This is a genomic window from Pseudomonas svalbardensis, from assembly GCF_030053115.1.
Lineage (GTDB): Bacteria > Pseudomonadota > Gammaproteobacteria > Pseudomonadales > Pseudomonadaceae > Aquipseudomonas > Aquipseudomonas svalbardensis.
Genome location: NZ_CP125619.1, coordinates 4,363,347 through 4,421,017, shown reverse-complemented (window position 1 = coordinate 4,421,017; position 57,671 = coordinate 4,363,347). Strand labels below are relative to the sequence as shown.

The window sequence follows — 57,671 nt, the reverse complement described above, 5'->3', positions numbered from 1 at the left end:
GGCTGAACATCTCCTTCGCCCGCTGCTCAATCTGCTCCTGAGTCAGATCTTCCTTGCGCGTGGCCAGAAACCACAGATGCCCATAGGGATCCTTCAAGGTCCCCGAGCGGTCGCCATAAAACTGATCCTTGACCTCGGACACCACTGTGCCGCCAGCGGCAATCGCCTGTTTATAAGACTTGTCCACATCGTTCACATACAGATGCAACCCCACGGACGGCGACGTGTCCGGATTGCTCAATGGCCCCTGATCGCACGGCGTGCCAAGCATGATCGGGCAATCGCCGATGCGCAGCTCAGCGTGGCCGATGCCGCCATCGGGCATGGACAGGCGCATGACTTCGGTGGCGCCAAAGGCTTTCTTGTAGAACTCGATGGCTTCCGCCGCTTTTTTAATGCCCAGATACGGGGTGATGCTGTGATAACCCTCTGGTATGGGTTTGACGCTCATGGCTGTTCTCCCTGTTTTTGTTGTCAGTCGAGAAAGATCCTGTGCCGTTTTCCGGCCGGATAACTATAGGTCAGCCTCTTTTCTGCAACTGAGTGTCCGACGAGCAGCACCTCTGTTCAGCCATCAACAGCGAAGCAGCAGATTGCTCTTGCTCGTTATCTTGATATCGCGAAAATACCGCTGAACTCCCCGTAAACATTGGCTCGGACGGTCAGCACAGAAGCTGCAATGCCCTCTGGTAAACATTGGTGCCGAGAGACTTGTATGCCTGAATCTGCCGTTTATCCGATAAACCCACCGGCCGCCCATCGGATCGCCAACGAAGCCGAAGCCTTGAGCGTCGCCGAACAGGTCGCCGCGATCCTGCTGCAGAAACTGGCCAAGGCGCTGAATTCCGATGAGGTTCGGCAGTTCATTTTGACCCGCTACAAGGGACAGATTGCACCGGGGTTCTAGATCTTCGCTGACCATTAGGACGCCATCGTCGGAACGCCGCCCGGAGCAAGCTCGCTCCCACATTTGATCGGAGTCGGATGCAAGTTTTGCAGCCAATAGAGATCCCTCTGGGAGCGAGCTTGCTCCGGGCGGCGTTCCGACGATGGCCGCGCCGCTATTTAGGATCATTCCCGGATTCCAACAGCTGCGCTCCCGGCCCTAGTTCCCCCAGCACATCGCCAAAGTTGCGCAACGGGCACGCCTCCATCGACAGACACCCACAGCCAATGCAGCCATTGAGCCGGTCCCGCAGCAAGGTCAGCTGATTGATCCGCTCATCCAGATCCCGACTCCACTGCGCCGACAACACCTTCCAGTCCGCCGCCGTCGGCGCCCGATTGTCCGGTAGCGATTTCAATGCCTCGCCAATCTCCGCCAACGGAATACCCAATCGCTGCGCCACTTTGATCAACGCCACCCGCCGCAACACTTCCCGGGGATAACGCCGCTGGTTGCCCTGGTTGCGATTACTTTTGATCAAACCCTTGGATTCGTAAAAGTGCAGCGCCGTGACCGCGACGCCGCTGCGCGCAGCCACTTGGCCGACGGTGAGTTCCTTATGCAGATTTTCCGAGGTGATCATTTAAAAAATGCCCCTTGACCTCAAGTTAACTCGAGGTTTTACCCTGCAGGCCTTCGGATCGCAAGATCCGGCTTACAAGTCAGTGGGGACTCTTCATGCAACTGCCAGAGAACAATCGCAGCTTCACCCAATTGATCGAATTCGAGATCGAACCCCATCAACAGCCCGCACTGGTGTCGGCACTGTCGAAGCAGACCGAACGCCTGGCCCAGGATTTCACAGGTTTTCTGAGTGCCAGCATCCAGGCCAGCGACGATGGCCGGCGGGTGCTCAACTACCTGCAATGGCAAACACGCGAGGCGGGAGAAGCCGCGTTTCGAAGCTTTGAAAGCGGCGAGCAGGATTTCTGGCAACTGATCCGCGCCCATCAGGCGAAAACCGTGACCTTCGGCTCGTTCCAGGTGCTGCATAGCCTGGAACGTAGCCACGACAACGCGCTGCACTGCAATTTGGTGAGTTAAATCGACAGCTGCATGATGCGCTCGCCTTGAAGGTTTTCCGTGGGCCGGCGTTTGTTTACCGCCAGTTCGCCGATCTTGATCAGTCGCGTGCGGGTTACGTTGCGGCTCAGCCCCAGTAAGGCTGCAGTGTGCACTTGGTTGTAATGACTGAAACGATAGGCGGCTCGCAGCAACGCGTCTTCGACTTTCTCGTGCAGCGCCCCGGCCTGTTCTTCGAAGAGCTTTTGAAAGGCCCGATCGAGCAGGGCTTCGGGTGAATCGTCGACGGTGCTGTGGTAATCGTCCTGTCGCTCGATGCGCATGTTCGACAGCCGCAGGTCGTCGCGTTCGATCACGCCGTTACGGCAGATCAGCAGGGTGTGGTGAATGACGTTTTCCAGTTCGCGGATGTTGCCCGGCCAGCTGTAGCTGCGCAGTTTCAGCTCGGCCTCTTTGCTGATGGTGATGGTGCCGTAGCCGAGGCGCTGGCTGTAGGCTTCGACGAAGTGTCGTGTCAGCGGCAGGATGTCGCCGGGGCGGTCGCGCAGCGGGCTCAGTTCCAGGCTGACCACGTCGAGGCGGTAGTACAAATCCTCGCGGAAATGCCCGGCGTTGATGGCTTTCTCCAATTGCACGTTGGTCGCCGCCAGCACGCGCACATTGATGGGAATGCTCTTGCGCGAACCCAGTCGCACCACTTCGCGCTCCTGCAACACCCGCAACAACTTGACCTGAATCGCCATCGGCAAATCGCCGATTTCATCGAGGAATAACGTGCCGCCATCGGCCTCCTCGAACCAGCCGGCCTTGGCGCTCAACGCACCGGTGAAGGCACCTTTTTCATGGCCGAACAACTCGGCCTCCACCAGGGATTCGGAGAACGCGCCGCAGTTCACCGCCACAAATGGTCGGTTGCGCCGGGCGCTGAGGTTGTGGATATGCCGCGCCACCAGTTCCTTGCCGGTGCCGGTTTCACCGATGATCAGCACGCTGGCTTCACTCGGTGCGACTTGTTGAATGTGGGCGAGCAAGGCCTGGGATTTCGGGTCTTCGAACACCTGCGCCGTGGCGCGGATAGAGGTGGCCAGAGCGGGCGAGGGCGGTAAGGTAAGCAGTTGCATGGGCAGGCTCCATGAATAGAAGGCTATGAATAGAAAGTAGGGATCGGCAGGGACTGGTTGAGCGCCCAGTCACCCAGTTCATGGAGTTTGTAATCCACCGGGTCGTGCAGGGTTTGCGTGCGCAGATTGCGCCAGTGGCGATCCAGTCGCAGTGAGGCATGAGTTGAACGGGCGCCGGTCACTTCGAACAACCGGCTACAGAGTTCCAGACCGTTGCGGGTGGCCGCGACCTTGGCCGTGGCGATGGCGTTAGCGAGGTGTCCACGCTCTTCGGCGCTGAGGTTCGGGCCTTTGGCCCAGGCCTTGTCGAGCAGCCCGGCAGCGCGCTCCACCAGCAGTCGAACACTTTCGAGGGCGACCCAGAATTCGCCGTAGTGGCCGAGTACATAAGGATCCTGACGCACATCCTGAGCGCTGGATTTGTGCCACGGACGGGTCTCGGTGAGGGTGTATTGTCGCGCTTCTTCGAAGGCACCTTCGGCGATGCCGAGAAACATGTGGGTGAAGGTCAGCTGGGCAATCAACGGCCGCAGGCAGGCGAATGGCGTACTCAGCGGACCCGGATCAAGGAGCAATTCCGACTCTTCGACCCGTACCCGTTCGAATGTCGCGCTGCCGCTGTCGGTCTGGCGCTGGCCCATGTTGTTCCAGTCGTTGTGCAAGGTGATGCCGCTGCGACCGCTGGGAATCGCGGCGATCAACAGCTTGCCGCCAGCGCTTTCGTCCACCGCCGAGGCGATCAGCATTTGCGAATCGCTGGCGCCGGAGCAGAAGCTTTTCTTGCCGGAAAACTCACGCCAGCCACCGAGGTTTTTCACCACGGTGCGGGTGTCCAGCGGGTTCAGGGCGTTGCCCCAGAACCAGTTTTTGCGCGCGGTCTGTTCGAACCATGGTTGCCACTGCTCGGGCCGGGCGAACAGGCGCACGGTGGCGAGCATCAGGTGATGGAAGCCGAAGACATGGGCAATCGAACTGTCGACTTTGGCGAGCTCGCGCACGATGCTCAGGGTGTCACTCCAGCTGGCGCCGTGGCCGCCGTACTGGGTGGGAATGCTTAACGCGAGCAGACCGCTTTGGCGCAAGGCATCACGTTCGGCTTTGGGCGTACCGCCACGTTCATCGCGCTCGACAGCGGTCAGGGCAAACTCGGCGGCCAATCGGCGGGCGGTCTGTAAGGGGGATATCAGGGCGCTTTGCGGTTTGGCCGTCACACGGGGTTCCTCATGAAAATCGACACAATCCCCTGTGGGCGCAGGCTCGCTCCCACAGGGTTGGTGTGGTCAGGCCGTGGCTTTGGCCGGGAGCACATCATTGGCGATCATTTCGCCAAACGGCCCGGTGAGATTAGTGACGCCGCGCCCGGCCAGGCTGGCATACGGCTCAGGCAACAGCGGGAACACCAGCTCGGCAAAACGATAAGCCTCTTCGAGGTGCGGATAGCCGGAGAAGATGAAGCTCTCGATTCCCAGGTCCGCGTACTCCTTGATTCGCGCCGCCACTTGCTGCGGATCGCCCACCAACGCCGTCCCGGCACCGCCACGCACCAGACCGACACCGGCCCACAGGTTGGGGGATATTTCCAGGTTGTCGCGACGCCCGTCATGCAACGCGGCCATGCGCCGCTGACCTTCGGAATCGAAACGCGAGAACGACTTCTGCGCGGCCGCGATGGTCTCGTCGCTGATGTGTTCGATGAGTTTGTCGGCGGCTCTCCAGGCCTCTTCGGCGGTCTCGCGGACGATCACGTGCAAGCGAATCCCGAACTTCACCGTGCGACCGTTTCGCGCGGCACGCTCACGCACATCGGCCAGTTTTTCCGCCACGGCGGCGGGTGGTTCGCCCCAGGTCAGGTAGACATCAACCTGCTCGGCGGCCAGTTCATGCGCGGCCTCGGAAGAACCGCCGAAGTACAGCGGCGGATAGGGTTTTTGCACCGGCGGATACAGCGCCTTGGCGTTCTGCACTTGCAGGTGTTTGCCTTCGAAATCCACCGACTCGCCTTGCAGCACCCGGCGCCAGATTTTCAGGAATTCATCGGTCACTTCGTACCGTTCGCTGTGATCGAGGAAGATGCCGTCGCCACGGTTTTCATCCGGGTCACCGCCCGTGACCACGTTGATCAGTAAGCGGCCATTGGACAGTCGATCCAGTGTCGCGGCCATGCGCGCCGAGACCGTCGGCGAGATGATCCCCGGCCGAATCGCCACCAGATAACGCAGGCGTTCGGTCAGCGGCACCAGCGCGGAAGCAATCACCCACGAATCCTCGCAGGAGCGCCCGGTGGGAATCAGTACACCGTGGTAGCCGAGGCTGTCGGCCGCCTGAGCCACTTGTTTCAGGTAGTTGAGTGTCACCGGGCGAGCGCCCTGAGTGGTGCCCAGGTAATGGCCGTCGCCGTGAGTCGGCAGAAACCAGAAAACATCCATGAAGAAATCCTTAAGCGATTTTCAGCAGATTTTTGGGGTGCACGCCAAACAACGGTGCGGCGCGTTCTGCAGCCAGTTGTATGCGGGCCTTGAGAAGTTCACTGGTTATTTGGTAATTGGAGAAATCGGCTTCGGTGGCATAGACGCCAATCGGCAAGGTCAATGCCTGGAAGAAACTGAACAGCGGCCGCAACTGGTGATCGAGCACCAGCGCATGGCGTTCGCTGCCACCGGTGGCGGCCAGCAATACCGGCGTGTCGATCAATGCATTGAGGTCGATCAGGTCGAACAGATGCTTGAGCAGTCCAGGGTAGGAACCGCGATAAACCGGCGCGGCGACGATCAGCAGGTCGGCATTCTCGATCGCTTGCAGCTCGGCTTCGATCTCGGCGCTCAACTCCTGACGGGACAGCGCGGCACCTAACGGTCGGGCGATGTCACCCAGTTCAATCAGTTTGCTTTCAATCGGCAATTGCTCGGCCAGTTGCGCCAACAGCGCCTGGGTCAGCACCAACGTGCGGGACGGACGCCAAGTACCGCCGGAGAGGGCAACGACTTTCAATGGACGCGACATGATCAGTTCCTTTTTAAACAGTTGCTCAGGGAGCAGTGAGTAGTCACTGACGGAGAGCAAGAGCTGTACCAATCCCTAGGAGCCCCTATTTACGGGGCTTTCAGCGCGTTGACCGGTAGACGCTGTTCGAATGCCAGAGCTGTTTGTTGAATGACTGTTGCCTGGCAAACAGTTGCTTGGGCAACAGTGCGTGAAGCGATGACAGTTGTTATAAAGGATCGGTGTTATTCCGTAAAAGACATAAAATTGATATTTATAGATCGTTTAGAGATATGAGGCGGTCTACCTTTGCGGCATTAATCAAAGTCGATAGCCACTATCGAGAGCGTTGATTTCTGCTGATCGGATGCCTGGCGTAGCTTGTGTTCATTGCTCGAACCCAGTTGTCAGGACGCTCACCATGAAACCTCTAATCGCTACTTTCTTGCTGCTTGCGGTCTCCGTGCTCGCCGGATGTGCCAGCCATGTTTCCCCGGAATTACGGCCGTACACCGCGGAAGAAACCAGAGAATTGGCACTTGAGGAGTTGAATCGTCGAGGTTTGTCCTTCGACGAATACCACGCGAAAAAAGCCGAATTGCTCGGCCAACCGCAAAAATCGTTCAGTTTCGACAAACAAGGCGAGATGAACGCCGAACGTGCTGTACAGCTTCACGGTCGTCCTAGCTGAGGGGAAACTGTACCGCTTGAAGTTTCATGCAACTGTCCATGGGTTTCCCTGAAGGCCTGCGATAGGGTCAACACCTGACTGACCCCAATGGACTGCAACCCATGACGCTCTCGCTCGATTTGCTACTGGGCTTTGCCCTGTTTGCGCTTGTCACCTCGATTACTCCCGGCCCCAACAACACGATGTTGCTAGCATCTGGCGTGAACTTCGGCTTTAACCGCACCATCCCCCACATGCTTGGCATCACCTGCGGCTTCTTCGTGCTGGTGGTGGCGGTAGGTTTTGGCTTGGGCGCCGTGTTTCAAACCTATCCTTTGCTCTACAGCGTGCTGCGTTACGTCGGCGCGGCGTATTTGTTGTATCTGGCGTGGAAAATCGCCCATTCAGGACCGGTTTCCGAGAGTGAAAAGGGCGAGAGCAAGCCGATCAGCTATTTGGGCGCCGCAGCGTTTCAGTGGGTCAATCCCAAGGCGTGGATCATGGCCATCGGAGCCATCAGCACCTACACGCCAATGCAGGGTTATTTCACCAACGTGATCGTGATTGCGGCGGTGTTTGCCTTGATCAACCTGCCGAGCGTCAGTGTCTGGGCAGGCTGCGGCACGTTGTTGCGCAACGTGCTGAAAGATCGCCGCTGGTTGCGGCTGTTCAACTGGGGCATGGCCTTGCTGCTGGTGGCTTCGCTGTATCCGTTGTTGCTCGAAAGCTTTAGCTGACGCATTGCTTCAACCGGTTGCCCGATGCCTGTTAAGCTCGACTCCAGGAGCGTTCCTACGCACTTTTAAATGAAGTTGTTCTTCTTTAACGGCCTCCGATCAGGTATTTCTAACGCTCTGAACGATCGGCGCAGCTCACGAGGCTGCGCTTTGACGTTTCAGTGACGAGCCTCCTGATCCCGGAACATGCTCTGCGAGTCTTCTATGAATAAACGTCCTCTGTATTTCGACTACGCCGCCACCACGCCGGTGGATGAGCGAGTCATCAAGGTCATGGTCGAGTGTCTGGGTTTTACCGGCAACTTCGGCAATCCGGCGTCCAGCTCCCATGCATTCGGTCAACAGGCCCGGCAATCGGTCGAGCAGGCGCGGCGCCAGGTCGCCGAACTGGTTGGCGCCCAGGCGCAACAGATCGTCTGGACCTCCGGCGCCACCGAATCGAACAACCTTGCGCTCAAAGGCGTGGCCCAAGCTCGCGGCGTTTCTGGCGGCCACATCATCACCAGCCAGATCGAACACAAAGCGATTCTCGACACGGCAAAGCAGTTGCAGGACGCCGGTGTTGCGGTGACCTATCTTGTGCCTGACGCCGAGGGTCTGATTACCCCGCAAGCGGTCAGCGAAGCAATGCGCGAAGACACCTTTCTGGTGTCGCTGATGCTGGTCAACAACGAGCTGGGCACCGTCAACGACATCTCGGCCATCGGTGAAGTCGTGCGTGCTCGCGACGCGTTGTTCCATGTCGACGCGGCTCAAGGTGCAGGCAAAGTGGTGATCGATCTGGCCCGGTTGCCAGTGGATCTGATGTCATTTTCCGCCCACAAGATTTACGGCCCAAAAGGCATTGGCGCGCTGTACGTCGGGCCGCGCGCGCAGCAGCGTTTGCAGGCGCAGATTCACGGCGGTGGTCACGAGGGCGGTTTGCGTTCCGGCACCCTGGCGACTCACCAAATCGCTGCCATGGGGGTGGCGTTCGCGTTGGCGGCCTCTTCGTTCGATGAAGAGAAAGCCACGATCGTCCGGTTGCGCGAGCGCTTGCTCGAACAGCTGCTGAGTATTCCCGGCGTTCGCCTCAATGGCAGTCCGACCCAGCGCATCCCTCATACCTTGAGCCTGACCTTTAGCGAAGGCGAGTTCAATTCCGCGGCGTTGAGCACCTCGATCGCGTTTTCCGCGACCTCGGCCTGCAACTCCGCCAGCAATGCGCCCTCCCATGTGCTGCTGGCCCTGGGGCATGACGCCCGCTCGGCGAGTCGCACCATTCGCTTGAGTCTCGGCCGGTTCACCAAAGAGCAAGACATCGACCAAGCGGTACACCTGATTAAAGCGGCCTGCGCCAGTGCTCCGGCATTTTGGCAATAAGAGCTGAAAGTGCCGGCGTTGATCGGCCCTCAACAATAATGATGAAGTGATTAGCAGGAGACATGATGAGTACGCAGCCTTCGATCAATGGATCGGTGCCTCAACGCCTGGCGCAAACCCGCGAACTGATGAGCCGGGAGGGCATCCATGCTCTGCTGGTGCCGTCGGCCGACCCGCACCTGTCGGAATACCTGCCGGGTTATTGGCAAGGGCGGCAATGGTTGTCGGGCTTCCATGGCTCGGTCGGCACGCTGATCGTTACGCCGGACTTTGCCGGCGTCTGGGCCGACAGCCGTTACTGGGAACAGGCGATCAAGGAACTCAAGGGCAGCGGCATCGAACTGGTCAAGCTGCAACCGGGTCAGCCCGGCCCGCTGGACTGGCTGGCCGAGCAAACCCCTGAAGGTGGCGTCGTCGCGGTAGATGGTGCGGTAATGGCCGTGGCTTCGGCGCGTACGTTGGGTGGCAAGCTCGAAGAACGCGGCGCTCGTCTGCGCACTGACATCGATGTGTTGAGCGAAGTCTGGAGCGACCGTCCGACGCTGCCAAATGAACCGATCTATCAACACCTGCCGCCTCAGGCGACGGTCAGTCGCAGCGAGAAACTGGCTAAGCTGCGTGAGGTTTTGAAAGATCGCGGTGCTGACTGGCACTTCATCGCCACCCTCGATGACATCGCCTGGCTGTTCAACTTGCGCGGCGGTGACGTGTCGTTCAACCCAGTGTTCGTTTCCTTCGCGTTGATCAGTCAAGAGCAGGCAACCCTGTTCGTAGCCCTGAGTAAGGTCAATGCCGAACTGCGCGCAGTCCTCGAACAGGACGGCGTAACCCTGCGCGACTACAGCGAAGTGGCCGCCGCCTTGCGCGCCGTACCGAGCGGGGCGAGTCTGCAAGTCGATCCGACGCGCGTCACCGCCGGCCTGCTGGGTAACCTGGATAGCGGTGTGAAGCTGATCGAAGGCCTGAACCCGACCACGTTAGCCAAGTCGCAGAAAAGCCTGGCCGATGCCGAGCACATTCGTCAGGCCATGGAGCAGGACGGCGCAGCGCTGTGCGAATTCTTCACCTGGCTGGACACTGCGTTGGGTCGTGAGCGCATCACCGAACTGACCATCGACGAACACCTGACGGCTGCGCGTACCCGACGTCCGGGTTATGTGTCGCTGAGCTTCAACACCATTGCCGCGTTCAACGCCAATGGCGCGATGCCGCACTACCACGCCACCGAAGAAGAACACGCGGTGATCGAAGGCGACGGTCTGTTGTTGATCGACTCCGGCGGCCAGTACCTGGGCGGCACCACCGATATCACTCGGATGGTGCCGGTCGGTACGCCGACCGATGAGCAGAAGCGCGATTGCACGCGGGTGCTCAAAGGCGTGATTGCGTTGTCCCGTGCGCAATTCCCTCGTGGCATTCTCTCGCCGTTGCTCGATTCGATTGCCCGCGCGCCGATCTGGGCTGAAAGCGTTGATTACGGTCACGGCACCGGTCATGGCGTTGGCTACTTCCTCAATGTGCACGAAGGCCCGCAGGTCATCGCCTATCAGGCCGCCGCAGCACCGCAAACCGCGATGCAGCCGGGCATGATCACGTCCATCGAACCGGGCACTTACCGTCCGGGCCGCTGGGGTGTGCGGATCGAGAACCTGGTGTTGAACCGTGAGGCGGGCAAAAGCGAATTCGGAGAGTTCCTGAAGTTCGAAACCCTGACCTTGTGCCCGATCGACACTCGATGCCTGGAACCGTCGCTGCTGACCGATGACGAAAAACAGTGGTTCAACGCCTATCATGCCGAGGTGCGCGAGCGCTTGAGCCCGTTGCTCGACGGCGCAGCCCTTGAGTGGTTGAACACCCGGACTGCGGCTATTTGATCGGTTGGAGTTCAGGCGCTTCTTCGAGCGCCTGGCTCATGTGGTCGTCGAGATTTAACTCAGGGCTTCAAGGACGAAGTCCAGGCGATCCTGACCGAAGAACAGCTGATTATCGACAAACATGCTCGGGGCACCAAATACGCCTCGTTGCACGGCTGTCTCTGTGTTGTCCTTGAGAGTGGCTTTGACTTCCTCATCGGCAGTCAGGGCCAGCACCTCATTTGGATCGAAACCGTTCTGTGTCAGAACTGCCGCGGCAGTAGCCGGATCAACAAGGTCGCGGCCTTCAACCCAAAGGGCGTGAAACAGGCAATCGATGAACGCCTGAAAGCGTTCGGGATGGCGCAACTGCATGCCGGTGATGGCGCGCATCAGCATCAAGGTGTTGATAGGAAAGTGCGGATTGAACTTCAACGGCACGCCGTAGCGTTTCGCATAGCGGTCCAGGTCCTGAAACATGTAACGGCCCTTGGCCGGGATGGTTGCCGGTGAAGCGTTGCCGGTGGCTTTGAAGACCCCGCCCAGCAACATCGGCTTGTAGATCAGCTGGCTGTCGGTCTGCTCGCAGATCTTCGGCAGTTGGGTGTAAGCCAGGTAGGTGGCGGGGCTGCCGAGGTCGAAATAGAACTCTACGGTTTTGCTCATGGTCGATGCGCTCTGTTTATTGTTGTGGGGGAGGGCTTACCAGCGTTCGCTCCAGGGGCGAAGGTCCAGCTCGAAGGTCCATGCGTCACGTGGCTGGCTGTGGAGGTACCAATAGTTCTCGGCAATGTGCTCTGGATTGAGAATGCCGTCCTGGTCTTTGGTCGCGTACTTTTCGGGGAAACTCTCGCGGATAAAATCGGTATCGATGGCACCGTCGACTACAACATGGGCGACGTGAATGTTCATCGGCCCCAGTTCACGCGCCATGCTTTGCGCCAGGGCACGAATCCCGTGCTTGGCGCCGGCGAACGCCGCAAATCCTGAGGCTCCACGCAGGCCGGCGGTAGCACCGGTAAACAAAATAGTCCCGCGTTGACGCTTGGCCATGCGCTTGGCCACTTCACGAGCGTTGAGAAATCCTGAGAAGCAGGCCATTTCCCAGATCTTGAAATATTTGCGCGCGGTTTCTTCGAGAATGCTGCAAGGCACATTGGCGCCGATGTTGAAGACGAACGCTTCGATTGGGCCAATCTGGCTTTCGATCTGCTCAACTAACGCAATCACGTCCTCTTCCTTGCGCGCATCGCAGGCAAACCCGTGGGCTTCACCGCCGTCGGCCTTGATGGCGTCCACCAATGGCTGGAGTTTGTCCGCGCTGCGGCGGGTGACACAAGCCACAAATCCTTCCCGCGCAAAGCGTTTCGCAATTGCGCCGCCGGTGGCATCCCCTGCACCTACAACCAGTACGACCTTCTTGTTATTCATGGGTAGTCTCCTTTGCTAAACGATCGTTAACTAAACGAACGTTATGCTACGATTCGGCAAGCGTCAAGGCGATCAATCCTGAGGGCAAGGCAATGCGTTACTCGGTCAATCACAAACTGGAAACCAAAGAGAAGCTACTTGAAAGCAGTGCGGTGTCGGCCAAGAAGTCTGGTTTTTCAACAGTTGGTGTCGACGGTTTGATGAAGGCAATCGGCTTGAGTGGCGGGGCTTTCTACAGTCATTTTTCATCGAAGGATGAGCTGTTCGCTTCAATCGTCGAGCGTGAGCTGTCTCAAAGCCTGGAGCGTTTAGGGGCGGACCAGAATCGTGACAGGCTCAAGCGCTGCCTGAAACACTATCTGAGCATGGCTCATGTCGAGCACCCGGAATCCGGATGTGCTTTGCCGGCATTGGGGGCTGAGATTGCACGTTCAGACGTGATGATTCGCCAGAAGGCAGAGAACTGGATTTGTCGGCTTCAGAAGAGTTGGGCGCAAGTTCTGGAAAGCGACAGCCTGGCATGGGCGATTCTGTCGCAATGTATCGGTGCGTTGGTCGTTGCGCGAATGCTGGCCACGCCAGACATCCAGTGCGCGGTATTGAAGTCCAGTTACGATGAGATTGGCCGCCAGATCGCAGGTCCACGAACCTGACAAGGCAGCATCAACCTATTTGCAGATGACGATCATGCTGCGGCTGGTATAGCCGGCAGGGTTGAGGCCGAACGGGTAATCGCCTGGTTCTTCCACAGCGTCCCCTGACTTGGCGATGACCTTGTAACCTTTGGGAGCGCACGAGTTGGCAGCGCTGGTGTAGCACTTGTCCCAGGATGACGACAGCCCGGAACAGTTGATATGCAGCCCTCTCTTGCCGTGTTTTACCTGGGTTTTCGATGTCGCCGCGCAGCCCGCAACCGCAAGTACGGCGATCAGTATCAAAATTCGTTTCATTACTGTCCTTATAGCGTCCCCGAATCTTTGCGCCCGGGTCTGGCTGCATTCGCTTTCGCTTGAAGCGTTCTGATATCCCTATCTGAAAAATCCATGTCTGACACTGGGTTACGGGTCTAAACATGGCCTAATTGCGCGGCAAATACCAGACCCTCGTCAAATCCTGTCTCAATCTGCAGCGACAGCAGGCTTGGCCGCACTCCCCATCGTCATGGTCGCGCCTATGGAAGCCAGAATGATGCACATGATGGCCATCCATTGTGACAGTGAGAGGTATTCATGGAGAAACAACAGACCTGACAGTGCGCCGATCGCAGGTTCAATGCTCATCAACGTGCCGAAGGTCCGGGTCGGGATTCGGGTGAGGGCGACCATCTCCAGCGTGTAGGGCACGGCGGTGGACAGAATGGCGACAGCGATGGCCACGGGGATCAGTGAGGGAGTGAGCAGCGCGGCGCCAGCATGGACGATGCCGATAGGGGCTACAAAAAGTGCCGCAATCATCACCCCCAGTGCCGCGGTCTGCACGCCGTTGTCGGCGCCGGCCTTTTGGCCGAACAGAATGTACAGCGCCCAGCAGACACCTGCGCCCAATGCATAACCAGCGCCTACCAGATCGATTCCAGCGGTCGTTTCGCCCATAGGTATTAACAGCAGCAAGCCGACGGCTGCCAGGGCGATCCACAAAAAGTCGATCGCGCGACGCGAGGCGTAGATGGCTACTGCCAGTGGGCCGGTGAATTCCAGCGCAACCGCGATACCGAGGGGGACGGTTTGCAAGGACATATAGAAGAGGAAGTTCATGCCGCCCAACGCCATTCCGTAGACGATGACGGTGCGCAGGGATTTTGCGGTGAGCTTCGCTCGCCAGGGACGCAGTATCAACATCATGATCACACTGGCGAAGATCAGCCGCAGGGTGGTGGTCCCTTGCGCGCCGATAATGGGGAACATGCTTTTAGCCAGGGAGGCTCCCGACTGGATTGATGCCATGGCTATCAATAGCAGGCCAACCGAGAACAGGGTCGAGGCAAGGCTGCGAGGCTGGTCATTCATGGCGTGGCATCGTCCGAAGTAGGAAGCGAGATTGTTATTGGGCAATATACTGCGCATTCATGGCGGGCGCGTCTATATATAAGCAGCGATTTTGAGCATCCTTATAGAAAAGCATAATTAAGGGTTGACGGCAGATTCTGGAAGTCTATAATTCGCCCCACTTCCGGCGCAGTCGAAACGGAAAACTCCTTGGTAAACAATGAGTTATGCAGTTTTCGACAGCGAGTTGCTTCAGGTCATCGAAGCCCAGAAGGAGTTGAAAGAGTGGTGTTGTTTGGCTCTTTTAACGGTTCGATCTTCTCGGTCGAAAGCGGAACAAAAGAGGTGTTGACAGCAGCGAGTAACGCTGTAGAATTCGCCTCCCGCTAACGAGAGATCGCAAGCGCAAGTGGTTGAAGTTGCAAAGGAAACTTTGAAAGCTTCGAAAAATAACCGCTTGACAGCAACAGAGGCTGCTGTAGAATGCGCGCCTCGGTTGAGACGAAAGATCTTAACCAACCGCTCTTTAACAACTGAATCAAGCAATTCGTGTGGGTGCTTGTGGAGTCAGACTGATAGTCAACAAGATTATCAGCATCACAAGTTACTCCGCGAGAAATCAAAGATGTAACCAACGATTGCTGAGCCAAGTTTAGGGTTTCTTAAAAACCCAAAGATGTTTGAACTGAAGAGTTTGATCATGGCTCAGATTGAACGCTGGCGGCAGGCCTAACACATGCAAGTCGAGCGGCAGCACGGGTACTTGTACCTGGTGGCGAGCGGCGGACGGGTGAGTAATGCCTAGGAATCTGCCTGGTAGTGGGGGATAACGCTCGGAAACGGACGCTAATACCGCATACGTCCTACGGGAGAAAGCAGGGGACCTTCGGGCCTTGCGCTATCAGATGAGCCTAGGTCGGATTAGCTAGTTGGTGAGGTAATGGCTCACCAAGGCGACGATCCGTAACTGGTCTGAGAGGATGATCAGTCACACTGGAACTGAGACACGGTCCAGACTCCTACGGGAGGCAGCAGTGGGGAATATTGGACAATGGGCGAAAGCCTGATCCAGCCATGCCGCGTGTGTGAAGAAGGTCTTCGGATTGTAAAGCACTTTAAGTTGGGAGGAAGGGCATTTACCTAATACGTAAGTGTTTTGACGTTACCGACAGAATAAGCACCGGCTAACTCTGTGCCAGCAGCCGCGGTAATACAGAGGGTGCAAGCGTTAATCGGAATTACTGGGCGTAAAGCGCGCGTAGGTGGTTTGTTAAGTTGGATGTGAAATCCCCGGGCTCAACCTGGGAACTGCATTCAAAACTGACAAGCTAGAGTATGGTAGAGGGTGGTGGAATTTCCTGTGTAGCGGTGAAATGCGTAGATATAGGAAGGAACACCAGTGGCGAAGGCGACCACCTGGACTGATACTGACACTGAGGTGCGAAAGCGTGGGGAGCAAACAGGATTAGATACCCTGGTAGTCCACGCCGTAAACGATGTCAACTAGCCGTTGGGAGCCTTGAGCTCTTAGTGGCGCAGCTAACGCATTAAGTTGACCGCCTGGGGAGTACGGCCGCAAGGTTAAAACTCAAATGAATTGACGGGGGCCCGCACAAGCGGTGGAGCATGTGGTTTAATTCGAAGCAACGCGAAGAACCTTACCAGGCCTTGACATCCAATGAACTTCCCAGAGATGGGTTGGTGCCTTCGGGAACATTGAGACAGGTGCTGCATGGCTGTCGTCAGCTCGTGTCGTGAGATGTTGGGTTAAGTCCCGTAACGAGCGCAACCCTTGTCCTTAGTTACCAGCACGTAATGGTGGGCACTCTAAGGAGACTGCCGGTGACAAACCGGAGGAAGGTGGGGATGACGTCAAGTCATCATGGCCCTTACGGCCTGGGCTACACACGTGCTACAATGGTCGGTACAGAGGGTTGCCAAGCCGCGAGGTGGAGCTAATCCCAGAAAACCGATCGTAGTCCGGATCGCAGTCTGCAACTCGACTGCGTGAAGTCGGAATCGCTAGTAATCGCGAATCAGAATGTCGCGGTGAATACGTTCCCGGGCCTTGTACACACCGCCCGTCACACCATGGGAGTGGGTTGCACCAGAAGTAGCTAGTCTAACCTTCGGGAGGACGGTTACCACGGTGTGATTCATGACTGGGGTGAAGTCGTAACAAGGTAGCCGTAGGGGAACCTGCGGCTGGATCACCTCCTTAATCGACGACATCAGCTGCTCCATAAGTTCCCACACGAATTGCTTGATTCACTGTAGAGGCGATAGACATCCATAAGGTTGTCTTTTTCGTTAGAGTTTAGAAATGAATATTCCATTGTGAATATTGATTTCTAATCTTTGATTAGATCGTTCTTTAAAAATTTGGGTATGTGATAGAAAGATAGACTGGACGTTACTTTCACTGGTAACGGCTCAGGCTAAGGTAAAATTTGTGAGTTAAATTGCGAATTTTCGGCGAATGTCGTCTTCACAGTATAACCAGATTGCTTGGGGTTATATGGTCAAGTGAAGAAGCGCATACGGTGGATGCCTTGGCAGTCAGAGGCGATGAAAGACGTGGTAGCCTGCGAAAAGCTTCGGGGAGTCGGCAAACAGACTTTGATCCGGAGATGTCTGAATGGGGGAACCCAGCCATCATAAGATGGTTATCTTAAGCTGAATACATAGGCTTAAGAGGCGAACCAGGGGAACTGAAACATCTAAGTACCCTGAGGAAAAGAAATCAACCGAGATTCCCTTAGTAGTGGCGAGCGAACGGGGACTAGCCCTTAAGTGGCTTTGAGATTAGCGGAACGCTCTGGAAAGTGCGGCCATAGTGGGTGATAGCCCTGTACGCGAAAATCTCTTGGTCATGAAATCGAGTAGGACGGAGCACGAGAAACTTTGTCTGAATATGGGGGGACCATCCTCCAAGGCTAAATACTACTGACTGACCGATAGTGAACTAGTACCGTGAGGGAAAGGCGAAAAGAACCCCGGAGAGGGGAGTGAAATAGATCCTGAAACCGTATGCGTACAAGCAGTGGGAGCCCACTTTGTTGGGTGACTGCGTACCTTTTGTATAATGGGTCAGCGACTTATTTTCAGTGGCGAGCTTAACCGAATAGGGGAGGCGTAGCGAAAGCGAGTCTTAATAGGGCGTCTAGTCGCTGGGAATAGACCCGAAACCGGGCGATCTATCCATGGGCAGGTTGAAGGTTGGGTAACACTAACTGGAGGACCGAACCGACTACCGTTGAAAAGTTAGCGGATGACCTGTGGATCGGAGTGAAAGGCTAATCAAGCTCGGAGATAGCTGGTTCTCCTCGAAAGCTATTTAGGTAGCGCCTCATGTATCACTGTAGGGGGTAGAGCACTGTTTCGGCTAGGGGGTCATCCCGACTTACCAAACCGATGCAAACTCCGAATACCTACAAGTGCCGAGCATGGGAGACACACGGCGGGTGCTAACGTCCGTCGTGAAAAGGGAAACAACCCAGACCGTCAGCTAAGGTCCCAAAGTTATGGTTAAGTGGGAAACGATGTGGGAAGGCTTAGACAGCTAGGAGGTTGGCTTAGAAGCAGCCACCCTTTAAAGAAAGCGTAATAGCTCACTAGTCGAGTCGGCCTGCGCGGAAGATGTAACGGGGCTCAAACCATACACCGAAGCTACGGGTATCACTTAGGTGATGCGGTAGAGGAGCGTTCTGTAAGCCTGTGAAGGTGAGTTGAGAAGCTTGCTGGAGGTATCAGAAGTGCGAATGCTGACATGAGTAACGACAATGGGTGTGAAAAACACCCACGCCGAAAGACCAAGGTTTCCTGCGCAACGTTAATCGACGCAGGGTTAGTCGGTCCCTAAGGCGAGGCTGAAAAGCGTAGTCGATGGAAAACAGGTTAATATTCCTGTACTTCTGGTTATTGCGATGGAGGGACGGAGAAGGCTAGGCCAGCTTGGCGTTGGTTGTCCAAGTTTAAGGTGGTAGGCTGGAATCTTAGGTAAATCCGGGATTCTAAGGCCGAGAGCTGATGACGAGTTACCCTTTGGGTGACGAAGTGGTTGATGCCATGCTTCCAAGAAAAGCTTCTAAGCTTCAGGTAACCAGGAACCGTACCCCAAACCGACACAGGTGGTTGGGTAGAGAATACCAAGGCGCTTGAGAGAACTCGGGTGAAGGAACTAGGCAAAATGGCACCGTAACTTCGGGAGAAGGTGCGCCGGTGAGGGTGAAGCATTTACTGCGTAAGCCCATGCCGGTCGAAGATACCAGGCCGCTGCGACTGTTTATTAAAAACACAGCACTCTGCAAACACGAAAGTGGACGTATAGGGTGTGACGCCTGCCCGGTGCCGGAAGGTTAATTGATGGGGTTAGCTAACGCGAAGCTCTTGATCGAAGCCCCGGTAAACGGCGGCCGTAACTATAACGGTCCTAAGGTAGCGAAATTCCTTGTCGGGTAAGTTCCGACCTGCACGAATGGCGTAACGATGGCGGCGCTGTCTCCACCCGAGACTCAGTGAAATTGAAATCGCTGTGAAGATGCAGTGTATCCGCGGCTAGACGGAAAGACCCCGTGAACCTTTACTATAGCTTTGCACTGGACTTTGAATTTGCTTGTGTAGGATAGGTGGGAGGCTTTGAAGCGTGGACGCCAGTTCGCGTGGAGCCAACCTTGAAATACCACCCTGGCAACTTTGAGGTTCTAACTCAGGTCCGTTATCCGGATCGAGGACAGTGTATGGTGGGTAGTTTGACTGGGGCGGTCTCCTCCTAAAGAGTAACGGAGGAGTACGAAGGTGCGCTCAGACCGGTCGGAAATCGGTCGTAGAGTATAAAGGCAAAAGCGCGCTTGACTGCGAGACAGACACGTCGAGCAGGTACGAAAGTAGGTCTTAGTGATCCGGTGGTTCTGTATGGAAGGGCCATCGCTCAACGGATAAAAGGTACTCCGGGGATAACAGGCTGATACCGCCCAAGAGTTCATATCGACGGCGGTGTTTGGCACCTCGATGTCGGCTCATCACATCCTGGGGCTGAAGCCGGTCCCAAGGGTATGGCTGTTCGCCATTTAAAGTGGTACGCGAGCTGGGTTTAGAACGTCGTGAGACAGTTCGGTCCCTATCTGCCGTGGACGTTTGAGATTTGAGAGGGGCTGCTCCTAGTACGAGAGGACCGGAGTGGACGAACCTCTGGTGTTCCGGTTGTCACGCCAGTGGCATTGCCGGGTAGCTATGTTCGGAATAGATAACCGCTGAAAGCATCTAAGCGGGAAACTAGCCTCAAGATGAGATCTCACTGGGACCTTGAGTCCCCTGAAGGGCCGTCGAAGACTACGACGTTGATAGGTTGGGTGTGTAAGCGCTGTGAGGCGTTGAGCTAACCAATACTAATTGCCCGTGAGGCTTGACCATATAACACCCAAGCAATTTGCTGACCTGAAGAGGCACCAGATTGCGGTGTGTGAAGACGACACAAGTCGAAAATTCGCAACGCAACACACAAATCTATCACCTGCCCATTCGCTGGAGCGTGATCCGCAAGGAGAACGACCTGGCTACCGAATTTCTTGACGACCATAGAGCATTGGAACCACCTGATCCCATCCCGAACTCAGCAGTGAAACGATGCATCGCCGATGGTAGTGTGGGGTTTCCCCATGTGAGAGTAGGTCATCGTCAAGATTGAATTCCGAAACCCCTATCTGCGTATGCAGGTAGGGGTTTTGTTTTAGTAGAAGTCACCCATTTTGCTGGCACGTTGCGCTGTAACGGGCTGGTCACAGAATTTCTTGACGACCATAGAGCATTGGAACCACCTGATCCCATCCCGAACTCAGTAGTGAAACGATGCATCGCCGATGGTAGTGTGGGGTTTCCCCATGTGAGAGTAGGTCATCGTCAAGATTGAATTCCGAAACCCCTGTCTGCTCACGCAGACAGGGGTTTTGTCGTTCTGGGCTCGCTAAACGCTCAGAAAAACGCCATCGCCAAACCACTACAGTGTTCCCACAGAAACGACAAAGCCAGCCCCCGAATTCAGGCGTCGGCTTTGTTGGCATGACGAGTGATTAGAACTGGTAGCTCACTGTCGCGGCGACATTCCGTTCTTCGCCCAAGTAGCAGAAGTTCAGGCTGGCACAGGAGGCCACGTAGGACTCATTCGTCAGGTTGTTCGCATTCAGGCGAACATCCAGCCCTTCAACCGAAGGCCGGTCTTCGGCAATCCGCAGCCGCTGCCCATCGCTGGACCAATCGTTATCCAGCGGCAGTTCCAACGCAATGGAAAATCAATATCAATCTTGAGAAAAATGCACGAGCCATAAAAAAACCGACCGTCGATTTAGTCTTTAAGGACAACCGTTAGAGGAAATCGCACAAAAGTGACCGCACGGTTTTTGGTATGGTGCAGCTCGTTTTTTAACGAACTGATTTCAAGCCTACGGATTGGCGCCCCTTTTACAGTCAAAGAGCTGCTGCAGAAATGCCCCAACCGATACCGATCAAGGACCACGAAAAAGAGACACGCCTGGTCAACAAAAGACTGATGGCATGCGCCCTGTTCGTTGTCGCCATTACCTGTGCGCTGGTCGTGCGCATGTATGTCCTGCAGGTGGTCGAATTTGACTATCACTCGACGATCTCCGAAAACAACCGCGTCCACGTCCTGCCGATCACCCCCACCCGCGGATTGATCTATGACTGCAACGGCGTAGTTCTGGCGGATAACCGGCCCAGCTTTAACCTGACCATCACCCGCGAACGCGCCTCCGATGTCAAAGAGGAACTGGATGAGGTGGTCAGCCTCCTGCACTTGCCGACCGAAGACCGCTCGTTGTTTGACAAGGCGATGAAGCAGGCGCGCCATCCATTCGTGCCGGTCACCTTGTTCTACGAGCTCAGCGAAGAACAGATCGCCGTGTTGGCGGTCAACGAGTTCCGTCTGCCTGGGATCGACGTAGAGCCACAATTCGTTCGTCACTACCCGATGGGTGCGCACTTTGCGCATTCGATCGGCTACGTCGGCCGCATCAACGAGAAAGAGTCCAAAGCTCTGGACACGGTGGAATACCGTGGCACTCAATCTATCGGCAAGACCGGCATCGAAAAATTCTACGAGTCGCAGTTGCATGGCCAAGTGGGTTACGAAGAAGTCGAAACCAACGCTCAGGGCCGGGTCCTGCGAGTGCTCAAGCACACCGATCCAATTCCAGGCAAAAACATCGTACTGAGCCTCGACGTCAAACTTCAGGAAGCCGCCGAGGAAGCCTTGGGCGATCGTCGCGGTTCGGTGGTTGCTCTCGATCCATCGACCGGCGAAGTACTCGCGATGGTCAGCAAGCCGAGTTTCGACCCGAACCTGTTCGTCACCGGAATCAGCTTCAAGGAATACGCGGCACTACACGACTCTATCGACCGACCTCTGTTCAACCGCGTACTGCGCGGCCTGTACGCACCGGGTTCGACCATCAAGCCGGAAGTGGCCATTGCCGGCCTCGACGCCGGAGTCGTTACCCCGCAGACCCGCGTCTTCGACCCCGGTTATTACCAACTCCCGGACTTCGATCACAAATACCGTAACTGGAACCACAGCGGCGATGGCTGGGTGGACATGGACGCGGCGATCATGCGCTCCAACGACACCTATTTCTACGACCTGGCCCACAAGCTGGGCATCGACCGACTGCATGACTACATGGCCATGTTCGGCCTCGGCGAGAAAGTCTCGCTGGACATGTTCGAAGAGTCTGCCGGTTTGATGCCATCGCAAGCCTGGAAGCGTGCCTCGCGCCGTCAGGCATGGTTCCCGGGTGAGACCGTGATCCTCGGCATCGGCCAGGGTTCCATGCAGGTCACGCCTCTGCAGCTGGCCCAGGCCACTGCACTGATCGCCAACAAAGGTGTCTGGAATCGGCCGCACCTGGCCAAGACCATAGACGGTGTTGCGCCAGTGGATGAGCATCCAATGCCAAACATCCTGTTGAAAGACCCGCGTGACTGGGAGCAGGTCAACCACGGCATGCAAATGGTCATGCACGACGCTCGCGGGATTGCACGGGCGGCAGCGGCGGGCGCTCAGTACCGTATCGCGGGCAAGAGTGGTACCGCGCAAGTGGTGGCGATCAAGCAGGGCGAACGTTACAACCGGGCGAAAACCCTGGAGCGTAACCGCGACAACGCCTTGTTCGTCGGTTTTGCCCCGGCCGAACATCCGAAAATTGTCATCTCGGTGATGATCGAAAACGGCGAGGCCGGCGGTCGAGTCGCAGGTCCTGTGGTGCGGCAGATCATGGACGCCTGGCTACTCGATCAGGACGGTCACTTGAAGCCGCAATACGCCACACCTAGCAAAGCACCGGGTGATCCTCACGTCTAAGCGATCAAGGCTTCACAGCACAGGCTCACGAATACTGAGCATGTGCTGGAAGCTTTCGAGGAACACGGTTTCGGCCTGACTCATCTTCTGCTCGCGATTCCACAGCCTGAACAGATCAAGCGATAAATCTCTTCGAAACTCGTCGATGAAGCGACGAGCCCCGCTGGTTTGCTGCTCGCGTTGATCGCCTTTCGTCTGGTCACCTCCCTTGAGCCAGAGGACTTCCTCGCCTGGGGCTGGCGTCTACCGTTTCTCGCCAGTGGTGTGTTGATGATGGTCGGTCTGATGATCCGTTCCGGTGTCCACGAGTCGCCGGAGTTCGCCAAGCCCGGGACAACAACGAGACGTCCAAGTACCCGGTGAAGGACGTGATCCGCACCTGCTGGCGGCAGATCCTGTTTGCCGCCGCCGCGGTGACCATCGGTTCGGCCGGGTTCTTCTTTACCAACACCTTCATGATCACTTACGTCACCCAGTACCAGGGCATCGCGCGGACCTCGGCATCCAGACCCGCAAACCACTGGAAGTGGCGGTCTGGACCAACGAAGAAGGGGCACGCTTCACCCCGGCGATGTTCGGCTCGGCGGTGTTCACCGGGATCATACAACTGGACGCACCGGTTACGCCGGCGACCGCCCGTTTGGCGGCGCGGTGGATGCGTACTTTGAAGCGCACATCGAACAAGGTCCGATCCTCGAAGACAACGCCAAATGCATCGGCGTGGTCAGCGGTGGCCAGGCGATTCGCTGGCTCGACGTGCGGGTCGAAGGCATGGCTGCCCACGCCGGTACTACGCCGATGCCGCTGCGCAAAGACGCCCTGTATGGCGTGGCGCGGATGATCCAGGCCATCGAAAGTCTGGCCACCGATTTCGCGCCGGAAGGGCTGACCACTGCCGGTGAGTTGAGCATCAACAAGTCCTCGCGCAACACCATTCCGGGGCTGGTGAATTTCACCGTCGACCTGCGTCATCACCGCGACGAAGCGATTGAGGCCATGGAGCAGCAAGTCCGCGAGCGGCTTCAGGCGATTGCCGATAGCCGAGGCTTGAACTTGACGATTACGCCTCACTGGATCAGCCCGGCAACACCGTTCGATGCCGATTGCGTGGCGGCCGTGCAGCAGGCGGTGGACGCGCTGGGCTACGCTCAGCAATCGATTGTCAGCGGTGCCGGGCATGATGCAATTCATCTGGCGCGGTACTGCCCGACGGCCTTGGTGTTCATTCCTTGCGTCGGCGGCTTGAGCCATAACGAAGCCGAAGACGTGTTGCCCGAAGACGTGCGTCAGGGCACTGATGTGCTGCTCAACGCTGTGCTGGCCCGTGCCCGAAGAGCTGCATAAACGCAATCCCTGTAGGAGCGAGGCTTGCCCGCGAAGGCGTCAGCACATTCAACATCGATGTTGACTGACACACCGCCTTCGCGGGCAAGCCTCGCTCCTACAGAAGGACGTACCCGGTTTCAAGATCTAGGTTAACTGACAGGTATTCATCCCATGCGCAGTTTTTTCCACCCCGAACAATTGCTTCACCACCCACGCAGTTGTTACTCCCGTGGGCAGATGCGCACACCGCAGGAAGTACCCGAGCGCGCTCAGCGGTTGGTCCAGGCGTCGCACTCGCTGGGCTTTTAAGTCGAGCAACCGGTCGATGCCGGGCTCGATCCGCTGCTGGCGGTCCACGGCGCGCCGTACCTGACGTTTCTGCAGGAAGCGCATCAGCGCTGGAAGGAGATCCCCGAGGATTGGGGCGACGAGGTGATGTCGAACATCTTCGTCCGCTAGCCCAATGCCTTGCGCGGGATTCTCGCCCAGGCCGCCCGCTATCTGGTTGGCCTATTGGTCGGCGCAAAGCGCGATCGCTGGCGCCCAAGCCTTGCTCGACGGCGAGCCGGCGGCTTACGCCTTGTGCCGTCATGGCATTGGCGGCGGTGAAAGACTTCGGCGCCGAGGTGCTGGTGCTGTCCCTGGGGTTCGATATTTTCGAGCTGGATCCGCAGAGCAAAGTGGCCCCGTCGGGCTTCGAAGCAACCCTAAAATCAGCGACCGCATGTCTTCAGAAGCACTACGTTTGTCGGTTTACGACTGCTGCGCAGCCGAACGGGGGCAAGCCCCCTCGCCACAGGACTTGCCATCGCCCTGACGTTAACGTAAAGATTGCGGCAGGGCGCTGATCTTAAAAAAGCGCAGGGCGGACCGATCCGGAGCGCTTGATGACGCTAATAAAAACAACTCCTCCCAAACTTCACCGTGAAGCCCGGCTGGCCCGGGAAAAACTCCATCTCGAGGGCGAAGTCCCGGATGGCGTGTTGCGGGCGGAAATCGATGCGTCGTGGCGGCGTAGCCTCAGCCATGGCGTGCATTTCAATGCCAAGCACGAGCTGGCGCTGGAATCGAGCGCGAGCCTTGACGTGCTGTTGGCGAGCAATCGGCTGCTGATCGACGCGGCGTTGCCGGCCATCGATTACCTGGCTGAACGTCAGGGCAAGGAAGGACTGATCATCCTCGCCAATTCCGACGCCACCATCCTCGCTGTCGAAGGACGCGCCGATCGCCTCAAGGGCAGCGGCCTGCAAGACATCACCCTCGGCGCCTGCTGGAGCGAAGCCGCTCGCGGCACCAACGCGCTGGGCACCGCACTGGTGGAAGCCCGGCCGACGATGATCGATTGCGGCGAACATTACCTCGATCGCCTGACCGATTTCTCTTGCACCTCGGTGCCGATCTATTGCCCGCAGGGCGACATCCTTGGCGTACTCGACCTGACGCGCGAAGGCCCGCTGGGCCGCGTTCACGACAGCACCGCGTTGCTGGCCATGGCTGTCAGCCAGATCGAAAGCCGGGTGTTCAACGCCAGTTATCCGGACGAGATCGTCCTGGCCTTCCACAGCCGTCGGCAGTACCTCGAATCCCCTTGGCAAGGCCTGTTGGCGGTGAGCCTTGGCGGGCAGATTCTCGCGGTTAGCGCCCAGGCCTGTCAGTTGCTCCACGCCGAACGCTCGGCGCTGGTCGGTCGACGCTGTGAAGAGTTTCTGGGCGTCGATGGCCTGAAACTTCTGTCGCGTCTGCATCAGGGCGGAGTCGGCAGTTTGCAAACGGCTAAAGGCGAGTTCTTCTACAAAACCCTGCGTGCGCCGCAGCGTTCAATCAATGTCAGCACGCCGCCGCGCAGCACAGCGAAAACCGCCAAAGCACAACCGGATCTCGAATCCCTGGCCGGCAGCAATGTCCGTTATGCCCGAGCCTTGCGTATGGCCCGTCAAGGCCTGGCCAATGAGCTGCCGGTGTTGCTGCTGGGCGAAACCGGCACCGGTAAGGAAGTCATCGCCCGCGCCCTGCACATGGCAGGCACCCGCTGCGATAAACCCTTCGTCGCGGTGAACTGCGCGGCAATCCCCGAAGGCTTGATCGAGTCGGAATTGTTCGGTTACCGCGAAGGCGCGTTCACCGGCTCCCGCCGCGGTGGCATGATCGGTCGTCTGCAACAGGCCCATGGCGGCACCTTGTTTCTCGATGAAATCGGCGATATGCCGCTGGCCTTGCAGGCCCGTCTGTTGCGGGTGTTGCAGGACCGTAAAGTGGCACCGTTGGGCGCCGGTGAAGAGCAAGACATCGACGTTGCATTGATCTGCGCCACGCACCGCGACCTCAAGCGACTGGTCGAAGAAAAACACTTCCGCGAGGACCTGTTCTACCGCGTCAACGGTATCAGCGTGATGCTCCCGGCGTTGCGCGAGCGTGAGGATTTCAGCGGTCTGGTCGCTCGCCTGCTGGCCAAACTGGATGCGCCGAAGATGGTCCTGCATGACGATTTGAACCGCTTGCTCAGCGGCTATCACTGGCCGGGCAACATCCGCCAACTGGAAATGGTTTTACGCACGGCGCTGGCCATGCGCGAGCCGGGGGACACCGTACTCACCCTCGACCACTTGCCCGACAGCATGCTCGACGAGTTGAGCGCCAGCGAACGTCCTCAGGCCGGCAGCATTCGCGAGAATGAACTGGAGCTGATTCGCCAGTCCCTGGACACTCACCAGGGCAACGTCTCGGCCGCCGCCGACGCCTTGGGCATCAGCCGCGCGACCCTGTATCGCAAGCTCAAACAGTTGCGCTCGTGATGCAGCGCTTGATCGTTCGGCTGATCGACAGCCAGAACCCCGAAGCCCTGCAAGCGGCGTTGCGCTGGCTCTACAGCTTCGTGCGACCCCATCGTCTGGCGATTGCCGGGCTGCTCGGGTTATCGGTCTGCGCCTCGTTGCTGGTGTTGGTGCAGCCTTGGCTGACCAAGCTGCTGATCGACGATGGCCTGCTGGCGCGCAACTTTCCGATGCTGGTGCTGATCGCCGGGCTGATGATCGTGGCCGGGCTGCTCGGAACGGGGTTGTCGGGATTAAACCGTTACCTGCACACGCGGCTGTCCGGGCGGATTCTGTTCGCCCTGCGCGATGACCTTTATCGGCATTTGCAAACACTCTCGCCGAGTTTTTACGGACAGCGCCGAATCGGTGACTTGATGTCACGCCTCGATGGCGACGTCGCAGAGATCCAGCGCTTTGCCGTGGACTCCTTGTTCTCCGCGGTGTCGAGTGTGATCGGTCTGGTCTGCGCCGTGGCGATGCTGCTGACCCTGTCGTGGAAACTCTCGTTGCTGGCGCTGGTGCTGATACCCCTCGACGTGCTCTGGTTGCGCTGGATGCGACGCAAGGTCGAACGGGATGTGCGGCAATTGCGCGAGCGCTCGGCGGACATGTCCTCGTTCATGGTCGAGACCTTGCCGGTGATGAAGTTCATCCAGTCTGCCGGACAGCAACAGCGTGAATCGCGGCGTCTGGAGACGTTGGGTCAAGGCTATATGAGCCAGTTGCTGCGCCTGCAAGTCACCGAGTTTTTCACTCAGGCGGTGCCGGGCACACTGACTTCTCTGTCCCGTGCTTGCGCGTTCCTGATCGGCGGATATTGGGTGGTGCAGGGGACCTGGCAACTGGGCGCGCTGATCGCGTTTTCCACCTACCTGGGCATGGCCGTCGGACCGGTACAGAGCCTGCTCGGGCTCTATGTCGCGGTCCAACGAATGACCGTCAGCCTCGGGCGCGTGATGGAATTGCGCGGCGAAGAGCCGACCGTTCTCACACCCGTCACGCCGCAGCCGATGCCGACTTCCGGCGAACTGCGTTTCGACAACGTGCACTTCAGCCATCCCGGTCGCCCGACGACCCTGCGCGGCATCCAAGCGCAAATTCCCTACGGTTTGAAAGTCGCCCTGAGCGGCGGCTCCGGGGTCGGCAAATCGACCCTGATCGACCTGCTGCAACGGCACCACGATCCGCAGTCGGGTCGGGTGTTGCTGGGGGAGGTCGATCTGCGCGAACTGGACCTGTTCCAGCTGCGTCGGCGGATTGCGGTGGTCAGTCAGGACATCGTGCTGTTTCGCGGCAGCCTCGCCGACAACCTCGCCTACGCGGTGCCGGACGCCAGCCGTGAAGCGATTGCCGAAGTCGCACGGCTGGCGCAACTCGACAGCCTGATCGAGTCGTTGCCCGAAGGCCTCGACAGCCCGTTGGGCGAACGCGGTCAGCAGTTGTCCGGCGGGCAGAAACAGCGCATCGCCATCGCCCGGGCGCTGTTGCAGGATCCGTTGATTCTGGTGCTGGACGAAGCGACTTCGGCGGTGGATGAAGCCACCGAACGTGAAGTCATTGAAGCCATCGATCGACTGTTTGCCGGGCGTACGCGGATCCTCATCAGCCACCGTCCTTCAACCTTGGCCGATGCCGATTTGCGCTTTGAATTGCTCGACGGCGTACTCACTTCAAAAACGGTGCTGCATGAAGCCTGAGCTGCGGATTGGCGTGGTGGACAGCGGTCACTCGGCGGCGCAGCGGGTGCAAGTGGTCGCCGGGCGGCGCTTCTCGTTGCTGGCGGATGGATTGGCCGAAAGCGACTTGCGCGACGATCCTCTGGGCCACGGCAGTGCGGTGATCGAGGCCATCGGCCGGCGGGCACCGTCGGCAGTATTTTGCGTGGCTCAGGTGTTCGACCAGCGTGGGGTCACCAGCGCCTTGCAGATCGCCACGGCGATTGACTGGCTGGTGGCGCAGGACGTTCGGCTGATCAATTTGAGCCTTGGTCTGCGTCAGGATCGCAGCCTGTTGCGTGAAGCCTGTGCCGCGGCGGTGGCGCGAGGTGTTTTGCTCTGTGCGTCCAGCCCGGCGCAGGGCGAGGGCGTGTTTCCGGCGAATTATCCACAGGTGCTGCGAGTCACTGGCGATGCACGTTGCGCCGAACAGGAATGGTCGTGGCTCAACAGTGCTCAGGCGGACTTCGCCGCGTGTGTGCATGGAACCTATCCGGGGCAGTCTGGCGCCAGTCTCGGCTGTGCAGCGTTGAGCGGGCACATTGCGGGTTTTTTGGTTGCACATCCCGAGGCGAGCAACGAACACGTCATTGAGTGGCTGCGGGAGAATGCCCGTTATCGCGGCCCTGAACGGCGCTTCGGACCATGATTTTGATTCTTGGCGCAGGGCCAGCGGGCGCGGCGGTTGCCTTGGGTTTGCGTCGGCTCGGTTATCCCGTGACGCTGGTTAGCGAATGGCGGCGGTTTGCGGCGTTGGAAGGCGTTTCCATTCGGGTGCTGGAGGCCTTGCGTGGCGCGGGGCTTCATCAGGCACTGGCGCATGCAGCGCTGCCGTCGCAAAGACAGGTGTCATGGAACGGTCAGCAACATGCGCAGAACATCGAATTTTTACTGGATCGCCCGAGCTTTGATCGAGGCTTGCGCGAAGATCTGCGCCTGGCTGGCGTTGAGCTGATCGAAGGCCGAGTGCTGACGGTGCAGTCATCGGTTTCGGGGCATAGGATCGAGGTCGAAGGGCGCGAGGCGCTGCTGGCGGATTTTCTGGTTGAGGCGCGTGGGCGTCAGGCACCGGCACTGGGCAAAGGCCTGCGCGGGCCGGAGACGGTCAGCCTGCTCAACCGCTGGCAAGGCACGCCAGGCAACACCGCCAGCGCCGTGGAAAGCCTTGAGGACGGCTGGGCCTGGATGGCCCGGCGAGCCGACGGTCAGTGTTACTGGCAATGGACGGTGGACGTGGCCAGTGCTGAATTGCCGGGCAAGGCGATGTTGCTCGACTACTGTCGTGAGCGACGTCAGGGTTCGGCGTTGGCGCGGGCGTTTTTCGGTATCGAGCCTGAGATCGACCTACAGCTGCATGCCCGCAGCAGCACCGCGATTTTGTGCCCGCAGGTGTGTGGCGATCACTGGATTCGGGTCGGCGATGCGGCGATGGCGGTGGATCCGCTGTCGGGCAACGGGATCTTTCAGTCCTTGTCCTCGGCGTTACAGGCGCCGACGGTGATCAACACGTTGTTGCGTAAACCCGAGCGAGCGGCGCTGACTCAGCGCTTTCATCAGCAACGGGTGGAGCAGTTGTTTTTGCGTTTTGCGCGGATCGGGCGGGATTTTTATGCCGATGAGCAGCGTTGGTTGGATCAACCTTTTTGGCAGACGCGGCGGCAGTGGCCGGATGCTGAAGTGGCGCATGCCGAGGCGGATTTTTCCTCGTTGAGAATCGAGCGCGCGCCGGTGTTGAAAGAGGGTTTTGTGGATGAGGCCGAGGTGGTGATCACGGCGGATCAGCCGCTGGGGATCTGGCATGTGCAAGGGGTTGAGTTGGCGCCGTTGGTGCGGCGGTTGGGCAGTGAGCCTGCGGATCAGGTTTTGGCGGGGTTGACGGTGGAGCAGGGACGGGTGATCAGGAGTTGGTTGTTGGCTCAGGGGTTCAAACCCTGATTTGTAGTGACCGGTCTGGCCTCTTCGCGAGCAGGCTCGCTCCCACAGTAGTTGTGCGTCGATTACAAATCCCCCTGTGGGAGCGAGCCTGCTCGCGAAGGCGCCCGTGAGGGCACCACAGATCAGAGCTTGATCAACACCGACTTCAACTCCGTGTAATGCTCAATCGCCGCATACCCCATCTCCCGCCCAACCCCCGACATCTTATACCCACCAAACGGCAACGCCGGGTCCAGGGCGCTGTGGCAGTTGACCCACACCGAACCTGACTTGATCCGCGGAATCATCCGGTGCACCGCCGCCAGATCGTTCGACCAGATACTCGCCCCAAGCCCATAAGGACTGTCATTGGCCATGCGCAATGCATCGGCTTCATCATCGAACGGAATCGCCACCAGCACCGGCCCGAAAATCTCTTCCTGCACCAATGAGTGCTTCTGATCGACATCCACAATCACTGTCGGTTTAACGAAGAACCCCGGCCCGAACTGCTCGCCACCGCAAGCGATGGTCGCGCCGCTTTCCCGACCCTTTTCGATGTACCCGTAAACCCGCTCCTGCTGACGCGCCGAGATCAGCGGCCCCATTTCCACACTTGGGTCCAGGCCATTGCCCAGCTTCATGGCATTGGCGATGTCGGCGATGTCGGCCACCACATTGTCGAAATGCTTACGCTGCACATACAGCCTGGAGCCTGCGCAGCACACCTGGCCCTGATTAAAGAAAATCGCGCTGGCGGCGCCGGCTGCGGCGCTCTTCAGGTCGGCGTCGGCCATGACGATGGTCGGCGATTTACCACCCAGTTCCAGGGTCACCCGGGTCATGGAATCCATGGCGATCTTGCCGATCTGTTTGCCCACGGCGGTGGAGCCGGTGAAGGTCAGCTTGTCCACCAGCGGATTGTGGGTCAGGGCGGAACCTGCGGTGATGCCGGTGCCTGTGACCACGTTGAACACGCCTTCGGGGTAACCGGCTTCCAGCACCAACTCGGCGAGTTTCAGCGCGGTCAGCGGGGTTTCGTCGGCGGGTTTGAGCACCACGGTGCAACCGGTGGCCAGGGCCGGGCCGAGTTTCCAGCAGGCCAGCAGCAGCGGGAAGTTCCAGGCGACGATGGCGCCGACCACGCCCACTGCTTCGCGGCGGATGAAACTGTGGAATTGATCGTTGGGCATCAACGGCAACGACACTTCAACGCTGGAGCCTTCGATCTTGGTCGCCCAACCGGCCATGTAGCGCAGGAAGTCGATGGACAGTTGCACATCCATCACCTGGGCCACCGCCGCACTTTTGCCGTTGTTCAGGCATTCCAGTTGCGCCAGCAGTTCTGCGTCGCGCTCCATCAGGTCGGCAAGTTTCCACAGCAGGTTCTGCCGTTCCCGAGGTCGGGTGCGGGTCCAGGCCGAATCATCGAAGGCCCGACGCGCAGCGAGCACGGCGCGGTCGACATCCTCAGGCGTGGCCCGTGGCACCACGCACAGCACTTCGCCGGTGGCCGGGTTGTGCAGGGGCATGGTCTGGCCATCGGCGGCCTCGACCCAGTCGCCGCCGATGAGCATGCGCGGCGCGCGCTGGATGAACGCCGAGGTGGCGGGAAGCAAATAAGGGAGGGGCATTTGTCGAGACCTCTTGTTGTTCGTGAGAACAAGGCTTTCGCAATGGCTGTGCCAAGTGCCCGAAAAGGCAGAACCGCCCTTGGCCGGCGGGGTTTTGGGGTACTCACGGGAATCGCGGGCGCTGTGAGATTGTTGCAAATTGCGACAGCTATGAGACGACGAGCAACCGGGTTGCGACCTTGAGGTACTCATTATTGAGGACTAGAATTTTCAGGATCGGTGGGTGAAGTGACGGACCGCTCATCCGGCAATACATCTGGCGTGAGGGAGGTAACGATGTTCCTTTCAACCCTGGAAATTCAAAACATCATTGAGCACAGTTTTCTGCCGTCCGTGTGCACCTGCACCATGGCGGCGGACCAGTCCCTGACGATTCGGGTCTGCGACTGCATGACCGGCAAAGTGGATATTGTGGCCACCCACGTTCCCCTGTGGACACTGGACAGTCCCCATGCGATCGCGTCGCTGGTGGCGGACATGCAGCACGAGATCGACGTACACAAAAGCGTTCCCCCCACCTATGACATCTGAACCGGCGTCACGCCGCACCGTGGGAAAGCGGTGCGGCCCGCGTCGATTTTTCAGGCTGCAAACGTTCGGGAAATTTCTTCGAACGTGTTGCCATCCACGGCAGCCAGCAGCTTCCTGTCGTCCTTGAGCGTCGCCAGAAACGTCACTTCGGTTTCCTTGCCGGCCAGCATGAACCCGGCGATTGCGCCGATGGGCCCCAACAGCATGGCTCCGGCCACGCCAAAGCCGATGGCATCCTTGATGTTGTTGATCGAATCCTCGTTGGCCACTTCCACGCACTTGAACGATGAGAGCGGGAGGGTAATGCCAGGCCATGGATGAAGCGACGTTCTGAGGGTGAAAACGCCGTCTCTGTACTCTCCATCACCCTGCAGAAAGTCCCCCGCCAGGACAGTGATGCTTGCCATTTTTTTATCCCCTGGTGGCAATCGGTGAACAACCAGTTCGCGCTTGCAGGGGATCGGCGTCAATCGCCGGCCGATGAGCTGTTCCGGTCAGGCCATCTATGCTGTCTCAGACTGCAACAACTGTCGCGATATTAGACGCAGGCGATCTCGTTCAGCGATGGCGAGAAGCTGTCATCTTCACACAATGTCTTGATTTAAAAGGTAATCGCCAAGCTGGCACGCTCCGTGTATTGCTCATTGCAGACGTTTCTCTTGCCTCCGTCAGCGGTGCGCCGCCGACGGCAGAAACCATAAAAACGATATGCCACAAAAATAAGAAAGCACCGTGCGAGGCTCGACGTTGATGAAGAGAAAACTCCGATCAGGCCTGAGTGCCAGTCTGCTGGCCGTGGCCGCTTGTGTGGCGCTGCATTCGCCTTACAGCCTGGCAGCCCGCGACGCCCAGACCATCCTCAAGGAAACCTGTCAGGGCTGTCATACCCCCGAAGCCGATAATGCCCTGAGCCGCATCAGTCACCAGCGCAAAACCCCTGAAGGCTGGCTGATGAGCATCGCCCGCATGCAAATCATGCACGGTTTGCAGATCAGCGATGACGACCGCCGAACCCTGGTCAAATACCTGGCCGACACCCAAGGCCTTGCCCCAAGCGAGACCGACGGCGTACGTTATGCGCTGGAGCGTCGACTCAATACCGTCGAGAAATTCGACGACCAGACCAGCCAGATGTGCGGCCGCTGCCATTCCGGTGCGCGGGTCGCCCTGCAACGGCGTCCGGCTCTGGAATGGGAGCGTCTGGTGAACTTCCACCTCGGCCAATGGCCGTCGCTGGAGTACCAGGCTCTGTCTCGCGACCGTGATTGGTTCGACCTGGCCCGCAAAGACATGGTGCCGCTGTTGGCCAAGCGTTATCCGCTGGACAACCCGGCCTGGAAAAAATGGCAGAGCACCGCGCCAAAAGCCGAAGCGTTGGTGGGCGACTGGAGCTTCAGCGGCCACTTGCCGGGCAAGGGTGAACTGGCCGGCGTGATGAGCGTCACGGCCGATGGCAGCGACACGTTCAAGGTCAGCGTCAAAGGCCAATACGCCGACGGCAGTCCGTTCAACGGCGATGGCAGCGCGATTCTTTACACTGGTTACGAATGGCGCGGCAACGTGACCATCGACGGCGTGACCATGCGCCAGGTGTTCGCCGCCCAAGGCAACGCGATGCAGGGGCGGATGTTCGAGGCGGAGCACGATGAGCGAGGCCTGGACTTCGTCGCCGCCAAGCAGGGCAGCAGCCGTTTGCTGGCGGTGCAGCCGGGTTACCTGAAGGCTGGCGCCGAAACTGAAGTGACCCTTGTCGGCAGCGGTCTCACCGGCAAACCGAACTTCGGCAAAGGCGTGGAAGTGGTCGAAGTCATCGAGCAGAGCCCGGGTCGGATCAAGGTCAAACTCAAGGCCGCCGCCAATGCCCAACCGGGTCTGCGCACCGTCACCGTCGGCACGCTGAAAGGCCCGACCTTGTCGGTCTACAGCAAGATCGCCGAAGTCAAAGTCGTACCCGAGTTCTCGGTGGCGCGGATCGGCGACGGCGGTGGTTCGACGCCAAAAGTCCAGGGCCGTTTTGATGCCGAAGCCTGGGGCAAGGGCGCTGACGGCAAGCCGTATCGCATCGGTGTGTTCCCGGCGCAGTGGTCGGTCGAAGCCTTCGACGACCGCGCCAAGGAAGACGAGGACGTCAAGTTCGCCGGCACCATGCAGGCTGACAGCGGCGTGTTCACACCGGGCGATGCCGGGCCAAACCCGCAGCGCAAAATGTCCACCAACAATGCCGGCAACCTCAAGGTGATCGCTGCCGTCGACGACGCAGGAAAATCCCTGACCGGCGAAGGCCACATGATCGTCACCGTGCAACGCTGGAACAATCCACCCATTCCATGAGTTAGCTGATCCCAAAAGATTCAGACACTTTTTCGGAATGACCGCAGGCCTCGTAAAACGGGGTTTGCACAGGAGGTTGCAATGGGCGCTATTTTGAATCTGGTCGAGCGGAACCTGCACGAAGTACACGTCGATGCCGACCGCATGCTGTTTCACATCCCCAGCAGTTCGCTGTTCGCCAGCGATGAGCTGACGGGCACCATTATCGATACCTTGCGCGGTCCCGGCTGTTCATCGGACGACCTGATCCAGCGCTTGTCTTCACGCTTCAACGGCGAAGAAATCACCGAGACCTTGCGTGAGTTGATGTCCTTGGAGTTGGTCAGCGACGGTTCGCCGTTGACCCCGGACATCGGCACCAAACGGGTCGAGCGCACGGCGATCAATACCGTGGTGCTCAACGTCAACACCGGCTGCAATCTGAGCTGCACCTACTGCTACAAGGAAGACCTGGACAAGCCGTCGGCTGGCAAGAAAATGGACGTCGAAACGGCGGTCGCTTCAGTGGAAATGCTGCTGCGTGAATCGCCGGACGAAGAGCGTTTCACCGTGGTGTTTTTCGGTGGTGAGCCACTGAGCAATCGCAAGCTGATCGAGTACATGGTCGATTATTGCGAGAAGCGTTTCCGCGAGGCGGGCAAGTTCGTCGAGTTCGTCATGACCACCAACGCGACGCTGCTCACCGAAGAAACCGTCGACTACCTCAACGCCCACCGTTTCGGCCTGTCAGTCAGTATCGACGGACCGAAAACCGTGCACGACCGCAACCGCATCACCGTGGGCGGGCAGGGCACGTACGACGTGGTGCGGCGCAAGGCTGAAATGCTGCTGTCGCGCTACAACAGTCGTCCGGTGGGCGCGCGGGTGACGCTGACCACCGGCGTCACCGACGTCGAAACCATCTGGGATCACCTGTTCAACGAACTGGGTTTTGCCGAAGTCGGGTTTGCCCCGGTGACCTCCGGCGACATCAGCACCTTTAACCTGTCCAGCGACGAGCTGATCGAAGTCTTCGCCAACATGAAGAAGCTCGGTCGGCGTTATCTGGAAGCGGCGCTGGAGCACCGCAACATCGGGTTCTCCAACCTGCACCAGTTGATTACCGACATCCACGAAGGCCACAAAAAAGCCCTGCCCTGTGGCGCGGGCCTGAAGATGCTGGCGGTGGATCACAAGGGCGAATTGAACCTGTGCCACCGCTTTACCGGCTCATCGTTGCCGACTTTCGGCAACGTCCACAGCGGTGTGAAGCAAGTGGAGTTGAACGACTTCCTGTCCCAGCGCCTCGACCGTACCAACACCGGTTGTGAGGACTGCCAGATCCGCAACCTCTGTTCCGGCGGCTGCTACCACGAGAGCTATGCCCGTTACGGCGATCCGACCCACCCGACCTATCACTACTGCGAACTGATGCGTGACTGGGTCGACTTCGGCATCGAGGTCTACACCCGGATCATGGCCCACAACCCTGCGTTTATCAGCAGCTACATCACTCCGCGCAAGGCTCACTGATATGAAACATCTCAAGGCAATCAATAATAAAGCGCTGAAACTGGATGAGGCTGCGGCAGAAAACCGCATCGAAGAAGTGGTGGCGATGAGTTCCGTCGCCGGCTGCGCCTCGACCACCGACCCGGGTTGGGAAATCGACGCCTTTGGCGGTGTGTCGTCGCTGTGCCAGCCGATGGAAGCCGACCTTTACGGCTGCTCCGACCCATGCTGGTGGCCGGCCCAGGTGCCCGACATGATGAGCACCTACCCAGACTGGAACAAGGATGCCCAGGCGTCCAACGACAACTGGCGCAACCTTGGCACTGTCTTTCCAAAAGACAAGTAATCGGTCAGATATAAGGATTCCAGCATGCCTAGCATCAAAGCCTGCGGCCTGGCCGCATTCGCCGTCCTGAGCGCCTGTTCGCTCACTGTTCTGGCCGATGAAAACACCGCACTACAAGATGGTCACGAGTACATGGTGACCACCAATTACCCGAACAACCTGCACCTCATCGACCTGGCCACCGATACCCTGTTCAAGACCTGCAAGATGCCGGATGCCTTCGGTCCCGGCACCGTTCAGTTGTCGCCGGATCGCAAGACCGCTTACGTGTTGAACAACCACTACGCGGATGTCTACGGCGTTGAACTCGACAGCTGCAAGCAGGTGTTTCACGCCAGCATCACCCAGAAACCGGGGGAGAAAGCGAAGTCGATGTTCGCCTTCACCCTCAGCCACGACGGCAAGGAACTGTTCACCATTGCCAACCCGACGTTGATGCTCAACGACCGCTACGAAGTGCAGCAACCGCGGCTCGATGTGTACGCCACCGACGCCGGCATGAACGCCAAACCCGTGCGCAGTTTCCCGGCGCCACGGCAGTTGACCATCATGCAGAGTGGTGACGACGGCACGCTGTACGTGGCCGGGGCGGATGTCTACAAGGTCGATGTGAAGACCGGCAAGTTCGACGTGCTGATCCCCAGTCGCCACTGGAAGCGCCCGAACTACAGCGCGCCGGACGTGCTCTACGTATGGAACCAGCAGACTTATCGCCATGACTTTTCGCTGCTCTACACCGCGGCGAAATTCAAGGACAAGAAGCAGGATCCCGCGACCGCCGAGTACCTTTACGGGCTGTTCAGCATCGACCTGAAAACCGGCAAGACCGAAACCACCGACTTCGGTCCTCTGACGGAAATCTACTTCAGCGGCATGCGCTCGCCGAAGGATCCGAACCTGATGTTCGGCGTACTCAATCGTCTGGCGAAGTACGACATCAAGGAAAAGAAAATGCTCCAGGCAGCGACGCTGGATCATTCCTACTACTGCATTTCCTTCAACAAGGACGGCAGCAAGATTTATCTGGCGGGGACGTTTAATGACGTGGCGATCTTTGATCCCGAGAGCATGAAGCAGATTGGCAGCATCAAGTTGCCGGGTGGGGATATGGCGATCACGACTGCGCAGATATTTGTCCGGTAATTGCGGCGACCGAACTGACGCTTTCGCGAGCAGGCTCGCTCCCACAGTGGTTTTCGGTTGTACACAAAATATGTGTTCACCGAAAATCCAAATGTGGGAGCGAGCCTGCTCGCGAAGAGGCCCTCACAGGCACCCAAGTATCAAGCCCCAGGCACCGGGCAACTCAAATCCCCCTCCTGGCACTTCAAGTAATTTTTGAAAGTCTCAACCCGCGCCTTGGTCAATTCAGTCACACAGTTGCTGTAGATCAGCGGATACACACTCCCGCCTTCCACCCCGGCGCTCGAGAACTTGCACTCGGCATCCCGAAACGCAATCCACGAACGCTGCGCCCCGATCAGCAGCTTTTTGCTGTCGGGGTTGCTCTGCAAACGCTCGTTGATCTGCTGGTAAAGCGCATTCAACTCCTTATCCGCCGCCTTGTGCTGCTGCGCCGCGCACTGATTCATCGTCGCCTGATCGGTGGCGTTGTCGCAGTCCACCGCATAAGCGGCAGTAGTGAACAGCAGAGGCGTCAGCGCCAGGAGAAAGCGTGGGTGCATTGGGATTCTCGCTGTGACAGGAAAGTTGGGATGCAGTTTAGTGCCGTATTCGACCCTTTATGTTTGCCATTCAGGGCATTTTTTAATCGATTCATAGCCAAGCCACGGCACGTCATGTGACGTCCATTTATGCGCCTGAGGCGTCATTCTCGGGTCATCATCCAGTGTCGCCACACGAACGATAACGTGGGGTTGGGCCAAGCGCTCAGCCATCAAATGTGAACCGCAGGCCGAACAGAAATGCCGAAGCTTGCCCGGTGACGATTCGTAGCTGCTCAGGCGGTCCTGACCTTTGGTCCAGCGAAAATGTTCGCGCATGACCCCGGCTGTCGAGGCGAATGCCGCCGCGTGTGCTTTGCGACAGGTTTGGCAGTGGCAATGACTGATGGGCATGTCGAGGCTATCGACTTGGTACTCGACGGCTTTGCACAAGCAGCTGCCATGCAGGCTATTCATCGCGTGCTCCTGATTACGTGAGGGTGGCTGCCACCAGCAAAGCGTCAGCCGTGGCTTCGATGTCTTCACGCCAATGTAACTTTTCCAGCCAACGGTCGGGAATGCCCTGCACACCGTAATGAGCCCCGGCCAACTGGCCAACGATGGCGGCAGTGGTATCGGCGTCGTCGCCCAGGTTGGCGGCTTTCAGGATGGCGGCTTCAAAGCTGTCAGTCTGATGAAAGCACCACAGGGCCGCTTCCAGTGAAGCAACGCAGTAGCCGCTGCCATGGATTTCGCGTTCAGGTTTACCCAGATAATCGCCTCGTGCGATGGCGGCAACTTTGGGTTCCAGGCATGTCGTTTCTGACACGCCGAGCACTTCTGCCTTGGACGCGCCTTGTAACGCTCGGTGGATCAGCTCGGCGAACAACTGACAGCATTCAACAGCTTCCGGTGCGGCGTGGGTGGTTCGCGAGCTGTTGGCGGAAAACGCCAGGATCCGGTCGCGATCGGGAAAGTAATACAACACCACCGGCCCCAGGCGCATCAGCGAGCCGTTGCCTGCCGTGCGGGGATCGGTGGAGCCGGCGAACGGTTCGCCGGTTTCCTGATAACGCGTCAGGGCGTCGCGTACGGTCATGCCAATGTCGAAGCACTCACCCGTTGAGCTCAGATAACCCCATTGCCACCAATTCAAGTAACGACCCATCTGATCGGCCGCCTCGAAGCCGTTTTTGCTCAGCAGGCTTTCGGCCAGGCACAGCGCCATCGAGGTGTCATCGGTCCATTGCCCGGGTTTCAGATTGAAAGGGCCGCCACCCACCATGTCGGTCAGGGGCTTGAACGAGCCGCGTGGCTGAAACTCGACGCTGGTGCCAACCGCATCACCGCAGGCCAGGCCCAGCAGGGCTCCGCGATAACGCTCCGTAAGTGAAAGCTGCATGAATCGTCCTTGTCTGAGTCAATTTCGCTTTTAACGTTAGCAGTTTCGGTCTACTCGTTTTGTTTTCAAACCAGCAGTTACACTTGGAAATGCAGCTGAATATTTCGTAGAGGGTTGATTGCGATACCCGATTGATACAACTTTAGGGTTGGTCTTGTGGTCTTACAGGCCTACTGTTCAGTACAGGAGGTGACTTATGAATCCAGCATCAGATCGCATCGAAAGGAAGATCCTGCTCAAAACGCCGCGCTCGCAGGTTTGGCGTGTGCTGGCCAATGCCGAAGCCTTTGGGCAGTGGTTTGGCGTGGCGCTGGAGGGCAAGCGTTTTGTCGCCGGTGAATGGACCCAGGGGCAGATTACGTACCCGGGTTATGAGCACTTGCTGTGGAACGTACTGGTGGAGCGGGTCGAGCCGGAACGGGTGTTTTCGTTTCGCTGGCACCCGTATGCCGTGGAGCCTGATCTCGATTACTCCCAGGAACCCACCACGCTGGTGAAGTTCGAGCTCGAAGACATGGATGAAGGCACGTTACTCAAGGTCACCGAGTCTGGTTTTGATCACATCCCTCAGACGCGTCGACTCAAGGCGTTCCGCATGGACAGCCGCGGTTGGGATGAACAAATGAACAACATCGAAGAGTTTCTCAAAGTCAGTGCCAAGGCGCGCGAGCGTCAGGAAGAGTGATGGCGGCATGTTCGAACCTTGGCTGAAACGCTGGGCGCTGGTGCCGGACGGTGAACCGATCACCACGCCCGGCAGTCGTTTGTTGCCGGTGCGCATGGGTGATGTGCCGGCGATGTTGAAGATCGCTGTCGATGCCGAAGAAAAGTTCGGCAATCTGTTGATGACCTGGTGGGGCGGCGAGGGCGCTGCCCGCGTCTATGCCCATGACGGAGACGGGTTGTTGATCGAGCGTGCCATGGGCCAGCGATCGCTGATGCACATGGCGCTCAACGGTCAGGACGACGAAGCCAGCCAGATACTGTGTGCGACATTGGCGCGGCTGCACGCGCCGCGGCCGTCGCCACCACCGCTCCTGGTTCCATTGGCGCCATGGTTCAAGTCGCTTCGTTTGGCGGCTGAACGGTTTGGCGGCCCTTATTCCCTCTGTCTCGCCACTGCCGAAGCCTTGTTGGCCGAACCGCAGGACGTCGTGGTGCTGCACGGCGACATGCATCACGACAATGTTCTGGACTTCGGCCCGCGGGGTTGGCTGGCCATCGATCCCAAGCGGGTGATCGGTGAGCGCGGATTCGACTACGCCAACCTGATCTGTAATCCCGACTTGCCGACGGCGACTGATCCGCAGCGTTTCCACAGGCAGATAGCGGTGGTGGCGGACGCCGCCGCTCTCGAGCGTCGACGGTTACTGCAATGGGTGTTGGCGTTTGCCGGATTGTCGGCAGCCTGGTTTCTCGAAGATGACGACGCCCTGGCGGCCGAAGGTCAGCTACAGGCCGCTAAACTCGCGGCTTCAATGCTCGATACCTGAGCCGTCTAAGGGTTTTCGGAAGGGTGGCTATAGCGAATGTCCTACACGCGATGGTAGCTATGTCGTCTATTGCACATTGGATCCGAAGCGTAATCTAGCTTCATCAACCGAAGCACAGGAAGTGCTCGGGATCACGGATGATCGACCATAAGCAAGGAATCGCTGCCGACAGGGAGTCGTAATGGTCTTGGGAAAAACCCGCTTCGGCGGGTTTTTTTTGGTCTGTTGAAATCTGCTTCAAGGGGCGAATGGTCAAAGGCTTACACCCGCTAACGGGTATGTCGTCTTTTGATGCTTCACCGATGTGTTTAATCTGGATCCATCAACTGAGTCGCAGGAAGCGCTCAGGATCACGGATGATCGACCATTGGCCAGGATGGCTGCCGACAGGATGTCGAAATGGTCTTGAGAAACCCGCTTAGGCGGGTTTTTTTGTGGGCGATGGAAAATCCTCGGCGCATCATTTTGGCCGGGGAAACGGCAGCCTGGCACTGGCTGCCGGTCGGGATGGATCAGCGTGCTGATAACTGATCGAGTTTCGCTGCAACACGTTCAGTGATTTCCGAGCGCAGTTTCAATGACCCGGCAGCACGTTTGCGGGCTTCCTCCAGCACGCTGACCGGAGCCGTCTCAGGACTGCCCGACGCAAACGGCGGTGCCGGGGCATATTCCAGCTGCAACTGCACCAACTCTGCCGTGTCCTTATCGAACAGCTCCGCGGCCAGGGTCAGGGCAAAATCGATGCCCGCCGTGATCCCGCCACCGGTCAGCAGATTGCCGTCGCGCACCACTCGATCCTTCACCGGGATCGCACCCAAAGGCGCCAGCAATTGGTGATAGGCCCAGTGAGTGGTGGCGCGCTTGCCTTTCAACAGACCCGCCGCGCCTAGCACCAGCGCGCCGGTACACACCGACGTGACGTAACGCGCGTTGGCGGCTTGCGCTTTGATGAAGGCCAGTGTCTGTTCATCCTCCATCAATGGCCCGACGCCGCTGCCGCCGGGGATGCAGATCACATCCAGCGGCGGGCAATCGTCGAACGTGATGGTCGGTTTCAGCACCAGGCCCGTGCTCGCAGTGACCGGCATCAGGTCCTTCCAGACCAAATGCACCTTCACGTCCGGCAGCGAGGCCAGTACGTCGTAAGGGCCGGTGAGGTCCAGTTGCTGAACCTGTGGAAACAACAGAAAACCGATCTGCAACGTCATGGCATTTTTCTCATGAAGTGGGGGTAGACGCCTTTACTGTAGGCTCGTAGGATTTGGCGTATACGCCAATCACCCCACGAATTACGCCAATCATGCCCAAAACCATTCACGTACTCGCCTTTGCCAATGTGCAATTGCTCGACGTCACCGGGCCGTTGCAGGTGTTTGCCTCGGCCAATGACATTGCTCACCAGAAAGGCTTGCCACCGCCTTACGCGCCGACGGTGATTGCCAGCGGCGGCGGGGCGGTAATGTCGTCGGCGGGGTTGGCGCTGTTAGCCGAATCGTTGCCTGAGCAGAGCAGTGACACGTTGATCATTGCCGGTGGCTGGGGCGTTTACGACGCGGCGCAAGACGAACCGCTGGTGGCGTGGGTACGTGAACACGCGACGGGATGTCGGCGGGTATCGTCGGTGTGCACCGGGGCATTTTTGCTGGCGGCCAGCGGCTGGCTCGATGGCCGGCGGGTGGTCACTCACTGGACCCGTTGCGAGCAGTTGGCGCAGCAGCATCCGCGGCTTCAGGTAGAACCCAATCCGATTTTCATCAATGACGGTCCGGTCTGGACCTCGGCCGGGGTCACCGCTGGCATCGACCTTGCGCTGGCCATGGTCGAAGAAGATCTTGGCCGCACGATGGCCCTGGAAGTCGCCCGGCAATTGGTGGTGTTCCTGAAACGCCCCGGCGGCCAATCGCAATTCAGCGTGACCCTCTCTTTGCAAAAGGAAGGCAACCGTTTCGACGAACTTCATGCCTGGATCAGTGAAAACCTCACCAAGGATTTGGGTATCCCGACCCTGGCCTTGCAGGCGGGCATGAGCGAACGCAGTTTCGTGCGCCACTACCGCGCCGACACCGGCCAGACGCCGGCCCGAGCCATCGAACTGATTCGGGTCGAGACCGCCCGACGCTTGCTCAGCGATACCGGCGTGCTGATCAAACGGGTGGCGGTGCAATGTGGATTCGGCAGCGAAGAGACGCTTCGACGCAGTTTTCTGCGGGCCATGGGCGTGACCCCGCAGGCCTATCGCGAGCGTTTCAGCGTCAGCCCTCCAGCAGATTCAGTAACGCTCTGAGCGTTGCCTCGGGCGCTTCTTCGGGAATGTTATGCCCGACGCCCGCCAGCACCCGCCGCTCATAACACCCGGTGAAATGGGCGATGTCTTCGTCTGTCTCCGGTGCTGGTCCGACGCCATCGTCGGCCCCGCAAAGGGAAATCGTCGGTACGCTGATTGGCGGCTGTCGGGTCAGCGCTTCTTCGATCCACTCCAGCGCTGGGTCGCCGGGCGCGTACATGAACCGGTGGCGGTAGGAGTGAATCACCACCTCGACGAAATCCGGATTATCGAAGGCCGGTGCGCTAAGGGGATACAGTTCAGGGCCCTTGGTCCAGGTCGGTGACCACAACATCCAGAGCAATTCGCACAAAACCCGGCGATTTTTCGTCAGGCCTTCGACGCCGCGTGGCGTGTGGAAGTAGTACTGATACCAGAGGCGGTGCTCGGTTTCCGGGTCCAACGGTTCAGTGGAATGGGGAATGTCCTGAAGGTTGTAACCGTCGCCGGTCACCAGGCAACGAACCCGCTCGGGCCATAGCGCCGCCACGATGCACGCCGCCCGACCGCCCCAGTCGTAGCCGCACAGGGCGGCTTGTTTAATGGCCAACGCATCCATCAGATCCAGCAAATCCTGAGCGAGGGCGGCTTGTTGTCCGGAGCGCAGGGTGTCGGGGTGGTTGAAACGGGTCGGGCCGTAACCGCGCAGGTACGGGACGATGACGCGGTAGCCCTTGGCGGCAAGGGTCGGGGCGATTTCGTCGTAAGCGCGGGGGGAGTAGGGGAAGCCGTGGAGGAGGATGATCGGGTCGCCGGTGGTGGGGCCTTGTTCTTCGTAGGCGAGCGACAGACTTGGAGTTTTGGTGAAGTGGATCAGCGCTTCATTGTTCATTCGATACTCCAGAAAGGGTTGTTTTTAGCCTGTTTCCTAGGCTTCGATTTCCGCCACTTGATTGAAGTATTTCGACCGATCCGGCGTAAACGTCACCACCATGTTGGTCCGCGAACAGGTCAACGCCCGTTCTTCACCCAAATCAATATCCAGATCTTCCCCGCGTAACCCTTGCCACTGAGCGAGGTACTTGAGGGATCCGTATTTTTCGAGTTTTTTCAGGCTGCGGCTGACGCCACCTTTCCAGCCCAGCACCGGCAGTTCGCCGGCAAGGCAGCGTTGGACGAGTTCAGGGAAACGGGCGGCGCGTTGGCGGCCGATTTCCCAGCATTTAATCAGGCCCTTGTCGTGGCATTCCCACAATTCATCCCGGTTCAGGCCTGACCGGAGTGGGGCGTCGATGCTGCGGTGGATGCGCTGGGTCATTCTGGTTCCTTGAATTCGGGTTTTGTTGGACAGCTCCGCTGTACCCGTTGACGGTGGATGGTAGGTGGGGATGTAACGGCTGGCAACAAAGGATTTTCTGATAGTGAACGCGGGTTTTGTTTAAGCAATGCAGGACTTCGGACTACACAAACCTGTGGCGAGGGTAATCTCAAGGCTGCCAGAAACTCTTCTCGCCACTCAATTTCCGATCCAGAAAACACGCCGCACTGATCAGTGCCAAATGCGTCAGCGCTTGCGGCGTATTGCCCAGATGCCGCGCATGGCTGTCGAACTCTTCGGCGTACAACCCCAACGGGTTCGCATACCTCAGCAACTGTTCAAATTCCAGATGCGCCTTTTCCACGCGGCCGGCGCGGGCCAGGCATTCGACGTACCAGAATGAGCACGCGGCGAATGCGCCTTCGGTGCCGCCGAGGCCGTCGATTCGGGTGTCTTCATTGCGATAGCGGTAAACCATTCCATCGCGCACCAGATTCTTTTCGATGGCATCGAGGGTCGCAAGCCAGCGCGGGTCTTTGGCGCTGACGAAGCGCACCAGTGGCATCAGCAGCATCGAGCCATCAAGCGCGGTGCCGCCGATGTGCTGGACGAAGTGCCCGCGCTCTTCGTTCCAGAAGTTTTCCCAGATGTCAGCGTGGATCGCCTGTCGGGTCTGGTCCCAGCGGGCGAACGGGGCGGGCAGGGAGCGTTTTGAGGCGAGGCGAATGGCTCGATCCAGTGCCACCCAGCACATCAGCCGCGAGTGCAGAAAGTGATGCTGTTCGCCGCGCATTTCCCAGATGCCGACGTCCTTTTGCTCCCAGGTTTCGCAGACCTGATCGACCACTTCCACCGCGTGTTTCCAGCCTTGATGGGAGATGGCGTCGCCGTATTTGTTGACCAGGTACACCGCGTCCATCAGCTCGCCGAAGATGTCGAGCTGGACCTGGTCGTAAGCCTGATTGCCGATCCGTACCGGTGTTGCGCCGCCATGACCGGAGAGGTGCGAGAGTTCGGTTTCCGGCAGTTCCTGGCGGCCATCGATGGCATAGAGGATGTTGAGTTTCATCGGTTTGCCGTGGCAATCACTGACCCGCCCGCGCAGCCAGCGCATGTAATCATTGGCTTCCTGAACGAAGCCCAGGCGCATGAACGCGTAGACGGTGAACGAGGCGTCGCGGATCCAGGTGTAGCGGTAGTCCCAGTTGCGCTCGCCGTCAGGTGTTTCCGGCAGGCCGAAGGTCGCTGCGGCGAGGATTGCGCCATGCCTGCGTGAGGTCAGCAGCTTCAGCGCCAGGGCCGAGCGATTGACCATCTCCCGCCAGCGGCCGCGGTAGTTGGATTGGCCGATCCAGTCGCGCCAGAACTTCAGGGTCCGTTCCAGGCAGATCGCGGCGGCGCCTTCCTTGAACCGCGGGTCGTCGATACCGCCCAGCATGAATTCGGCGCTCTGGTCCTGTTCGAGGGTGAATTCGGCGACTGCCGCATGGCCGTCTATATGCAAAACCTGATCCGAAGACAGGCGCATGGACGGCTGATTGGCTGCCTCGAAGGTCACGTCCTCTTCATCCATGCGTGCGCGGGTCTTGGCGCGAGCGTAGTCATGGCGCACGGCGCAACGCATATGAAACGTCGCCTGGCCGCTGACCACACGAACCCGGCGCATCAGCACCGACGTGTCATCTTCGCTGTCGCCGATGGGCAGCAGGTCGGTGACTTCGACGACTGCGCGGTCGCTGAGCCAACGGGTTTGCAGCACATTGGTGTCGGGCAGGTAAATCTGTTCGCGGCGAGCGTCGGGTAGATCCGGGGACAGTTGGAAAATCCCGGCCTCAGGGGTGTCCAGCAGCGAACAGAAGATCGACGGGCTGTCGAATTCCGGCCAGCAGAAAAAGTCCACGCTGCCTTTGTCATTGACCAGTGCCGCACTGCGCATATCGCCGATGATGCCGTGGGCGTCGATGGCGCTTTGTCGTTCGGGATGATGATCAGCCATTGCCGCGAAACTCCGGATAAAGGCTCATGCCGCCGTCGATGAACAGGGTGGTGCCAACGATGTAGTCGGACGCATCGGAGGCGAGGAAGACCACCGCGTTGGCGATGTCCTCGACATCGCCGACCCGGCCGTAAGGAATGAGTTTGAGCAGTTACTGCTCGTGATCGCCGTCGGTGGCGGCGCTATTGATCGGCGTGCGAATGGCGCCCGGTGCGATGCCGTTGATGCGGATCCGCTGGTGACTGACTTCCTGGGCGAGGGTTTGCATCAGCATGTCCACGCCGCCCTTGGACGCGGCGTAATTGACGTGACCGGCCCAGGGAATGCGCTGGTGCACCGAACTCATGTGGATGATTTTGCCGGCGGCCCGGGACACGCCTTCGCGAACACCTTGCTGGTTGAAAATCCGCAGTGCCTCGCGGGCACAGAGGAACTGGCCGGTGAGGTTGACGCCAATCACCTGGTTCCAGTCATCGAGGCTCATGTCCACGGCTGGCGCGTCTTTTTGCAGGCCGGAATTGGCGACCAGAATGTCCAGGAAACCGAAGGCTTCGAGGGTTTGCGCAAACAACCGTTCAACGTCTGCTTCTTTCGAAACGTCGGCACCGATGGCGATGGCCCGACCGCCTTCAGCATTGATCTGCCGGGCCAGTTCCTCAGCGGGAGCGGCCTGGGAATTGTAGTTGATCACCACGGCGGCACCGGCGGCGGCCAGTGCCTTGGCAGCTCCGGCGCCGATGCCGGAACTGGCACCGGTGACCAGTGCCACCTGTTGGTCGAGAGAAATCTGCATGAAGGATGAAGCCTTGAATAGAGGGCTTAACTAGCTGACTGGCACGCGGTGGCGAGAGTTCAGATCCTGACATGAAAAGATCTTCATCTGCGACCACAGGCCATATCCCCTAGGGCAGACAGTCATGTATTCATAGCTTAGGTCCGGTAGCGGCCACTGTGGCGATGCCACTCCAGACTTCCTGCCACCCAACTTTTTACGCCTGCCAGAAAACGCTTGAGCAAGGGTGAAGCATCCACGAGCAGCTCCTTTTCGGCGGCTTCATACAGGCGCATGACGTCGTCATGAATGGTCGCGCTCAGCTTCATGGCTTGTTCGATAGAGCATTGCCTCTCATTCGCCAGCAGCAACGGCAGATTGAAGTCACCGACTTGGGCAAGGTTTTCCTTGGGCGCCGAATACAGGTCGTTGGCGATGATTGTCGCACTGGCCGCCAATGTAGTGACGCGGCGCACCGCGGGAGAGGAATAGACATGGGCCGGCAGCTCATAGCCGCCGATGACGTCAATCAGCGACATGCAGGGCAGAAAACTATTGGTCTGGCGCTGGGCCAGATATTCCCAGAGGGCAGGTGTGACGCCACTGAAGCGCCAGGCCGCTTCGGCGGTCATGGTAACGAACATGGCGATGATTTCATGACGGACCCTGGCGATCTGGGTGAACGTGGCGAACTCGGCGACGCGTGCCATGTACGCGCGCAGGCCTACCAGCACTGGGTCGCTTTCCAGGGCAGTTTCAAGTTTCAGGCGATAGTCCTCGGTCAAATGCACAGGTTCCAGCGCGGCGAGCGCGACGGACAGGCGAGGGCCGACCAGTGCCGGTATGGATCCGGTACGTTCATCGTCGCAGTAGTAGTCGTCCACGGCGAATAACGCGGCGATGCATTGAGCGGATAAAAGCAGGCGATCAGGATTGTCGGTATCCGTGTGGCACAACATGGCGAACCGGCCAAATCCCGATGCACGAATTTTTTGCTGTTGACCAGCGAAAATGCCGGTTTTTTCAATCCAGTGCATGAGCCGGTCATCGACTTCTGACGCGAGTGTTTCATTGATTCGCAAAGGCGCCACGCAATGCAGTGGCGGTACCTGCCAGTTCGAGACTGCCTGGCTGCGCGGTGCGCCGCTCCGTGCGAGCTCATGCCATTGACGTATGCCGTTCAGGCCGAATTGTTCGAATATCTTGCGAAACCATGCGGTGAACGCCTGTGGTGCCGCATCGATGGCGGCAGGGATTTTCGAGAGATCCAGCCATTGCCAGTTTTCGGCCTCTTCGGCGTTGGCAATGGGATCGATATCGCAGACGCCAGCAAATACATGATCGTATTCGTGCTCGATAAGTTGGTTCGAGACGGGCTCGTGATAGAGAAGTGTCGTGACTTTGAACAATTTGCAGGTTATGCCCATTTCTTCGCGCAACCGCCGTTGCGCCGCGGCGAGCGTTCGCTCACCCAAGCGAGGATGACCACAACAGGTATTGGTCCACAGCCCCGCCGAATGGTATTTGCCAAGTGCGCGTTGTTGCAGCAGCAGGTGCCCGTTACGATCGAAAACGAAAATGGAAAATGCGCGGTGTCGCAGGCCTTGTTGATGGACCTGCAACTTGGGGGCGAAGCCGGTCTGGCGATCTTTCGGGCTGACCAGAATCAGTAACTCTTCCATAGCAAGACTCCTGCGTGCCTTCGCTACTGGACATTATTTCGGACCAGACTTCGTAGTGAACTTCAGACTAGTTTTCGGGAATAGAAAATCTAGTTCAGTTCCGATAGCGCCGCAAGGCGTTGCAGACTTTTACGCCCGGGTACTTTTTACTGCCAGTCGGGTTTGTGGCACCGTGCATCCGCAAAGGATGAGAGGATCCCATGGCAAACCCCTACCGCGAACTATTCAACGCCCCAGGCGCTCGAGCTTTTGTACTGGCGGGCATGATCGCGCGCATGCCGATTTCCATGACCGGCATCGGCCTGATCACCATGCTCTCGCAACTGCAGGGCGGGTATGGATTGGCTGGCGCAGTGGCGGCCACGTTTGCCTTGGCCACGGCATTTTGTGCACCGCAGGTTTCGCGGTTGGTGGACCGCTTCGGGCAGCGTCGGATCTTGCCGGTGTCGGCGTTGATCGGGGGCGGGGCGTTGTTGCTGGTGTTGCTTTGCACTCGTTTGCAGGCGCCGCAGTGGACGTTGTTTGTGTTCGCCGCGCTGGCCGGTTGCATGCCAAGCATGTCGGCGATGGTGCGGGCGCGCTGGACCGAGGTGTATCGCGGCCAGCCTGAACTGCACACTGCTTATGCGCTGGAGTCGGTGCTGGACGAGGTCTGTTTTATTGTCGGTCCGCCACTGTCGGTGGGGTTGTGCGTTGTGGCGTTCCCCGAGGCGGGGCCGTTGGCGGCGTTGCTGATGCTGGCGATCGGGGTGACGGCGTTTGTGCTGCAACGTGACACCGAGCCGGCGATTCATCCTCATGAAGACCATCATCAGGCCTCGATCATTCGTTCCAGCGAGATTCAGTTGCTGATGCTGTTGATGGTCGCCATGGGCACCATCGTCGGTGTGGTGGATGTGGTCAGCGTGGCCTTCGCCCAGCAGCAGGGCCAGCCAGCGGCGGCGAGCATTGTGTTGTCGGTGTACGCCATCGGCTCGTGCCTGGCCGGGCTGGCGTTCGGGGCGTTGCGCTCGAAACTGCCGTTGCCGCAACTGTTTCTGTACGGCGGGGTGGCGACGGCGGTGACCACGCTGCCGTTGCTGCTGGCGACGAACATTCTCGGGCTGTCGCTGGCAGTGTTTGTCGCCGGGCTGTTTTTTGCGCCGACGCTGATTGTTGCGATGGCGTTGGTGGAGCGCATCGTGCCGCCGGCCAAACTCACTGAAGGCCTGACCTGGCTGGTGACCGGGTTGAGCATTGGCGTGGCGATTGGCGCGGCCAGTTCGGGTTGGCTTATCGATGCATTTGGAGCCCGGAGCGGATTCTGGGTCGCCGTCGCCGCTGGCGCCGTGGTCCTCGGTTCCGCAGTGCAAAGCTTCCGCCATTTGAAATAAAGCCCCCCTGTAGGAGTGAGCCTGCTCGCGATAGCGGTGTAATAGTCACCATTTATTTTGACTGACACACCGCTATCGCGAGCAGGCTCACTCCTACAAGGGGGATGTGTACGACTAATTCTCCCCGACGCTCATCCGTTCACTTAACAGACAACTTTTCGAGGTGAACCCGGTGACCCAGCTGACATTGCTCTGCCTGCCTTATTCGGGCGCGAGTGCCATGGTCTACAGCCGCTGGCGACGCAAACTACCGGAGTGGCTCAAGCTGCAACCCGTGGAATTACCGGGGCGTGGCGCCCGGTTTGGCGAACCCTTGCACACCGACATGCGACGCTTGGCGCTACAACTCGCGCAGGAACAAAAAGCCACGCTCAAGGCGCCGTACGCGCTGTTCGGTCATAGCCTTGGCGCGTTGCTGGCCTGTGAGATGGCCCATGCGTTTGGCTCGCTTGGCTGCGCGGAACCGGTGGCGCTGTTCGCCTCGGGCACCGCCGCACCGACCCTGCGTGCCGACTACGATCGCGGTTTCGCCGAGCCTAAAACCGATGCCGAACTGATCGAGCAATTGCGCACCCTCAACGGCACTAGCGAGGAAGTGTTGGCCAACGAAGAGCTGATGAGCCTGACGCTGCCAGTGTTGCGCGCGGACTTTCTATTGTGCGGACGTTTCGAGCCGCAACAGCGTTCGTTGCTCAAGTGCCCGATTCATGTGCTCGGCGGCAAGGCTGATCGCGCTACCACCGAACAGTTGATCGGCTGGAGCAAGGAAACCCACGGCAGTTTCTCGGTGGACATGCTCGCTGGCGGTCACTTCTTTATCCACGAGCACGAAGCCAAGGTGTTGCGGGTGATCAAGGATCAGCTGGAAGTTCACCATCGGCGGCATGCCATGGCAGTCAGCGCCTGACCCAATCTCAACATCACCTCAATCCTGTGGGAACGAGCCGGCTCCGGGCGGCGTTCCGACGAAGGCGGAGTATCAGTCGACATCAAGGGTGGCTGATACATCGACTTCGCGAGCAAGCTCGCTCCCACAATGACTTTTGACACCCTGACACTCCGCGTTCTACCTCCTTCCTGATACTTGTTCTCATTCGCTAATTTTTCCGGTCTGCATTCGTTTTATAGGGACGACGTGCCTTTGTGCTTCCCGCCACTGATCCGGATGCTAAGAAATGAATGCTGAAGACTCCTTGAAACTTGCTCGCCGGTTTATCGGGTTGCCCCTGGAAAAGCGCCAGAGGTTCCTTGCGGCCTTGCACAAGGAAGGCGTTGATTTCGCCCGTTTTCCGATTCCTGCCGGCGTAGAAGCCGAGGATCGCCAGGCGTTGTCGTACGCCCAGCAACGCATGTGGTTTCTCTGGCAGCTGGACCCGCAAAGCGGCGCGTACAACCTGCCGGGCGCGGTGCGCCTGACCGGGCAGTTGAACCTGCCCGCGCTGGAGCAAGCGTTCGCCAGCCTCGTTGAACGTCACGAAACCCTGCGCACCGTGTTCCAGCGCCAGGCCGACGGCGACCTGCTGCAAGTGCCGGCCAGCGGGCCGCTTGTGATCGATCAGGTGGATTTCAGCGCATTACCGGCCATGGAGCGCGAAAGGTCCGTTGCCCAAGCGGCCGAGCAGCAATCCGTGCTGCCGTTTGATCTGGCAACCGGCCCATTACTGCGCGTCACCTTGCTCAAACTCGCCGAGCAGGAACACGTCCTGCTGCTGACCCTGCACCACATCGTTTCCGACGGCTGGTCGATGAACGTGCTGATCGACGAATTCATCCGCTGCTACGACGCCTTCGAAGCGGGCGCACAACCGCAACTCGCGCCATTGCCGATCCAGTACAGCGACTACGCGTTGTGGCAACGCCGCTGGCTGGAGGCGGGCGAACAGGCGCGTCAACTCGACTATTGGCAGGCGCAACTGGGCGACGAGCACCCGGTGCTGGAACTGCCCACCGATCATCCGCGCCCGGCGATGCCGAGCTATCGCGGCACCCGTTACGAGTTCGCCGTCGACGGTCAGTTGGCCGAGCAGTTGCGGGCCACGGCGCAGAAACACAACATCACTCTGTTCATGCTGTTGCTTGGCGCCTTCAACGCGCTGCTGCATCGCTACACCGGGCAAACCGACATCCGCGTCGGCGTGCCGATCGCCAACCGTAACCGCGCCGAAATCGAAGGCCTGATCGGCTTCTTCGTTAACACCCAGGTGCTGCGCACCCAGCTCGACGGCCAGACCCGCGTCGACGACCTGCTGCGCGCCATCAAGGAAACCGCCCTCTGTGCCCAGGCCCATCAGGATTTGCCGTTCGAGCGCCTGGTCGAGGCGCTGAAACTGGAACGCAGCCTCAGCCACACGCCGCTGTTCCAGGTGATGTACAACCACCAGCCGCAGGTCGCGGACATTTCTACGGTCAGCACCGCCTCCGGTCTGGCGCTGGGCGTGATCGAGTGGGAAGGGCGCACCACTCAATTTGATCTGACCCTCGACACCTATGAAAAGGGCGGCAAGCTGCACGCCGCGCTGACTTACGCCAATGACCTGTTCGACGCCGCGACCATCGCGCGCATGGCGCAGCACTGGACGCATTTGTTGCAGGGCATGGTCAGTGATTCGCAGCAGCGCATCAGTGATTTGCCGCTGCTGGAGAACGCCGAATATCAACGCATAGTGCATGACTGGAATCGCGCAGACGAAAGCTTCCCGCTGGACCTGTGCATTCATGAGCTGATCAGTCAGCAAGTCGCCGCGAACCCGACGGCATTGGCGGTGACCTTTGCCACGAGGCAGCTGACATATGCCGAGCTCGACAATCAGGCCAATCGTCTGGCACATCGGTTGATCGAATTGGGTGTTGGCCCGGAAATCCGCGTTGGCGTGGCGATGCAGCGTTCCGACAATTTGCTGGTCGCGCTGCTCGCCGTGCTCAAGGCCGGTGGCGCCTACGTGCCGCTGGACCCGGATTACCCGGCCGAACGCGTTGCCTACATGCTCGAAGACAGCTGCGCGCTAGTGCTGCTGACCGAGCAATCTGTCGCTGCGACATTGACCGTGACAGCTGAAACGCAAGTGTTGCTGATGGACGATACGGCGTGGGCCGCTTATCCAAGTAGTGCGCCGATGACTCGCGTCACACCAGACAACCTCGCCTACGTGATCTACACCTCCGGCTCCACCGGCAAACCCAAAGGCGTGGCCATCGCCCACCGCAACGTACTGGCGCTGATCGACTGGTCGAAATCGGTCTACAGCCGTGAAGACATTCAAGGCGTATTGGCCTCGACGTCGGTGTGCTTCGACCTGTCGGTGTGGGAGCTGTTTGTCACGCTGGCCAACGGTGGCTCGGTGATCATCGCCCGCAATGCCCTGGAATTGCCGAATCTGCCGGCCCCTGATCAGGTGCGCCTGATCAACACCGTGCCGTCGGCGATCAATGCGTTGCAACGCGACGGGCAGATCCCGCCGAGCGTGCGCATCATCAACCTCGCCGGTGAGCCGTTGAAGCAGAGCCTGGTGGACGCGTTGTATCAGCAGTCGACCGTCGAGCATGTCTACGATTTGTACGGTCCGTCCGAAGACACCACCTATTCGACCTGGACCCGTCGTGAGGCCGCTGGCCGCGCGAACATCGGCCGACCACTCAAGCACACCGCCAGCTATTTGCTCGATGCTGACCTGCAACCGGTGCCGCAAGGCGTGTCCGCCGAGCTGTTCCTGGCCGGCGCCGGCATCACCCGCGGTTACCTGGCACGTCCAGGCATGACCGCCGAAAAATACGTGCCGAACCCGTTCGCCAGCAACGGCGAACGCCTGTACCGCACCGGCGACCTGACCCGTTATCAGGCCGACGGCACGTTGCAATATGTCGGTCGCATCGACCATCAGGTCAAGGTGCGCGGCTTCCGCATCGAACTGGGTGAAATCGAAGCGCGGCTGTTGCAGCAGGACGCCGTGCGTGAATTGGCGGTGCTGGCGCAGGACGGCGTCAACGGCCAACAACTGGTCGCCTATATCGTGCCGGCCGATCCATCGCTACTGGACGACATCGACGCTCAAGCGACCCAGCGTGAAACCTTGAAAGCCGCGCTGCGCCAGCACCTGCCGGACTACATGGTCCCGGCGTTTCTGCTGTTCCTTGAACAGCTGCCACTGACTCCCAACGGCAAGCTCGACCGCAAGGCCTTGCCGGCCATCGACGGCACTGAGCAACAACGCGAACACGTCGCGCCGCAGACGGCGATGGAAAAATCCCTCGCCGCGATTTGGCAGGATGTGTTGGCCATCGAAAATGTGGGTCTTGAAGACAACTTCTTCGAACTCGGCGGCGACTCCATCGTTTCCATGCAAGTGGTCAGCCGTGCACGTCAGGCCGGCATCGTGTTGAGCCCCAAAGACCTGTTCCAGCACCAGACCGTCCGTAGCCTGGCCCAGGCCGCCCGCAACGGTGAGCAACCGTTGATCGATCAAGGCCTGGCGGTTGGTGCGGTGGCGCTGGCGCCGGTGCAACAGTGGTTCTTCGAACAAGCGATCCCTGAGCGTCAGCACTGGAACCAGTCGCTGCTGCTGATGCCGCGTGAGGCGTTGAACGTTGAGGCGTTGGATCGCGCTTTAGAACAATTGCTGACCCATCACGACAGCTTGCGTCTGCGCTACGAACAGACCGAAAACGGCTGGCAGCAGGCTTACGCCGCGCCGACCACTGAATCAGTGTTGTGGCAGCGTCAGGCTCAATCGCTCGAAGAACTCAACGCCCTGTGCGACGAAGCCCAAAGCAGCCTCGACTTGCAGAACGGTCCATTGATGCGGGCGCTTCTGGTAGCGATGGCCGACGGCACTCAACGTTTGCTACTGGTCATTCATCACATGGCGGTAGACGGTGTTTCCTGGCGCGTGCTGCTGGAAGACCTTCAGCAGTTCTACAGCGGCAGCCATGCTTCGATGGTAAAAACCAGCACCTACCAACGCTGGGTCGCCCGTCTGCAAGCTCATCTTCCAGCCTTTGAAAACAGCCTCGGTCACTGGCAAACCCAGCTGCGCGATGCACCATCCGATCTGCCGTGCGATCGCCCAACCGGCGCGCTGGAAAACCGCTTCGAACAAAAACTCGAACTCAAACTCGACGCCGAGCAAACCCGAAAACTGCTGCAACAGGCCCCTGCGGCCTATCGCACACAGGTCAACGACCTGCTGCTCACCGCACTGGCGCGGGCGGCTTGCCGCTGGAGCGGGCAGGGCAGCACGCTGATTCAGCTTGAAGGCCATGGCCGCGAAGACCTGTTCGATGACATCGACCTGACCCGCACCGTCGGTTGGTTCACCAGCCTGTTCCCGGTCAATCTGATGCCTTCCGGCGATCTCGGCGCGTCGATCAAAACCATTAAAGAACAGCTGCGCGCCGTGCCGGACAAAGGCCTCGGCTACGGCGCACTGCGTTACCTCGGCACCCCGGCGATTCGCGCCGAATTGGCGGCGTTGCCGCAACCGCGCATCACCTTCAACTATCTGGGGCAGTTCGACCGTCAGTTCGACGATGCCGCGATGTTTGTCCCGTCCACCGAAGGCAACGGCGTGGCGCAGGATCCATCGGCCCCATTGGGCAACTGGCTGACGGTCGAAGGCCAGGTCTACGGCGGTGAGTTGTCGCTGAGCTGGGGTTTCAGCCGCGAGATGTTCGACGCCGCGACCATTCCGCGTCTGGCGGACGATTACGCGCTGGAACTCAACGCGTTGATCGATCACTGCTGTGCCGTTGAAGCGCCGCAAGCCACACCGTCGGACTTCCCGTTGGCGCGCATCAGTCAGGTGCAACTCGATGCACTGCCGGTTGCTGTTTCGACCCTTAAAGACCTTTATCCACTGTCGCCGATGCAGCAGGGCATGCTGTTCCACACCCTGTACGAACCCGAAGTCGGCGCCTACATCAGTCAGTTGCGCCTGGACATTCAGGGCCTCGATCCGCAGCGATTCGCTCAGGCCTGGCAAACCGCGCTGGAGCGTCACGACATCCTGCGCAGCAGCTTTCACTGGCAAGGCCTCGACACCGCGCACCAGGCGATTGTCCGCCACGTCGCGTTGCCGCTTGAAGTGCTTGAAACGACCGACACCGATGCGCTGGCCGACGCTGAACGTGCCCAGGGTTTCGAACTGGGCAGCGCGCCGCTGTTCCGTTTGAAATTGGTCCGCACGGGCGCCAATGACTGGCATCTGATCTATACCAGCCACCACATTTTGATGGATGGCTGGAGCAACGCGCAGTTGCTGGCCGAAGTGATTCAGCACTACGCCGCCGGGCAATTGTTGCCGGCACCAACTGGGCAATACCGCGATTATCTGGGCTGGTTGCAGCAGCAATCGGCTGCCGCGGGCGAGCAGTTCTGGAAAGCGGCATTGGCGCCGCTGGAGGCGCCGACGTTACTGGCCGAAGCCTTGCGACCTCCGGTGGGCACTGAGGGAAGTGAGGAATACCGCGTCGCCCTCGACAGCCGCGCGACCCAGCGTCTGGCCGAGTTCGCCCGTCAGCAGAAGGTCACCCTCAACACCTTGCTGCAAGCAGCGTGGAGTCTTTTGCTGCAGCGTTACACCGGCCAGGATTGCGTGGTCTTCGGTGCCACGGTAGCCGGCCGATCCGCGCCGCTGCCGGGGATCGAAGAGCAGCTCGGCCTGTTCATCAACACGCTGCCGCTGGTCTGTGCGATCAAGCCGGATCAAACCGTCAGCCAATGGCTGGGCGAGCTGCAAGGGCTGAACCTGGCCATGCGCGATTTCGAGCATGTGCCGCTTTACGACATTCAGGGTTGGGCGGGGCAGCAGGGTTCGGCGCTGTTCGACAGCCTGCTGGTGTTCGAAAACTTCCCGGTGGCCGAGGCGCTGAAACAGGGCGCGCCGGCCGGGCTGTCGTTCGGCAACCTGCACAACCACGAACGCACGCACTATCCGCTGACCTTGGGCATCGAATTGGGCGAAGGCCTGAGCCTGGACTTCAGCTACGACGCGGCGCGGTTCAGTGCGGCTCAAGTCGCTGAGTTGTCGGCCAATTTGCAGCATCTGCTGACGCAATTGGTTGCGCTGCCGGACGCGGCACTCGGCGCGCTGGAATTGCTCGATGTCGATGGCAAAGCCGTTGTGCTCGCTGT

The 57,671-nt window shown here is 59.0% G+C and carries 42 protein-coding genes, 4 rRNA genes and 7 pseudogenes (2 of these 53 cut by a window edge); 30 read left to right on the top strand and 23 right to left on the bottom strand.

The genetic code is table 11. The annotated features are described in order from the left end of the window. Positions 1-451 carry the 5' portion of a VOC family protein gene (locus QFX16_RS20385; protein ID WP_283181101.1) on the bottom strand. The gene continues 8 nt to the left of window position 1, outside the view, so the window shows 451 of its 459 coding nt (coding positions 1-451); it begins with the start codon at positions 449-451; its stop codon lies off the left edge, out of view. A gap of 366 nt (positions 452-817) precedes the next feature. Here QFX16_RS20385 and QFX16_RS20380 point away from each other — a divergent pair. Further along, a pseudogene (locus QFX16_RS20380) lies at positions 818-907 on the top strand (MetQ/NlpA family ABC transporter substrate-binding protein); the annotation flags it as partial. Between the two features lie 154 nt (positions 908-1,061). Here QFX16_RS20380 and soxR read toward each other — a convergent pair. Continuing rightward, on the bottom strand, positions 1,062-1,529 hold the full coding sequence (soxR, locus tag QFX16_RS20375; protein ID WP_283181100.1) for a redox-sensitive transcriptional activator SoxR: 468 nt from the start codon (positions 1,527-1,529) through the stop codon (positions 1,062-1,064). A 95-nt stretch (positions 1,530-1,624) separates the two neighbouring features. On the opposite strand from soxR, the gene QFX16_RS20370 reads away from it, so the two are divergent. Beyond that, positions 1,625-1,990 (top strand): antibiotic biosynthesis monooxygenase, encoded by a 366-nt coding sequence (locus tag QFX16_RS20370; RefSeq protein ID WP_283181099.1) that lies wholly within the window; start codon positions 1,625-1,627, stop codon positions 1,988-1,990. On the opposite strand, the gene QFX16_RS20365 is transcribed toward QFX16_RS20370, so the two are convergent. From QFX16_RS20365 to msuE, 4 genes are all read right to left on the bottom strand, one after another. After that, positions 1,987-3,090, bottom strand: coding sequence for a sigma-54 interaction domain-containing protein (locus QFX16_RS20365; protein ID WP_283181098.1), 1,104 nt, complete (start codon positions 3,088-3,090; stop codon positions 1,987-1,989). The genes QFX16_RS20370 and QFX16_RS20365 overlap by 4 nt on opposite strands. A gap of 23 nt (positions 3,091-3,113) precedes the next feature. Beyond that, entirely contained in the window at positions 3,114-4,301 is a 1,188-nt protein-coding gene (locus tag QFX16_RS20360) for an acyl-CoA dehydrogenase family protein (protein ID WP_283181097.1), read from the bottom strand. 69 nt (positions 4,302-4,370) lie between these two features. Further along, positions 4,371-5,516, bottom strand: coding sequence for an FMNH2-dependent alkanesulfonate monooxygenase (ssuD, locus tag QFX16_RS20355; RefSeq protein WP_283181096.1), 1,146 nt, complete (start codon positions 5,514-5,516; stop codon positions 4,371-4,373). Positions 5,517-5,526: 10 nt separating this feature from the next. Further along, positions 5,527-6,090, bottom strand: a complete 564-nt coding sequence (gene msuE, locus QFX16_RS20350; protein ID WP_283181095.1) for an FMN reductase — start codon at positions 6,088-6,090, stop codon at positions 5,527-5,529. Between the two features lie 400 nt (positions 6,091-6,490). On the opposite strand from msuE, the gene QFX16_RS20345 reads away from it, so the two are divergent. The 4 genes from QFX16_RS20345 to QFX16_RS20330 all read left to right on the top strand — a co-directional run bounded on the left by QFX16_RS20345 (position 6,491) and on the right by QFX16_RS20330 (position 10,712). Continuing rightward, positions 6,491-6,760, top strand: coding sequence for a hypothetical protein (locus QFX16_RS20345; RefSeq protein ID WP_283181094.1), 270 nt, complete (start codon positions 6,491-6,493; stop codon positions 6,758-6,760). 101 nt (positions 6,761-6,861) lie between these two features. After that, on the top strand, positions 6,862-7,476 hold the full coding sequence (locus QFX16_RS20340) for a LysE family translocator (RefSeq protein ID WP_283181093.1): 615 nt from the start codon (positions 6,862-6,864) through the stop codon (positions 7,474-7,476). 204 nt (positions 7,477-7,680) lie between these two features. Next, complete coding sequence (locus QFX16_RS20335; protein ID WP_283181092.1) at positions 7,681-8,838, top strand: cysteine desulfurase family protein; 1,158 nt, start codon at positions 7,681-7,683, stop codon at positions 8,836-8,838. A 65-nt stretch (positions 8,839-8,903) separates the two neighbouring features. Then, complete coding sequence (locus QFX16_RS20330) at positions 8,904-10,712, top strand: aminopeptidase P family protein (RefSeq protein ID WP_283181091.1); 1,809 nt, start codon at positions 8,904-8,906, stop codon at positions 10,710-10,712. 54 nt (positions 10,713-10,766) lie between these two features. Here the strand turns inward: QFX16_RS20330 and QFX16_RS20325 are convergent, their stop codons facing one another. After that, complete coding sequence (locus QFX16_RS20325; RefSeq protein ID WP_283181090.1) at positions 10,767-11,357, bottom strand: 2-hydroxychromene-2-carboxylate isomerase; 591 nt, start codon at positions 11,355-11,357, stop codon at positions 10,767-10,769. Positions 11,358-11,393: 36 nt separating this feature from the next. Then, positions 11,394-12,122 carry an SDR family oxidoreductase gene (locus QFX16_RS20320; RefSeq protein ID WP_283181089.1) on the bottom strand — a complete coding sequence of 243 codons (729 nt, stop codon included), beginning with the start codon at positions 12,120-12,122 and terminating at the stop codon, positions 11,394-11,396. A 92-nt stretch (positions 12,123-12,214) separates the two neighbouring features. On the opposite strand from QFX16_RS20320, the gene QFX16_RS20315 reads away from it, so the two are divergent. Further along, complete coding sequence (locus QFX16_RS20315; RefSeq protein ID WP_283181088.1) at positions 12,215-12,775, top strand: TetR/AcrR family transcriptional regulator; 561 nt, start codon at positions 12,215-12,217, stop codon at positions 12,773-12,775. Between the two features lie 15 nt (positions 12,776-12,790). Here QFX16_RS20315 and QFX16_RS20310 read toward each other — a convergent pair whose 3' ends face one another. Together QFX16_RS20310 and rhtA are read right to left on the bottom strand one after the other, a co-directional pair. Then, positions 12,791-13,072 (bottom strand): hypothetical protein, encoded by a 282-nt coding sequence (locus QFX16_RS20310; RefSeq protein WP_008156219.1) that lies wholly within the window; start codon positions 13,070-13,072, stop codon positions 12,791-12,793. A 168-nt stretch (positions 13,073-13,240) separates the two neighbouring features. After that, a complete protein-coding gene (rhtA, locus tag QFX16_RS20305; RefSeq protein WP_283181087.1) occupies positions 13,241-14,128 on the bottom strand; it encodes a threonine/homoserine exporter RhtA in 888 nt (295 codons plus the stop codon). A gap of 661 nt (positions 14,129-14,789) precedes the next feature. On the opposite strand from rhtA, the gene QFX16_RS20300 reads away from it, so the two are divergent. From QFX16_RS20300 to rrf (QFX16_RS20285), 4 genes are all read left to right on the top strand, one after another. Then, positions 14,790-16,328, top strand: a 16S ribosomal RNA gene (locus tag QFX16_RS20300). Positions 16,329-16,627: 299 nt separating this feature from the next. Next, positions 16,628-19,519 (top strand): 23S ribosomal RNA (locus QFX16_RS20295). Between the two features lie 154 nt (positions 19,520-19,673). Then, a 5S ribosomal RNA gene (gene rrf / locus QFX16_RS20290) occupies positions 19,674-19,789 on the top strand. A 106-nt stretch (positions 19,790-19,895) separates the two neighbouring features. Next, positions 19,896-20,011 (top strand): 5S ribosomal RNA (rrf, locus tag QFX16_RS20285). The 16S, 23S and 5S rRNA genes sit together here, the layout of an rRNA operon. 164 nt (positions 20,012-20,175) lie before the next feature. Here rrf (QFX16_RS20285) and QFX16_RS20280 read toward each other — a convergent pair. Further along, positions 20,176-20,310, bottom strand: a pseudogene (locus tag QFX16_RS20280) (hypothetical protein); the annotation flags it as partial. 278 nt (positions 20,311-20,588) lie between these two features. Between QFX16_RS20280 and mrdA the strand changes: the two are divergent. After that, a complete protein-coding gene (gene mrdA / locus QFX16_RS20275) occupies positions 20,589-22,481 on the top strand; it encodes a penicillin-binding protein 2 (protein ID WP_283181086.1) in 1,893 nt (630 codons plus the stop codon). Positions 22,482-22,493: 12 nt separating this feature from the next. On the opposite strand, the pseudogene QFX16_RS20270 reads toward mrdA, so the two are convergent. Continuing rightward, positions 22,494-22,639: pseudogene (locus QFX16_RS20270) on the bottom strand (LysR family transcriptional regulator); the annotation flags it as partial. Here QFX16_RS20270 and QFX16_RS20265 point away from each other — a divergent pair. The 7 genes and pseudogenes from QFX16_RS20265 to qhpG form a co-directional block, all read left to right on the top strand. Continuing rightward, positions 22,638-22,981: pseudogene (locus QFX16_RS20265) on the top strand (MFS transporter); the annotation flags it as partial. The pseudogenes QFX16_RS20270 and QFX16_RS20265 sit on opposite strands and share 2 nt — an antisense overlap. Continuing rightward, positions 22,975-23,825: pseudogene (locus tag QFX16_RS20260) on the top strand (hydantoinase/carbamoylase family amidase); the annotation flags it as partial. The pseudogenes QFX16_RS20265 and QFX16_RS20260, both read left to right, overlap by 7 nt. A 153-nt stretch (positions 23,826-23,978) precedes the next feature. Next, positions 23,979-24,441: pseudogene (locus QFX16_RS20255) on the top strand (arginase family protein); the annotation flags it as partial. Positions 24,442-24,694: 253 nt separating this feature from the next. Next, positions 24,695-26,599, top strand: a complete 1,905-nt coding sequence (locus QFX16_RS20250; protein WP_283181085.1) for a sigma-54-dependent Fis family transcriptional regulator — start codon at positions 24,695-24,697, stop codon at positions 26,597-26,599. Next, positions 26,599-28,317, top strand: a complete 1,719-nt coding sequence (locus tag QFX16_RS20245) for an ABC transporter ATP-binding protein (RefSeq protein WP_283181084.1) — start codon at positions 26,599-26,601, stop codon at positions 28,315-28,317. Before QFX16_RS20250 ends, QFX16_RS20245 begins: the two co-directional genes overlap by 1 nt. Further along, positions 28,307-28,984 carry a subtilisin-like serine protease QhpE gene (qhpE, locus tag QFX16_RS20240; protein ID WP_283181083.1) on the top strand — a complete coding sequence of 226 codons (678 nt, stop codon included), beginning with the start codon at positions 28,307-28,309 and terminating at the stop codon, positions 28,982-28,984. Before QFX16_RS20245 ends, qhpE begins: the two co-directional genes overlap by 11 nt. Continuing rightward, on the top strand, positions 28,981-30,270 hold the full coding sequence (gene qhpG / locus QFX16_RS20235; RefSeq protein WP_283181082.1) for a flavin-dependent monooxygenase QhpG: 1,290 nt from the start codon (positions 28,981-28,983) through the stop codon (positions 30,268-30,270). The genes qhpE and qhpG overlap by 4 nt, the downstream gene beginning before the upstream one ends. A gap of 122 nt (positions 30,271-30,392) precedes the next feature. Here the strand turns inward: qhpG and QFX16_RS20230 are convergent, their stop codons facing one another. Continuing rightward, positions 30,393-31,883 (bottom strand): aldehyde dehydrogenase family protein, encoded by a 1,491-nt coding sequence (locus QFX16_RS20230; RefSeq protein WP_033061182.1) that lies wholly within the window; start codon positions 31,881-31,883, stop codon positions 30,393-30,395. A 276-nt stretch (positions 31,884-32,159) separates the two neighbouring features. Between QFX16_RS20230 and QFX16_RS20225 the strand changes: the two genes are divergently transcribed. Continuing rightward, entirely contained in the window at positions 32,160-32,414 is a 255-nt protein-coding gene (locus QFX16_RS20225) for a DUF1652 domain-containing protein (RefSeq protein WP_046048402.1), read from the top strand. A 50-nt stretch (positions 32,415-32,464) separates the two neighbouring features. Here the strand turns inward: QFX16_RS20225 and QFX16_RS20220 are convergent, their stop codons facing one another. Next, positions 32,465-32,821 (bottom strand): hypothetical protein, encoded by a 357-nt coding sequence (locus tag QFX16_RS20220; RefSeq protein ID WP_283181081.1) that lies wholly within the window; start codon positions 32,819-32,821, stop codon positions 32,465-32,467. Positions 32,822-33,164: 343 nt separating this feature from the next. On the opposite strand from QFX16_RS20220, the gene peaA reads away from it, so the two are divergent. From peaA to peaD, 4 genes are all read left to right on the top strand, one after another. Beyond that, the gene (gene peaA / locus QFX16_RS20215; protein ID WP_283181080.1) at positions 33,165-34,745 is read left to right on the top strand and encodes a quinohemoprotein amine dehydrogenase subunit alpha; all 1,581 of its coding nucleotides are present in this window, start codon (positions 33,165-33,167) and stop codon (positions 34,743-34,745) included. Between the two features lie 81 nt (positions 34,746-34,826). Continuing rightward, entirely contained in the window at positions 34,827-36,257 is a 1,431-nt protein-coding gene (gene peaB / locus QFX16_RS20210; RefSeq protein WP_046048405.1) for a quinohemoprotein amine dehydrogenase maturation protein, read from the top strand. A gap of 1 nt (position 36,258) precedes the next feature. After that, the gene (qhpC, locus tag QFX16_RS20205; RefSeq protein ID WP_008027961.1) at positions 36,259-36,582 is read left to right on the top strand and encodes a quinohemoprotein amine dehydrogenase subunit gamma; all 324 of its coding nucleotides are present in this window, start codon (positions 36,259-36,261) and stop codon (positions 36,580-36,582) included. Positions 36,583-36,606: 24 nt separating this feature from the next. After that, positions 36,607-37,725 carry a quinohemoprotein amine dehydrogenase subunit beta gene (gene peaD / locus QFX16_RS20200; protein ID WP_283181079.1) on the top strand — a complete coding sequence of 373 codons (1,119 nt, stop codon included), beginning with the start codon at positions 36,607-36,609 and terminating at the stop codon, positions 37,723-37,725. A gap of 140 nt (positions 37,726-37,865) precedes the next feature. Here the strand turns inward: peaD and QFX16_RS20195 are convergent, their stop codons facing one another. The 3 genes from QFX16_RS20195 to QFX16_RS20185 are packed head-to-tail and all read right to left on the bottom strand — an operon-like array spanning position 37,866 to position 39,648. After that, positions 37,866-38,267: a lysozyme inhibitor LprI family protein gene (locus tag QFX16_RS20195; protein WP_283181078.1), complete on the bottom strand. Its 402-nt coding sequence runs from the start codon at positions 38,265-38,267 to the stop codon at positions 37,866-37,868. A gap of 57 nt (positions 38,268-38,324) precedes the next feature. Beyond that, the gene (locus QFX16_RS20190; protein WP_283181077.1) at positions 38,325-38,723 is read right to left on the bottom strand and encodes a GFA family protein; all 399 of its coding nucleotides are present in this window, start codon (positions 38,721-38,723) and stop codon (positions 38,325-38,327) included. A gap of 13 nt (positions 38,724-38,736) precedes the next feature. Next, positions 38,737-39,648, bottom strand: coding sequence for an ADP-ribosylglycohydrolase family protein (locus tag QFX16_RS20185; RefSeq protein WP_283181076.1), 912 nt, complete (start codon positions 39,646-39,648; stop codon positions 38,737-38,739). A gap of 196 nt (positions 39,649-39,844) precedes the next feature. Here QFX16_RS20185 and QFX16_RS20180 point away from each other — a divergent pair, with 196 nt between their 5' ends. Together QFX16_RS20180 and QFX16_RS20175 are read left to right on the top strand one after the other, a co-directional pair. Beyond that, on the top strand, positions 39,845-40,333 hold the full coding sequence (locus QFX16_RS20180) for an SRPBCC family protein (protein ID WP_283181075.1): 489 nt from the start codon (positions 39,845-39,847) through the stop codon (positions 40,331-40,333). Positions 40,334-40,340: 7 nt separating this feature from the next. Next, the gene (locus QFX16_RS20175) at positions 40,341-41,141 is read left to right on the top strand and encodes an aminoglycoside phosphotransferase family protein (RefSeq protein WP_283181074.1); all 801 of its coding nucleotides are present in this window, start codon (positions 40,341-40,343) and stop codon (positions 41,139-41,141) included. Positions 41,142-41,653: 512 nt separating this feature from the next. On the opposite strand, the gene inhA is transcribed toward QFX16_RS20175, so the two are convergent. Further along, positions 41,654-42,349, bottom strand: a complete 696-nt coding sequence (gene inhA / locus QFX16_RS20170; RefSeq protein WP_283181073.1) for an isonitrile hydratase — start codon at positions 42,347-42,349, stop codon at positions 41,654-41,656. 92 nt (positions 42,350-42,441) lie between these two features. On the opposite strand from inhA, the gene QFX16_RS20165 reads away from it, so the two are divergent. Further along, a complete protein-coding gene (locus QFX16_RS20165; RefSeq protein ID WP_283181072.1) occupies positions 42,442-43,425 on the top strand; it encodes a GlxA family transcriptional regulator in 984 nt (327 codons plus the stop codon). Here the strand turns inward: QFX16_RS20165 and QFX16_RS20160 are convergent. The 5 genes and pseudogenes from QFX16_RS20160 to QFX16_RS20140 all read right to left on the bottom strand — a co-directional run bounded on the left by QFX16_RS20160 (position 43,394) and on the right by QFX16_RS20140 (position 49,172). Beyond that, the gene (locus QFX16_RS20160) at positions 43,394-44,296 is read right to left on the bottom strand and encodes an alpha/beta fold hydrolase (RefSeq protein ID WP_283181071.1); all 903 of its coding nucleotides are present in this window, start codon (positions 44,294-44,296) and stop codon (positions 43,394-43,396) included. The genes QFX16_RS20165 and QFX16_RS20160 overlap by 32 nt on opposite strands. Positions 44,297-44,332: 36 nt before the next feature. Further along, the gene (locus tag QFX16_RS20155) at positions 44,333-44,722 is read right to left on the bottom strand and encodes a hypothetical protein (protein WP_283181070.1); all 390 of its coding nucleotides are present in this window, start codon (positions 44,720-44,722) and stop codon (positions 44,333-44,335) included. 169 nt (positions 44,723-44,891) lie between these two features. Then, positions 44,892-46,718, bottom strand: coding sequence for a glycoside hydrolase family 15 protein (locus QFX16_RS20150; protein ID WP_283181069.1), 1,827 nt, complete (start codon positions 46,716-46,718; stop codon positions 44,892-44,894). Beyond that, positions 46,711-47,511 (bottom strand): annotated as a pseudogene (locus tag QFX16_RS20145) (glucose 1-dehydrogenase). Before QFX16_RS20145 ends, QFX16_RS20150 begins: the two are co-directional and overlap by 8 nt. Positions 47,512-47,648: 137 nt before the next feature. Next, a complete protein-coding gene (locus tag QFX16_RS20140) occupies positions 47,649-49,172 on the bottom strand; it encodes a family 2 encapsulin nanocompartment cargo protein terpene cyclase (RefSeq protein WP_283181068.1) in 1,524 nt (507 codons plus the stop codon). Between the two features lie 200 nt (positions 49,173-49,372). On the opposite strand from QFX16_RS20140, the gene QFX16_RS20135 reads away from it, so the two are divergent. The 3 genes from QFX16_RS20135 to QFX16_RS20125 all read left to right on the top strand — a co-directional run. Beyond that, complete coding sequence (locus QFX16_RS20135) at positions 49,373-50,545, top strand: MFS transporter (RefSeq protein ID WP_283181067.1); 1,173 nt, start codon at positions 49,373-49,375, stop codon at positions 50,543-50,545. Between the two features lie 172 nt (positions 50,546-50,717). Next, on the top strand, positions 50,718-51,452 hold the full coding sequence (locus QFX16_RS20130) for a thioesterase II family protein (RefSeq protein WP_283181066.1): 735 nt from the start codon (positions 50,718-50,720) through the stop codon (positions 51,450-51,452). A gap of 268 nt (positions 51,453-51,720) precedes the next feature. Beyond that, positions 51,721-57,671, top strand: the 5' portion of a protein-coding gene (locus QFX16_RS20125) for a non-ribosomal peptide synthetase (RefSeq protein ID WP_283181065.1). It continues 5,023 nt past the right edge of the window; 5,951 of the gene's 10,974 nt are visible here — the first part of the coding sequence; its start codon is at positions 51,721-51,723; its stop codon lies off the right edge, out of view.

Coding starts and splice junctions, on each gene's coding strand:
- rhtA (WP_283181087.1), bottom strand. CDS start 14,128: ATGAATGACCAGCCTCGCAGCCTTGCCTCGACCCTGTTCTCGGTTGGC.
- peaB (WP_046048405.1), top strand. CDS start 34,827: ATGGGCGCTATTTTGAATCTGGTCGAGCGGAACCTGCACGAAGTACAC.
- QFX16_RS20180 (WP_283181075.1), top strand. CDS start 39,845: ATGAATCCAGCATCAGATCGCATCGAAAGGAAGATCCTGCTCAAAACG.
- QFX16_RS20310 (WP_008156219.1), bottom strand. CDS start 13,072: ATGAAACGAATTTTGATACTGATCGCCGTACTTGCGGTTGCGGGCTGC.
- qhpG (WP_283181082.1), top strand. CDS start 28,981: ATGATTTTGATTCTTGGCGCAGGGCCAGCGGGCGCGGCGGTTGCCTTG.
- QFX16_RS20230 (WP_033061182.1), bottom strand. CDS start 31,883: ATGCCCCTCCCTTATTTGCTTCCCGCCACCTCGGCGTTCATCCAGCGC.
- QFX16_RS20225 (WP_046048402.1), top strand. CDS start 32,160: ATGTTCCTTTCAACCCTGGAAATTCAAAACATCATTGAGCACAGTTTT.
- QFX16_RS20175 (WP_283181074.1), top strand. CDS start 40,341: ATGTTCGAACCTTGGCTGAAACGCTGGGCGCTGGTGCCGGACGGTGAA.
- QFX16_RS20365 (WP_283181098.1), bottom strand. CDS start 3,090: ATGCAACTGCTTACCTTACCGCCCTCGCCCGCTCTGGCCACCTCTATC.
- QFX16_RS20335 (WP_283181092.1), top strand. CDS start 7,681: ATGAATAAACGTCCTCTGTATTTCGACTACGCCGCCACCACGCCGGTG.
- QFX16_RS20345 (WP_283181094.1), top strand. CDS start 6,491: ATGAAACCTCTAATCGCTACTTTCTTGCTGCTTGCGGTCTCCGTGCTC.
- ssuD (WP_283181096.1), bottom strand. CDS start 5,516: ATGGATGTTTTCTGGTTTCTGCCGACTCACGGCGACGGCCATTACCTG.
- msuE (WP_283181095.1), bottom strand. CDS start 6,090: ATGTCGCGTCCATTGAAAGTCGTTGCCCTCTCCGGCGGTACTTGGCGT.
- qhpC (WP_008027961.1), top strand. CDS start 36,259: ATGAAACATCTCAAGGCAATCAATAATAAAGCGCTGAAACTGGATGAG.
- QFX16_RS20195 (WP_283181078.1), bottom strand. CDS start 38,267: ATGCACCCACGCTTTCTCCTGGCGCTGACGCCTCTGCTGTTCACTACT.
- QFX16_RS20320 (WP_283181089.1), bottom strand. CDS start 12,122: ATGAATAACAAGAAGGTCGTACTGGTTGTAGGTGCAGGGGATGCCACC.
- QFX16_RS20330 (WP_283181091.1), top strand. CDS start 8,904: ATGAGTACGCAGCCTTCGATCAATGGATCGGTGCCTCAACGCCTGGCG.
- QFX16_RS20160 (WP_283181071.1), bottom strand. CDS start 44,296: ATGAACAATGAAGCGCTGATCCACTTCACCAAAACTCCAAGTCTGTCG.
- QFX16_RS20155 (WP_283181070.1), bottom strand. CDS start 44,722: ATGACCCAGCGCATCCACCGCAGCATCGACGCCCCACTCCGGTCAGGC.
- QFX16_RS20325 (WP_283181090.1), bottom strand. CDS start 11,357: ATGAGCAAAACCGTAGAGTTCTATTTCGACCTCGGCAGCCCCGCCACC.
- mrdA (WP_283181086.1), top strand. CDS start 20,589: ATGCCCCAACCGATACCGATCAAGGACCACGAAAAAGAGACACGCCTG.
- QFX16_RS20340 (WP_283181093.1), top strand. CDS start 6,862: ATGACGCTCTCGCTCGATTTGCTACTGGGCTTTGCCCTGTTTGCGCTT.
- QFX16_RS20250 (WP_283181085.1), top strand. CDS start 24,695: ATGACGCTAATAAAAACAACTCCTCCCAAACTTCACCGTGAAGCCCGG.
- peaD (WP_283181079.1), top strand. CDS start 36,607: ATGCCTAGCATCAAAGCCTGCGGCCTGGCCGCATTCGCCGTCCTGAGC.
- QFX16_RS20165 (WP_283181072.1), top strand. CDS start 42,442: ATGCCCAAAACCATTCACGTACTCGCCTTTGCCAATGTGCAATTGCTC.
- QFX16_RS20245 (WP_283181084.1), top strand. CDS start 26,599: ATGCAGCGCTTGATCGTTCGGCTGATCGACAGCCAGAACCCCGAAGCC.
- QFX16_RS20150 (WP_283181069.1), bottom strand. CDS start 46,718: ATGGCTGATCATCATCCCGAACGACAAAGCGCCATCGACGCCCACGGC.
- QFX16_RS20185 (WP_283181076.1), bottom strand. CDS start 39,648: ATGCAGCTTTCACTTACGGAGCGTTATCGCGGAGCCCTGCTGGGCCTG.
- QFX16_RS20315 (WP_283181088.1), top strand. CDS start 12,215: ATGCGTTACTCGGTCAATCACAAACTGGAAACCAAAGAGAAGCTACTT.
- QFX16_RS20220 (WP_283181081.1), bottom strand. CDS start 32,821: ATGGCAAGCATCACTGTCCTGGCGGGGGACTTTCTGCAGGGTGATGGA.
- peaA (WP_283181080.1), top strand. CDS start 33,165: ATGAAGAGAAAACTCCGATCAGGCCTGAGTGCCAGTCTGCTGGCCGTG.
- QFX16_RS20135 (WP_283181067.1), top strand. CDS start 49,373: ATGGCAAACCCCTACCGCGAACTATTCAACGCCCCAGGCGCTCGAGCT.
- QFX16_RS20190 (WP_283181077.1), bottom strand. CDS start 38,723: ATGAATAGCCTGCATGGCAGCTGCTTGTGCAAAGCCGTCGAGTACCAA.
- QFX16_RS20140 (WP_283181068.1), bottom strand. CDS start 49,172: ATGGAAGAGTTACTGATTCTGGTCAGCCCGAAAGATCGCCAGACCGGC.
- inhA (WP_283181073.1), bottom strand. CDS start 42,349: ATGACGTTGCAGATCGGTTTTCTGTTGTTTCCACAGGTTCAGCAACTG.
- qhpE (WP_283181083.1), top strand. CDS start 28,307: ATGAAGCCTGAGCTGCGGATTGGCGTGGTGGACAGCGGTCACTCGGCG.
- QFX16_RS20370 (WP_283181099.1), top strand. CDS start 1,625: ATGCAACTGCCAGAGAACAATCGCAGCTTCACCCAATTGATCGAATTC.
- soxR (WP_283181100.1), bottom strand. CDS start 1,529: ATGATCACCTCGGAAAATCTGCATAAGGAACTCACCGTCGGCCAAGTG.